Raw genomic sequence first — 41655 nt, 5'->3', positions numbered from 1 at the left:
GACGCGTCGATGATCGCGCCGGTACGCTCCTTCAGGCCCGGCGCGACCGGCACGAGCGAGAATTTGGCGACGTAATCGCCGTAGCGGAACGGCACCGCGCTGTAATAGGTCTCGCCGATCGGATCGACGTTGGGCGCGCCGCCCATCGAGCGGACCGCCGCGCTCTCCACGCCCACCGCGGTCAGCGCCGCGTTGACGCCGCGCAGCACCGCCGACAGCGCCACCTTCGCTCCCTCGGCCTTGTCGGTGGTGCGCGCGAGCAGCTTGAGGTTGCCGAGGAACTTCTCCGCCGTCTTCGCCTGGAACACGGGTCCGTTGACCATCACGAAGTCCTGCGTGCGACCCTCGGCGCCGGGCAGGCGAGCGCCGTCGACGTCCATCACCTTGATCGCGAGCCCGCGCGGCAGCGAGATCGCGTCGGTCAGGATGTCGCCGGGGTTGGTCGAGAAACGCATCAAGACCGGGTGCTCGCCCGGCGTGGCGAACAGCCCCTGCGCGAGCTCGGGCGGCAGGTCGGGGTGGATGGTCAGCGTGCCCTCGACGATCGCGTGCGCCTTGGCGTGGACCGATCGGACCGCGTGGCCGTAATCCTCGTGCGTGGTCCTCAGGATGATGTCGAACTGCTCGTTGAGCTGCTCCACCGTCTCGCCCTCGTCGGGCAGTGTTTCTTCGAGATCGGGCGAGTAACGGATTGGATCGGTCATGGGTGCCTCTTTCCTTCACCCAGATCAACCCGCCGCCGGCGCGGCCGTTCCGAGGCTAGACCGCGGTGCGGCCGTATTCCTGCCTGGTGACCGGGTGGCTCGACGACAGCCCGCCGTCGACCGCGATCGCCTGCCCGTTGACGTAGCTGGCGTCGTCGCTGGCAAGGAACAGCGCGACCTTGGCGAGTTCCTCGGGCTGTGCGCCGCGGCGAAGCGGATTGAGGCGGCCGAGCCGATCGGTCTTGCCGGCGTCGCGCGCATAGTCGAACGTCGGCTGGGTCATGCCCGTCTCGGTCAGGCCCGGGCAGATCGCGTTGACGCGGATGTTGGAGCCCGAGAGCTGCTGCGCCGACACCATCGCGAGGTTGATGACGCCCGCCTTGGACGCGGAATAGGCCGGCGACCCCGCGCCCGAGCGGATGCCGGCGACGCTGGCGGTCAGGATGATCGCGCCGCTCCGTCCGGTCGCGGCCGCGCGCTCGGCGATCTTCGGTGCGGCGTGCTTCACCGCCAGGTAAGGGCCGATCAGGTTGACGCGCAGCACCTCGGTGATGAGCGACACGTCGGTGTCGAAGATGTTGGCCATGCCGCCCGAGATGCCGGCGTTGGCGAACATGACGTCTAGCCCGCCGAACCGGTCGCAGGCGAGCGCGACGGTGCGGATCACGTCCTCCTCGTTGCCCGCGTCCATGCGGATCGCATCGGCAATGCCGCCGGCGTCGCGAATCCGCCGCGCGGTCTCCTCCGCGCCCTCGCTCACGTCGGCGACGACGACGCGCGCGCCCTCCGCGGCGAACAGGGTGGCCGCAGCACGGCCGATGCCCGAGCCCGCGCCGGTGACGATGATCGACCTGTCGGTGAAGCGTGCCATATGTTTTCTCTCCCCTCGCGCGCTCAGATCGTGACGCCGCCGTCGATCACCATCGTCTGCCCGGTCATGAACGCGCTAGCCCGGCTGGCGAGATAGACGACCGCGCCCGCGATCTCCTCGGTCTCGCCAATGCGGCGCAGCGGCGTGGTCGCATTGCGCTCGGCGACCACGGCCTCGTCCTCCCACAAAGCCTTGGCGAAGTCGGTCTTGATCAGGCCCGGTGCGATGCAATTCACGCGGATGTTGTCGCGGCCGTGTTCGTGCGCGAGGTTGCGGGCGAGCTGCATGTCGGCGGCCTTGCTGATGCAGTATGCGCCGATCACGCTCGACCCGCGCAAGCCGCCGATCGAGGAAACGATGACGACCGAGCCGTCGCGCCTCTCCTTCATCTCGGGCACGACCATGTTGATCAGCCAGTGGTTGGAGATGATGTTGTTGTCGAGGATCTTGCGGAACTGGTCGTCGGCGATCCCGGCCTGCGGACCGTAATAGGGGTTGGAGGCGGCGTTGCAGACGAGCACGTCGATGCGCCCGAACGCGCGCCGCGTTTCGTCGACCAGATGCTGCAATCCCTCCTTGTCGGAGAGGTTGGCGGCGACCGCGATCGCAGTGCCCTCGCCGAAGCGCGCGTTGATCTCCGCCGCCGCGGCGTCGCACGCGTCCTGCTTGCGGCTGGAGATGACGACCTTCGCGCCCTGCTCGGCGCAGGCGATCGCGGACGCGCGGCCGATCCCGCGCGACGAACCGGTGATGAGCACGACCTTGCCGGTCAGATCGAACAGCGACATTCTCGTCCCCTCATGTAGGTGGTCAGGCGCCGGCGCGGGCGCCCGTGCTGGTCAGGCTCCCGCCTTTCGCGCGAACATCAGCGCGGCGTCGGCGAGCATCGGCACGCGCGCGCTCGTCTCCTCGGCGCGCGCGTTGGACGCGGTGCCGATCAGGAAGCGCTTCTTGATGCCCTGCACGATGCTGGCGAGGCGGAAGAGATTGAAGGCGAAATACCAGTCGAGCTGCGGCAGACCGTCGCGCCCCGTGCGCGCGCAGTAACGCTCGACCATTTCCTCCAGCGTCGGGATGCCCGTCTCGGGACCGGTCAGCCCCTGCACGCCCGAGCGGCCCTCCGGCTCGGTCACCCAGCTCATCAGGTAATAGGTCAGGTCGGCGGTGGGATCGCCCAGCGTGCACAGCTCCCAGTCGAGCACCGCGACGACGCGGCCGTCGGTGCCGGGTGCGAACTTCATGTTGTCGACGCGGTAGTCGCCGTGGACGATCGAGGTGCGCGTCTGCTCGGGCACCGTGCGCGGCAGGAACTCGATCAGCGTCTCCATTGCGGGCATGTGCTCGGTCTCGGCACCGCGATACTGCTTGGTCCAGCGGCCGACCTGGCGCTCGAAGTAATTGCCGGGGCGGCCGAAATCGCCCAGCCCGATCTTCTCGTGGTCGGTGTTGTGGAGATCGGCGAGCGTGTCGATCATCGCGTGGTAATGGTCGCGACGTTGCTCGGGCGTGAGGCCGGGCATGCCGCCGTCCCAGATCGTGCGGCCCTCCACCATCTCCATCACGTAGAAGGCCGAGCCGATCACGCCGGCGTCCTCGCACAGCCCGTATTGCCGCGGCACCGGGAAGCCGGTCGGGTGAAGCGCGGCCATCACGCGGTGCTCGCGATCGACCTGGTGCGCGCTGGGCAGGAGGTCGCCCATCGGCTTGCGACGCAGCACGTAGTTCGCGTTCGGCGTGGTCAGCTTGTAGGTCGGGTTGGACTGGCCGCCCGCGAACTTGGCATAGTCGAGCGGGCCGTCGAAGCCGGGGACGTGCGCGCGCATCCACGCCGACAGCCGATCGGTGTCGAGCCGGTCGCGCTCGGCGATCTCGCTCTGCAGCTCGCTCACTGGTCGAACACGATCACGCTGCGCGTCGTGTCGCCCGTGCGCAGTTCGTCGAAGGCGCGGTTGATCTCGGCCAGCGGCAGGCGATCGGCGATGATCATGTCGAGGTCGAGCTGCCCGCGCATGTAGAAGTCGACCAGTCGCGGGATGTCGACCGGGAAGCGGTTGTAGCCCATGATCCCACCCTGCAGCCGCTTGCCCGACAGCAAGTCCATCGCCGACAGGCCGACCTTCTCGCCGAGCGGCATCATGCCCAGGATCGTCGCAGTGCCGCCCCGGCGCAGCACGCCGACGGTGGTCGCGGCCGATTGCGGGCGGCCGACCGCCTCGATCGCGTGGTGGACGCCGCCCTTGGTCAGCTCGACCACCTCGGCCACCGCGGTGTCGCTCATCGGGTCGAGCGTGTGGGTCGCGCCCAGCTTCTCGGCCACCGCGCGCTTCTCCGGCACGGGATCGAGCGCGATGATCTTGGCAGCGCCCGCGATCTTGGCGGCGTTGACCGCGGCTAGGCCGATGCCGCCGCAGCCGACGACGCAGACCGTCTCGCCCGGCGACACGTCGGTGGTGTTGAACACCGCGCCCGCCCCCGTCGTCACCGCGCAGCCGATCAGCGCGGCGCGGTCGAGCGGCATGTCGCGGTCGATCGACACGCAGGCATGCTCGTGCACCAGCATCATCTCGGCGTAGGCGGACAGGTTGAGCATCTGCTGCACCGTGCCGCCGTTCGCCAGCCGCAGCCGCGGCTCGTCGCGCGACGAGCGCCGCGTCTCGCCCGAGACGCACAGGTACATGCGGCCGGTGATGCAGAATTCGCAGTGACCGCAGAAGGCGGACAGGCAGGTGACGACGTGGTCGCCCGGCTTCACGGTGCGCACCTCGTCGCCGACCGCCTCGACCACGCCTGCCGCCTCGTGGCCGGGAATGGCGGGCAGCGGATGCGGGTAGGCGCCGTCCACGAAGTGAAGGTCGGAGCGGCACACGCCGCACGCGAGCGTGCGGATCAGCACTTCGTGCGCGCGCGGCTTGGCGACGTCGACGTCCTCGATCTGGAGCGGCGACTTGGTTTCGAACAGAACGGCGGCTTTCATGGCTCCACCCTCAACTTGGGACGTAAACCTCTGGCACGTGGCCGGCGGCGGATGTGCGTGAACCCCGCGCGCGCCGGCGCGGGGTGGTACGGATCAGCGGCTGACGCCGACGTCGCCGCTGGTCACGACGGTGCCGCGATCGTTGGACGCGCGATCGGCCTTCCAGTCGGCGTATTTGCCGAACTCGTTGCGCGCGATCGAGCGGGCGTGGACCTCGTCCGGACCGTCGGCGAGGCGCAGGGTACGCTGGCTCGCCCAGGCGTGGGCGAGGCCGAAATCGTCCGACACGCCGGCACCGCCGTGCGCCTGCACCGCATCGTCGAGGATCTTGAGCGCCATGCCGGGCGCCTGAACCTTGATCATCGCGATATCGAGCTGCGCGGCCTTGTTGCCCGCCTTGTCCATCGTGTCCGCGGCCTTGAGGCACAGCAGCCGCGTCATCTCGATGTCGATGCGCGCGCGCGCGATGCGTTCTTCCCACACGCTGTGGTCGGCGATCCGCTTGCCGAAGGCGACGCGGCTGACGAGGCGCTTGGCCATCGCCTCGATCCCGGTCTCGGCGACGCCGATCGTGCGCATGCAATGGTGGATGCGGCCCGGCCCGAGGCGTCCCTGCGCGATCTCGAACCCGCGTCCTTCGCCCAGGATCACGTTCTCGACGGGCACGCGCACGTCGGTGAACACGACCTCGCCGTGGCCGTGCGGCGCGTGGTCGTAGCCGTAGACCGAGAGCATGCGCCTGATCTCGACGCCCGGCGTGTCCATCGGCACGAGCACCTGGCTCTGCTGCTGGTGGCGCGAGCCCTCGAAGCTCGTCTTCCCCATCAGGATGCCGATCTTGCAGCGCGGGTCCCCGACGCCCGACGACCACCATTTGCGGCCGTTGATGACGTATTCGTCGCCGTCACGCTCGATCCGCGTTTCGATGTTGGTGGCGTCGGACGAGGCGACCTGCGGCTCGGTCATCAGGAAGACCGAGCGGATCTCGCCGTTCATCAACGGGCGCAGCCAACGCTCCTTCTGCTCCAGCGTGCCGTAGCGGTGGAGCACTTCCATGTTACCGGTGTCGGGCGCGGAGCAGTTGAAGCACTCGCTCGCCCAGCCGATCTTGCCCATCTCCTCGGCGCATAGCGCGTACTCGAGGTTGGTGAGCTGCGTGCCCTCGAACTCGAAGGTCGTGTCGACGTGCTGCTGGCCCGAGTGCGGCGGCATGAAGAAGTTCCACAGGCCCGCGGCGCGCGCCTTCTCCTTGACCTCCTCGATCACGGGCAGCACCTTCCAGCGCTCGCCGGTGTGCGACTGCTCGTGATACTCGTGGTTGCGCGGCGCGATCTCGGCGTCGATGAACGCCTTCACGCGATCGCGAAAATAGGTCTCGCGCTCGCTCAGGGTGAAATCCATCTCGTCCCTCCGCCTCAAATCAACGTTTGAGGCAGGACTTAGGCCATACCGGTTATTCGGTAAAGCGCCTGTTTGTGCCCGTTGCCCTCGCGTTCATGGCGGTAAGACGGGGGTGCACAAAGGGACTGTTTCTTCGAAAAGCTTTTGCTACAGTTCGGCGATGGGGGACACCCGAGTAGACGATACCACCAGCACGCGGCGCTTTCGCGAGAAGCGCGACGCGATCCTGGCCGCCGCCGCGGAAGCGATCAACGAGCAGAGCGCGAAGGGCATGACCTTCGCCGACGTGGCGCGCCGCGTCGGGCTCAACACGACCAGCGTGACCTATTATTTCAAGCGCAAGGAGGACCTCGCCGCCGCCGCGTTCGAGTATACGCTCGATTACCTGCTGCGCATGCTCGACGAGGCGATGGAGGCGGACACGCCGGCCGAGCGCGTCGCGACGTACCTCCGGCTCAACATGGAGCGGCTGGCGCGGATCGAGCGCGGGGAGGAGAAGCAGTTCGCGGTTCTGTCCGACCTGCGCGCGACCGAGGACCCGGTGCGCACCAGGTTGATGGCGGGGTGGCGCGAGGTGTTCCGGCGCACGCGGCTGTTGTGGGGACCGGCCGCGACGCGCGCACAGACCGACCTGGCGGGCGCGCGCGCGCACGTGCTGCTGGAGAACACCTTCTGGATGCCGGTGTGGCTGCCGCGCTACGACGTCGACCAGTGGCCGCGCGCGTGCGAGCGGTTGATCGACATCTTCACGCACGGGGTCGCCGGGCCGAAGGCCGACTGGGCACCGCGCCCGATCGCGCTCGGCCACGACGATCCGGTGCCGGGGCGCGAGGCGTTCCTGCTCGCCGCCACCCGGCTGATCAACGAGCTAGGCTACCGCGGCGCGAGCGTGCAGCGGATCGCGTCGGAGCTGAACGTCACCAAGGGCAGCTTCTACCACCACCTCGACGCCAAGGACGACCTGGTCGCCGCCTGCTATCGCCGCAGCTTCGACACGATTGCGGCGGCGCAGCGCCAGGCCGACGAGCGCGGCGGCACGCACTGGCAGCGGTTGTGCGACACGGTCGCCACGCTGCTCGACGTGCAATTTTCCGAGCACGGCCCCCTGCTGCGCACCACCGCGCTGAGCGGGCTGCCGACCGACACGCGCGCGGCGATGGTGGAGCGGTCGAACCGGATCGCGCGGCGCTTCGCCGGCACGATCAGCGACGGCGTCGCGGAAGGCACGATCCGCGCGGTCGACAGCCTGATCGCGGCGCAGGCGATGATGGCTTTGCTCAACGCCGCGTTCGACATGCGCAAATGGGCCTGGTCGATGCCGCGCGAGCGCGCGACTGCGCGCTACGCCTCGACGCTGATGTTCGGGATGTTCGACGACCGCGCGCTGTAGCGGAGCGCGCTTCAGGCTCGTCGCGGACGTCAGACCGGCTGGCCGAGCACCTTCTCGCGCACGCGGAGTGCGATCTGGTTGAGCGGACCGCGGCGTCGCGTGAAGTCGCGCACCGAGCAGCCGAGGAACAGGTGGCTGTCGCGCAGGAAGTGTGAGCGGTCGTAATAGCCCGCCGCCTCCACCACGCCCTGCCCCTGTTCGGGGTCGGCGAGCAGCGCGTTGAGCGCGCGAATGAAGCGGGTACGCCGCAGCAGCAGCTTGGGCGTGAAACCGAAGCTCACCCGCGTCATCGTCGCCATCGCGCGCGGGTTCATGTCCAACATCTCGGCGATGACGTCGATGCGGGACTCGGTTCCGCGCTCCAGCACCGCGAACAGCTGCGCGATGCGCGGATCGGCCGGGGGACGGCGGTGCAGCCGCGCCTCCAGCCAGCGGGTGAAGGCGTCGTGCGGGGTGTCCGCGGCGTTCAGCGCCTCGTGCAGCTGATCGGCACCCGAGTCGAGCTGCGCCAGGGGGACCACCCGGTTGGCGTGCTTGGAGACGTCACCGCCGAACAATTGCGCCCAGCCGAGCGGCTTCAGCCCGACGCCGACCATGGTGCCGCCGTGCGTCGAGAGGTAGCCGGCGCAGCTGGTCGGGCCGATGAACGCGACATCGGGCATCGGATCGAAGAGACGCGGTCCCATGCGGAGCGACCATGCTGGGCTCTCGTGCAGCGACACCCGGATCGAGGCCCAGCTCGGCAGGAAGACGTCCTTGAGCGTCAATCCCGGCGGCAGCGCCGCGTGAAAGGAGTGATAGCCCGTGACATAAGGCGCCAGTGCGGCGCTCGGATGCCAATATTGTACCGGTGAAATCGCTTCGCTCATCGCCCCCGCCCCCCAGCAGTGATGAACACGCCCGTTAACACCATTCGCTACTTCTTGGAAATCATCAAAAAGCAGCCGCTTTGGTTATATTGTTGCAGCAGCGTCTCGACGCTTCATCAGCACGCCGGCGCGCCAATAAGCCCAGATCGCGACCGGCGTGAGCAGCGCCACGCACAGCATCGCCCAGCGAAGTGACTGTGCGCCATAGTCCGGCCGCAGGTAGTCGCTCAGCTTGCCGACCAGGAACGGCCCGAGCCCGAGCCCGATCAGGTTGATGACGAGCAGCGTCAGCGCGGCCCAGACCGCGCGCAGCCGGATCGGCGCGCGGTGCTGGATCAGCGCGAAGGTGGGTCCCAGATACGCGCCCGCGAACAGCGCAGCAACGAAGTAGCTGGCGAGCGCGAGGCGCGGGTCGTCGACGAAGTAGAACCCGACCGCGAACGGGAACGCGACGAGCTTGAACAGTGCGACGACCCAGCTCTGCGCGTGGAGGCCGTGGCGCTTGGCCGCGCGGTCGGCGGCGGCCCCGCCGAGCAGCGCCGAGGTCGATCCGATCAGCGCGGCGGGCAGCGCGACGTATTTCGACACGTCGAGCATCGAATATCCGAGCGAGCGCTGCATGTAGCTCGGCCCCCAGCCGGTCAGCGCGTAGCCGACGAGCGAGGTGATCGTCACCGCGGCCACGAGGTGGAGCGCTACGGGATCGCGCCACATCGCGGCGATCCCCTCGCCGAGCGACGGCATCGCGGCGGGCGCGTCCATCGCGCGCTGCGCGTCGGACAGGCCGCGGCGCGGCTCGGCCATGAACAGCCACACGATGATCGCCAGCATGATGCCGGGCAGGCCGACCACCATCATCGCGACGCGCCAATTGTACGCGTGCGCGACGAAGCCGCCGATCATCATGCCGAGACCGCCGCCCAGCAGCACGCCAAGCGAGTAGATCGCCATCGCCGAGGCGCGCTTCTCCGGCGGGTAGAGATCGGCGATGATCGAGTGACTGGGCGGCCCCGCCCCCGCCTCACCCACGCCCACGCCGATGCGCGCGAACATCAGTTGCGTGAAGTTCTGCGCGAAGCCGGACAGCGCGGTCATCGCGCTCCAGATCGCGAGACTGATCGCGATGATCCGCTTGCGGCTGGTGCGGTCGGCGAGGCGCGCGATCGGGATGCCGAGCGTCGCGTAGAAGATCGCGAACACGAGGCCCGAGAGCAGGCCCAATTGCGTGTCGGACAGCTTCAGGTCGGCCTTGATCGCCTCCAGCAGGATGGCGAGGATCTGCCGGTCCATGAAGCTGAAGAAATAGGTCAGGGTCAGCAGCGCGAGGGTCCAGCCGCGACGCTTCAGCGCGAGCGTGTCGGCAATCTCGGGACGGTCAAGGTTCACCGTGCTGCTCTCCTGTTACAGGCGCCGGAGGCTAGCGGCTGCGGCGGTGGTAGGCCAGTTGCCTGAGCGACGCGAAACCAAGCGACACAAAGACTTGGCGTTGAAAGCGAAGACGGCGTCGCACGATCGTGCGACGCCGTCCGGTCACCCTTGTGTCAGAACCGTCCGCGCAGCGTCACGCCGTAGGTGCGCGGCTCGGCCAGGAACTGCGAGAACAGCTGACGCCCGCCGGGATAGATCGGGTCCTGGAACGTGGCCGTGCTCGCGCCCTGCTGGAACGGCGAGTTGAAGGCGACCTGCGCGTAATCCTTGTTGAGCAGGTTCTGCGCCCACAGCTCGATCGAGATGCGCTCGTTCGGGGTACGGACGCCGACGCGCGCGTTGACCAGCGCGAACCCGTCCTGCTCCTTCTGCGGGAACAGGTCGGAACCGGTGTTGTAGTCGCCGCTCAGGCGCGTGTCGCCGTAGAACAGGAGCGACCAGCCAGTGCTGCCCAGGTCGGGGGTCCAGGCCGCCGACGCGGTGACCACCGCCTCGGGCGCGTTGGACAGATTGTCGCCCGGCAGCTTGCGCAGCGCCTGGTTGAGCGGCGCGCCGCTGTTCGAGCCGACCAGGTTGTTGCGGAACTTGGTGTCGGCGTAGGTGAAGCCGGCGGTGACGCGCACGTCGCGCGCGGGCACCAGCGTCGCCTCCAGTTCGACGCCCTGCGAGACCACACCGTAGCCGACGTCGTCGCGCGGGCAGGCGCCCGAGGCAGCGGCGGCGGCGTTGAAGTTGGGCGCGGTCGGGAACGTGCTCTGGTCGCGGTCGGCGCCGTTCAGGCTGCTGGTGCAGCCGTTGACGTTCTGGACGATGAACACGGTGCCGTCGAAGGTGTTGAGCTGGAAGCTGCTGAACTCCTGCCGGAAGCCCGCGATCGACAGGCTGAACGGACCGGTCGCGTACTTCGCGCCGATCTCGAACGCGTTGACCTTCTCCGGATCGAACTGCAGCCCGCCGACCAGCGCCTGCGCCCCGCCGAGCGCCGCGAAGCTGGTCGTGATCTGTCCGTTGGCGGGCTGGAGCGGTGCCTTGAGCGCGGAACGGTCGAAGTTGAAGCCGCCCGCCTTGTAGCCGCGCGAGTAGCTGCCGTAGACGAGCAGGTCGTCGATCGGCTTCCACGACAGGATCGCGGTGCCGGTCAGCTGATCCTCCGAGCGGCGGTCGCGGATGCTGACGCCGTTCAGCTCCGCGGTCGAGTTGCCCTGGCACCCCAGCCCGATCAGCGCCTGCGCCAGCGCGCGGCGGGTGGCGAGACCGGGCGCCGCCGCGATCTGTGCCGCGGTGATGTTCGCCTCGTCGGTCAAGGACTGCTGCAGCGCGACGCAGCCGGTGTTGTCGTTGCCGAACGTCGCGAAGAAGCGCTTCTTCTCGGTGGTGTAGCGCAGACCCAGCGTCAGATCGATGTTCGACGTGACGTGGATGATGTTGTGGGTGAAGGCGGCGAAGCTTTCCATGTTCTGGTTGTAGCGGTCGATCGTCGAGCCGCGATCGTTGATGCCGTCGAGCGTCAGGAAGCCCGCGGCGACGTCCGCGCCGCCCGCGGCCGCGAGCGTGAGCGGCCCGACGCCGGGCGCGACGCAGCCGGGGCTGGTCGGCGAGTAGAGCGCGGCCAGGCCGCCGCCCGAGATGATGCGGCAGGTGGCGAAGCGGCCGTACTGCGAGCCGAAGCGCAGGTTGCTCTTACCACGGAACTTTTCGTTGACGTAGAAGCCGCCGATCAGCCAGTCGAGCTTTTCGTCGAACAGGCTGCCGTTCAACCGGACTTCCTGCGTGAAGGTCTTGAACTGGCGGCGATTGTTGCCGTTGTCGGCGTTGTACAGGATATCGACGGTGCCGTAGTCGGTGTCGCTGCCCTGCTCGTTGTAGTAATCGCGGTAAGCGGTGATCGAGGTCAGGTTGGTGTCGCCGAACTTCCAGTCGAGCTGGCCCGAGAAGCCGTAGTCCTGCGTCTCGCCGTCGTAGCCGCGGCCGCGCGACACCGACACGTTGCGGCTGTAGCCCTGGTTGAACGCGCCCAGGTTCTGCCCCAGGTCGCGCAGCACGTTGACGATGTTGTTGCCGCCCGCGAGGTTGGTGGCGAGCGGGGTCGCGGGTTCGTTCAGATTGCCGATGTACGGGTTGACCGTGCGGTCGACGTAGACCGCGGCGCAGCACGCTTCCTTGCGCTTGGTGTAATCGCCGATCAGCCGCAGCGAGATGTCGCTGGTCGGCTCGAACAGCAGCTGCCCGCGCAGGAAATAGCGATCGCGGTCGTTAATGCGCGTGCCGTTGTTGCGGTCGCGGTAGAAGCCGTCGCGCTCGACGTAGACGCCGTCGATCCGCGCCGCGAGCGTGTCGCCCGCGATCGGCCCGGTCACGCCGCCCGCCAGGCGAACGAAGTCGTAATTGCCGTAGGTCGCCTCGCCGTTCGCGCCGAAGGTGAAGCTGGGCTTCACGCTGATGATGCTGATGAGACCCGCGGAGGAGTTGCGCCCGCCGAGCGTACCCTGCGGCCCGCGCAGCACCTCGATCCGGTCAATCTCGCCCAGTTCGTTGAGGCCGATGCCCGAGCGCGAGCGGTAGACGCCGTCGATGAACACCACGACCGAGCTCTCCAGACCCGGATTGTCGCCCACCGTGCCGATGCCGCGAATGCGCGGCGAACCGTTCGCTTCCGACCCGGTCGAGGACACGAGCAGCGACGGCGCGAGCTGGTTGAGCTGCCGTATGTCGTTCGCGCCCGACAGCGCCAGGCTCTCGGCGTTCACCGCCGAGATCGCGACCGGTACGTCCGCCAGCACCTGCGCGCGACCCTGGGCGGTGACGACGATGTCGGCGGGCGTGGAGTCGACGGTGGCGGTCGGCTGTACCGGCGCCGCCTCGGCAGAACCGCTCGGCAAGGGGGTTTGCGCACCGGCACTGCCGGCGACGATAAAGGCGGCGGCCGCGCACGCGGACATCAGCATATGCCTTGGCATCTAGACCTCTCCTGTCGGTCGGGCTGTTGCGCGCTCCGTACCGTACATTCGAGTAAACCGGATCGCGCCGGTCAGATCAAGACAGTTTACCTGCTATATGTCCGTTTATTGCGTACCGACTGCTTGATGAAGGTTATCAGTAACCATTCAGCCGCGCGAACCGGTCACGATGATGCGCGGCATTGCCCCACATGACCTCCAGCACTGCGGCGCGCTTGAGGTACAGGCCGGCGTCATATTCGTCGGTCATGCCGACGCCGCCGAATAATTGCACCATCTCCCGGCTGACCAGGCGCAGCGTCTCGCCCGCGATCGCCTTGGCCAGGCTGACCGCCTGATCCATGTCGGAGCGGCCCGCGTCGATCGCCTCTAAAGCGCCTTCCACCGCCGAACGCATCAGCTCGATCTCGGTCAGCATCTTTGCCATGCGGTGCTGGAGCGCCTGGAAGGTCGAGAGCACCTGCCCGAACTGGACCCGCTGCTTGAGATAGTCGAGCGTCTGGTGGAACGCCGCGTCGGCCATGCCGAGCATCTCCGCCGCGATCACCGCGGCGGCGCGGTCGGCGACCTGCGCGGTCAGCTCGGTTCCGCCGAGCTTCTCCGCGGCCGCGCCGTCGAAGCACACCTCGGCGTGGCTGCGGCCGTCGGCCATGCGGCGCGGCGAAACCGTGACGCCGTCGCCCTTCGCGACGAGGTAGAGCCCGTCTGCGACGGCGACGACGAACGCGTCGGCGCCGTCACCCTCCGCGACGAACGCCTTGGTGCCGGTCAGCTTGCCGCCCTCTGCCTTGGTCTCGACGTCGAGGCTGTGCGTCGCGCCCTCGTCGATCGCGAGCGTGGCCACCGCCTCGCCGCTGGCGAGCTTGGGCAGCCACTCCTGCTTGGCCGCGTCCGACCCGCCCATCACGATCGCGCTCGCCGCCACCGCGGTCGACGACAGCGGCGAGGCCGCCAGATTGCGCCCGAGCTGCTCGACCACCAGGCCGAGCGACAGGTAACCGAAGGCCGAGCCGCCGAACTCCTCCGGGATCACGATCCCCGCCCAGCCCATCTGCCCGATCGCGCCCCATGCCTCGGGGTCGAAGCCGGTGGCGGGCGCGGCGTCGCGCAGCTTGCGAAATGCGGTAACCGGGCTCTCGTTGTCGGCCCACTCGCGCGCCATGTCGCGCAACATCACCTGTTCGTCGTTCAAAGCGGCCATGTGTCGTATCCTCGATAGCGGTCGCAGCGATGCGTGGAATGGGAGGAGACAAGCCGGGGAGGAAGGGGCGTTCTGTCGCGCCCGCTTCCTCGACCCGGCCCTCTCCGGGCGCGGCGATACGATGCCGCCGCGCCTACCTCGTGATTATTGGTGGTCGAGCATGCCCAGGATACGCTTGGCCACGATATTGTTCTGGATCTCGGACGAGCCGCCGTAGATCGACACGGCCTTGCCCCACAGCCACGACCGGGTCTGCGTCAGCTCGTCCTCGCTGAAGCCCTCGCCTTCCCAGCCGAGCCCCTGCATGCCCATGATCTCGATGTTGAGCTCGGCGCGGTCCTGCGTGATGCGCGCGCCGACATTCTTCATGATCGAGGTCGCGGCGGACGGCCCGGCGTTGCCCTTCGCCTCCAGCGCGGCGCGGCGCAGCGTCAGCGCGAAGGCGCGCTGGTCCATCTCGTGCTTGACGATGCGGGTGCGCAGATCGGCGTCGGCGATCCGGCCCTCGGCGTCGGCGCCGCGATACTTCTTCGCAATGTCGGGCACGGTCTTGCCCGCGTTCATCCGCGCAGACGAGCCGCTGCCGCCCGACAGCGAGTTGCGCTCGTGCTGGAGCAGGCGCGTGCCGATCGTCCAGCCCTGCCCCTCGTGCCCGACCAAGTTCTCCTTGGGCACGCGGACGTTGGTGAAGAACGTCTCGCAGAACGGCGACTGCCCGCTGATGAGGCGGATCGGCTTGGTCTCGACGCCCTCGGCATCCATGTCGATCAGCAGGAAGCTAATGCCGGCGTGCTTCTGCGTCTTGTCGGTGCGCACCAGCGCGAAGCACTTGTCGGCCCATTGCCCGCCGCTCGTCCAGGTCTTCTGGCCGTTGACGAGGTAATGGTCGCCCTTGTCCTCGGCGAAGGTCTGCAGGCTGGCGAGGTCGGAGCCCGCGCCCGGCTCCGAATAGCCCTGGCACCAGCGCACCTCGCCGCGGACGATGCCGGGGATATGCTGCTGCTTCTGCTCCTCGCTGCCGTATTCGAGCAGCGTGGGACCGAACATCATCACGCCCATGCCGCCGATCGGGTTGTAGGCGCCGGCGCGCGCCAGCTCCTCCTGCACGACGCGCGCCTGCGAACGGTCGAGCCCACCGCCGCCATATTCCCTCGGCCAGGTCGGCACGCCCCAGCCCTTCGCACCCATCGCCTCGCGCCACTGGCGCTGGTCGGCGTTCTCGTCGGTCGGCCCTTCGAGCGCGGACATGCCGTTGTCGGTGCCGCGGAGCGAGGCGGGGAAATTGGCTTCGATCCAGTCGCGCACGTCCTGGCGAAAATCGTCGGTCGCGCCGGCGGGGCGGGTCTGTTCGGCGGCGGTCGCCATCGCGTCAGTCTCCACGTTCTGAATAAACGGTATGGCGCCGCTCATGCCATAGTCGCGCCGCGCTGCATAGGGCGAAGCGTGCGCGCGATCAGTTCTCGCGCCCCGGCCGGCGGCTCAGCCCGACGTCGAGGTGTGCGCCGGCATCCACCAGCATCACCTCGCCGGTGATCGCGCGCATTGCCGGGTCGAGCAGCAGCTCGATCGGCGCGGCGACCTCGTCCGGGCCGGTGGCGAGCGCCATCGGCGTCGCGGCGGCGATCTTCGCATTGAGCCTGGCGAACCCCTCCTCGCCCAGCCGCTTCTCGAACCAGCCGGTACCGACATAGCCGGGCGCGACCGCGTTGACGCGGATCGCGGGTGCCAGGACGCGCGCCAGGCTCTTGGTCATGGTGATGAGCGCGCCCTTGGAGGCGGCGTAGGCGACCGACGACCCGATCCCGAACACGCCCGCGACGCTGGCGACATTGACGACCGCGCCGAACGGGCTCTCGCGCAGGGCTGGCGCGGCGGCGCGGATCATCTGGAAGGCGGCGATGACGTTCAGCTGGTAGATGTCGACGAAGTCGGCGGCGTCGAGCGCGTCCAGGTCCTCGTGCGCGGCGAACTTGGTCCGCCCGGCATTGTTGACCAGGAAGTCGACGCGCCCGAACGCGTCGGTCGCCGCCGCGACGAGTTGGCGGCACGCGCCGTCGTCGACGATGTCGGCCTGCACCGCGATCGCGCCCTGCCCGACCTCGGCCGCCAGCGCCTCGGCATCGTCGCGGCTCAACGAATAGTTGATCACGCACGACACGCCGCGCGCCGCCAGCCGTCGGACGGTCGCGGCGCCGATCCCCGTGCCGCCGCCCGTCACGATCGCCACCGCACCCTGCATCATATCCGCCTCCTATCTATTTTCGAACATCGCGTATGGCATTCGCGCGCGGCTTCGCCTAGCGATCACGCTCATGATCGCTGAGCCCGACGTCGCCGCCCTCCTCGCAGAGGAGTTCGGCACCTTGTCCGACCTGATCCGCGTGCACGCGCGGCAGCGACCGACCAAGCTGGCGATCGCCGACGACGAGCGGCAGGTGAGCTACGCCGAGCTCGACCGGCTGATGGACCGGGTAGCGGTGGCCTTGCAGCAGGGCGGCACGCGGGTCGGACAGGCGGTCGCCTCCGTCGCTTACCCCGGTGTCGCGCAGGCGCTGGTCTACCTCGGCGCGCTGCGCGCCGGCGCGGTCGCAGCACCCATCCAGCCCTCGGCCACGCCCGAGCAGATCGCGGGCATGATCGCCGACAGCGGCGCGGCGGTCGTCTTCCTCGACGCCGCCAACGCCAACGCCCTGATCGGGCAGACATTCCCGGCCGAGGTCGTGATGCTGGAGGACCTGGATGGGTGGATCGCGCCCGACGGCGCGACGCCCAAACCGGTCGCGGTCCGGCCCGGCGACGGCTTCAACATCATCTACTCGTCGGGCACCACCGGCGTGCCCAAGGGGATCGTGCAGAGCCACGCGATGCGCTGGCAGCATCTGTCGCGCAACACCGCCGCGGGCTTCGACAGCGCGGTGACCTTGCTCGCCACCCCGCTCTACTCGAACACGACATTGGTCAGCTTTCTGCCGACGCTCGCCTGGGGCGGCAGCGTCGTACTGATGACCAAGTTCGAGGCGCGCCGCTACCTAGAGCTCGCCGTCGAACACCGCGCGACGCACACGATGCTGGTGCCGGTCCAGTACCAGCGAATCATGGCGCTGCCCGACTTCGACGAATTCAACCTCTCGGCGTTCCGCTTCAAGACCTGCACCTCCGCGCCGTTCAAGCCGGAGCTGAAGCGCGACGTGGTGACGCGCTGGCCGGGGCTGCTGGTCGAATATTACGGCATGACCGAGGGCGGCGCGAGCTGCGCGCTGAACGCCACCGAGCATCAGGACAAATTGCACACCGTCGGCCGCCCCATGCCGGGCCACGAGATCCGGCTAATTGACGACGACGGCCGCGAGGTCGCGGCGGGCGAGATCGGCGAGATCGTCGGGCGCTCGGGCGCGATGATGAACGGCTATCACGGCCGCGCGCAGGCGACCGCCGACGCGACCTGGATCTCTCCGCAAGGCGCGCGCTTCATCCGCCACGGCGACGTTGGGCGCTTCGACGTCGACGGCTTCCTGGTCCTGACCGACCGCAAGAAGGACATGATCATCTCGGGCGGGTTCAACATCTACCCGTCCGACATCGAGGCGGTGCTGGCGGAGCACGCCGCGGTCGCCGACTGCACTGTGGTCGGCGTCGCGTCGGAGGCGTGGGGCGAGACGCCGGTCGGCTTCTACGTGCCGCGCGAGGGCTCGACCGCGGGCACGGGCGAGGTGCTGGCGCAGGTCAATGCGCGGCTGGGAAAGACGCAGCGGCTGTCGGCGCTCTACCAGGCGGACGAGCTGCCGCGCAGCGCGATCGGCAAGGTGTTGAAGCGCGAGCTGCGCGACCGGCTCGCCGCGGGGGAGTTCGCATGACGACGTTGAAAGAAGTGCTGGACGGGCTCGAGCCGACCGGCGACCGGCTGGCGTGGCGCGGCGCGATCCCCGACGACTGGCTGCAGGGGCGCACCGCCTTCGGCGGGCTGTCCGCGGCGATCGCGCTGCACTGCGCGATGCAGTCGGAGGACGACCTGCCCTCGCTCCGCTCGGCGCAGGTCAGCTTCATCGGGCCCCTGTCCGGGTCGATCATGGTCACCGCGCACAAGCTGCGCCGCGGCAAGAACGCCGCCTTCATCCAGGCGGACGTCGAGAGCGAGGCCGGTCTCGGTCTCCGCTGCACTTTCGTGTTCATGCGCGCGATCGAGAGCGAGGTCGATTACCAGACCACCGACCTGCCCGACTTCCCGCGCCCCGGCCCCGGTGACCAGACGTTCAAGGGCAACCCGCACGTCGCGTTCACGCGCAACTTCGAGTTCCTCGATCGCCGCGACGGGCCGGCGCTCAAGCCCGCCGAGTGGCTGCGCTGGACGCGGTTGAACGAGCGCGACGGCCTCGACCCGATGGTGGAGCTGATCGCGATCGGCGACTGCCTGCCGCCCGCCGCGCTGCGGCTGCTCGGGCGCAACGTGCCGATGAGCTCGATGACGTGGATCCTGAACGTGCTCGGCCCGGCGCCCGCGACCGAGGACGGCTGGTGGCTGCTGCGCTCCAACGCCGACTACGCGCGGTCGGGGTCGTCGTCGCAGCAGATGGGCATCTGGAACGCGAACGGCGAGATGGTGGCCGAGCAGATGCAGTCGGTCGCGCTGTTCGCCTGACGCACGCGGCGCACCCGACGCGCCCGGTGACACAATTCGCGACAAAGGAAGAGCGCCGCGACACATCGGCGCGACAGTCGGCGGCTAGATGACCAGCACGGGCGGGGATCGTTCCGGCCCGAGTTCGAGGAATCATCGATGAGCAATCATGTGCGCGCCGCGTTGCTCGGCGCAACCGCGCTGATCGTGGGCGCGGGTGTGCCGGCCCTGGCGCAGACCGCCTCGCCCGCGGCAACGCGCAGTGTCGCGCCGCCGCCGGGCGGACCGATGCGCGCGGGCGAGCTGATGCGCGCGGACGCGAACCGCGACGGCGTGGTGACACGCGAGGAAGCGATCGCCGACGCCGACCGGCGCTTCGCCGAGATAGACAGTGATCGCGACGGCACGATCAGCCGCGACGAGCGCCGCGCCGCCCGCGCTGCGCGGCGTGGGCCGCCCCCGGTCGGCACCGACGGTGCAGCCCCGCCCCCGCCCGACGCGAACGACGCCCCGCCGCCGCGTCCCGGCGCGCGTCGCGTCGACCGCCCGCGGCGCATGATGCAGCCGCAGACGCGCGAGGAAGCGCGCGCGCGTGCGCTCCGCATGTTCGACCGTGCCGACACGAACGGAGACGGCCGCGTCGACCGGCAGGAGATCGAGGCGATGCGGCTGCTGATGCGCGCGCGCATGTCGGACGGCGCGCGCCGCGATATGGGCCAAGGCGACATGAGCCGGGGCGACATGAGCCCGCGCGACATGCCCCCCGGCGACGAGCAACCGTGATCGCGCGCGCCGGGCGGTTCGCTCCGCCCGGCGCGTCCGGCTTTCACACGAGGCGCGAAACATGCCAGACGCCGACACCATGGCCGACACTCCCCACCTCCTGCTGGTCGACGACGAGCGCTCGATCCGCGAGCCGCTCGCGCAGTATTTGACCAAGCAGGGCTTCCGCGTCACGCAGGTCGGCGAGGCCGAGGCGGCGCGCGCGCGGCTCGCCGCCTACGCGATCGACCTCGTCATCCTCGACATCATGATGCCCGGCGAGGACGGCCTGTCGCTGTGCCGCCACATCCGCGAGACGAGCGAGACGCCCGTCATCCTGCTGACCGCGCGCAGCGAGGAGACGGACCGGATCGTCGGGCTGGAGATGGGCGCCGACGATTACGTCGTGAAGCCGTTCTCCCCGCGCGAGCTCGCCGCGCGGATAAAGGTGGTGCTCCGGCGTACCGCGGCGGGCGGCACGCGCCAGCACGCGCCCGACGCCGGCGCCTACGCCTTCGCCGGCTGGGTGCTCAAGACCGGCGAGCGCGCGCTGGTCGACCGCGAGGGCGTGTCGGTCGCGCTGTCGACCGGCGAGTACAACCTTCTGCTCGCGCTGGTGCAGCGCCCGCGACAGGTGCTGACGCGCGACCAGCTGCTCGATCTGACGCAGGGGCGCGAGGCCGCGGCGTTCGACCGCGCGATCGACAACCAGGTCAGCCGGCTGCGCAAGAAGATCGAGCCGGACGCGCGCAATCCGGAGCTGATCAAGACCGTCTGGGGCGGCGGCTACGCGCTGTCGGCCGAGGTGACCCGGCTTTGACCGCCGTGCGCCCGCGACGACGGATCGGCTGGCCGCAGAGCCTCGCCGGGCAGATGGCGCTGCTCGTCGCGGTGGCGCTGTTCGTCGCGCAGGCGATCAACTTCACGCTCGTGCTGCGCGATCGCGCCAATTTCCGCCTCGCGCAGGCGACGCGGCCCGTCGCGACGCGGATCGCCGACGCGCTGGAGCGCGAGCAGGCCGGGCGCGTGCTCAGCCCCGAGCACGGGCGCGTGCGCCGCGTGGGCGCGAACCCGATCGCCGACGAATTGCCGCGCCATCCCGAGGTGTCGAGCGAGCTGCGCGACCAGCTGAAGGAGTTGGGCCTTCGCGTCGGGCGGATCGACACCGGGCTCAGGCCCGCGCCGGCCAACCCCGACGAGCGCGAGATGCGGCTGGGACGCGACGGGCAGAGTCTGCTGATCGCGGTGGAACAGCCCGGGCGCGGCTGGCTGACCGTCGTGGCGCCGTGGCCGGGTGGCGGCGGGTACCTCTTCTGGCGCTTGTTCGCGCAAACGCTGATCCTCTACGTCATCATGCTCGCCGCGGTGCTGTGGATCGCACGCCGCATCTCGCGACCCCTGCGCGCGCTGGCGCTCGCGGCGCACGATTTCGACCCCAGCGTGTCCCCCACCCCGATCGCGGAGGACGGGCCCTCCGACGTGCGCGCGGTCACCGCGGCGTTCAACGACCTGCGGCTGCGCGTGACCGCGATGCTCGACGAGAAGGACCGGATGCTCGGCGCGATCGGCCACGACCTGCGCACCCCGCTCGCCGCGCTGCGCGTGCGCATCGAGTCGGTCGAGGATGAGCAGGACCGCGCGCGCATGGCGGACACGATCGCGGAGATGAACCGCACGCTCGACGATATCCTCTCGCTCGCCCGGCTCGGCCGCCCGAGCGAGCCGGTCACCGAGGTTGATCTCGCCGCGCTGGTCGACGCGGTGGTGGAGGACTTTCGCGATCTCGGCGCCGACGTGACGTTCGAGGAGGCCGAGCGGCTGCGCATCCGGCTGCGCCCGTCGCTGATCCGGCGCGCGATCCGCAACCTGATTGAGAATGCGATCAAATACGCCGACGGGGCCGCGGTGTCGCTCGTCCCGCGCGCCGATGCGGTGGTCGTCTCGGTCGCCGATCGCGGCCCCGGCATCCCGCCCGACCGACTCGCTGACGTGTTCGTGCCCTTCACCCGGCTCGAGACGTCGCGCAACCGCGACACGGGCGGGATCGGCCTGGGGCTCGCCCTCGCGCGCGCGATCGTCGAGGAAGCGGGCGGGCAGATCGCGCTCAGCAACCGCGAAGGCGGCGGGCTTAGCGCGGAGATAACACTCCCGCGTAGGCGATAGCGGGTCGAGCAAGCCGACGCCCGCTCGCGTTCGGCCGTTAGTGAGCTTTGACGGCTGCTGCGTGCACTCCCTTGCCTCCGGCGCGCGGGCACGCGAGAGGACGCCTGTTCAACGGGGAATTTGTCATGTCCATCCAATCCGACCGCTGGATTCGCGAGCGCGCGATCGCCGACGGCATGATCGAACCCTTCGTCGAGGCGCAGCGGCGCGAGGCGTGCATCAGCTACGGCCTCTCCTCCTACGGCTATGACGCGCGCGTGGCGGACGAGTTCAAGATCTTCACCAACGTCGACAACGCGATCGTCGACCCGAAAGATTTCGCGCACAACAGCTTCGTCGATCGCAAAACCGACGTGTGCATCATCCCGCCCAACAGCTTCGCGCTGGCGCGCACGGTTGAGTATTTCCGCGTGCCGCGCGACGTGCTGGTGATCTGCTTGGGCAAGTCGACCTACGCGCGCTGCGGGATCATCGTAAACGTCACCCCGCTGGAACCCGGCTGGGAGGGTCACGTCACGCTCGAATTCTCCAATACCACGCCGCTCCCCGCGAAGGTCTACGCCAACGAGGGCGCGTGCCAGTTCCTGTTCCTCAAGGGCAACGAGCCGTGCGAGGTCAGCTACGCCGATCGCGCAGGCAAATATATGGGCCAGCGCGGCGTCACACTGCCGCGGCTGTGAGAACGGGGCGCGTCTATCGCGACGAGACCGCGGCCGTCGACCCGCGCACAGCCAGACCCGCGGGCACCACGATCGGCTGGTGAACGTCGCAACTGCCGGCGGGATGCTCGATGATCAGCGCCACCGCGCGCGCGCAGACCTCCGCGATCGGCTGGATGACCGCCGTCAGCGGCGGATGCGTGAAGCGGACGATCGGCGTGTCGTCGAAACTGACCAGCGACACGTCGCGCGGCACGTCGAGCCCGCGCTCGCGCACTGCGGCCAGCGCGGCGATCGTCATCTGGTCGTTGCTGGCGATGATCGCGGTCGGCGGCGTGTCGCCGTCGAGCAGCGCGCGCGCCGCGGCGAGCCCGCTGGCGTAGCTGAAATCGCCCGCGACCAGCCCTTCGTCGCCCGCGAGCCCCGCCGCCGCCATCGCCGCGCGCCAGCCCGCGACGCGCCAGGCGCTCAGCTCATAGTCGTCCGGCCCGGCGATGAAGGCGATGCGGCGGTGCCCGAGGCCCAGCAGATGCTCGGTCGCGAGCGCCGCGGCGTGCTCGTCATCCATCGTCAACCGGAAGCCCGCGCCTTCCTTCAGCGATCCGATCCGCGCGAAACTGATCCCGCGCTCCTCCAGCAAACCGCAGATCAGCGGGTTCTGCGAGTGCGGCGGCGTCAGCAGCATGCCGTCGGGCTGGATCGCGGCGAGCGCCGCCGACAGTTCGCGCGTGATATGGTCGCTGTGCGTGTCGACCAGCTCGACGATCATGCGGTAACCGTGCTGCGCGCAGGTCAGCATGCCGCCGAGCAGCATCTGGTCGACCCAGTCGACGCCGCGACGCTCGCGCCAGTCGGCGAGCGTGCGGTCGCGGTCGTTGAGCGCGACGATCAGCCGCGAGCGCGATCCCGCCATCCGCTGCGCCGCGATCGAGGGCACGTAGCCGAGCCGGTTGATCGAGGCCTGGACGCGTCCGACCGTCTCGGCGCGAACGGTGGGTTCGTTGTTGATGACCCGGCTGACGGTCTGCAACGACACGCCCGCGTCGGCGGCGACGTGCTTGATCGTAACGGAACCGGAACGCCGCGCCATCTGAGGTCTGGCGTCAGGCCGCGGCGGGGCGCGCCGCGCCGCAGTAGCGCGCGACATAGGCGGCGTGTTCGGGCATGCTGTCGACGCTGTGCGCGACCGTGTCGCGCAGCCCGGTCAGCATCTTGTCGAGTTCGTCGTCGCGCAGCTTGGCCGCGATCGGATGGTAGCTGCGCGGGGTGATCCCCTGCCCCATCATCACCTGAACCCAGCTGTTCTCCGCGAACAGCTCCTCGTTGCGGCGGAACACGCGACCCGTCTCGCGGAACAGCTCGATCTTGTGCGACAGCGTCTCGGGTACCGCCATGTCGCGGCAGAAGCGCCAGAACGCACTGTCGCCCCGCTCGGTGACCTTGTAATGGAGGATCAGGAAGTCGCGGATCTGCTCCATGTCGGTCATCTGCTGATCGTTGAACTCCGCCACGTCGCGCGCGCTGATCTCGCCGTGCGGGAACAAGCGGATCAGCCGGATGATCGCGCGCTGGATCAGGTGCAGGCTGGTCGATTCGAGCGGCTCCATGAACCCGCCCGACAGCCCGATCGCGACGCAATTGCGGTGCCACTGGCGACGCCGGGCGCCGGTGGTGAAGCGGATCACGTTCGGCTTGGTCAGCGGCTCGCCCTCGACGTTGCCGAGCAGCCGTTCGAGCGCCGCGTCCTGGCTCAGATAGCGCGAGCAGTAGACGATGCCGTTGCCGGTGCGGTGCTGCAGCGGGATGCGCCACTGCCACCCCGCGTCGTGCGCCATCGCGCGCGTGTACGGCACCGGCGCGCGCACGTTGGGCGTCTGCACCGCGATCGCCGCGTCGCACGGTAGCCAGTGCGTCCAGTTGTCGAACCCGGCGTGGAGCGCGCCCTCGATCAGCAGCGCGCGAAAGCCGGTGCAGTCGAGGAACAGGTCGCCCTCCACGCGCGTGCCGTCCTCCAGCACCAGCGCGGCGATGTCGCCGCGTTCGCCGTCGAGGTCCACGCGCGCGATCCGCCCCTCAATCCTCGTCGCGCCGTCACCCTCCGCCATCTCGCGCAGGAAGCGCGCGTAGAGCGTCGAGTCGAGCTGATAGGCGTAATTGACCGCGTCACCCGGCAGATGCGCGAAGCGGCTCTGCATCGCGGCGGCGAGTTCCAGGCAGTAGTCGTCATAAGGCGCGTCGTGCCCGCGCGTGCGTCCGTGCAGCCAGAAATGCTGGAACCCCGCCGACCAGTGATCGGTGCCGGTCAGCCCGAAGGAATGGAAGTAGCGCGAGCCTTTCTCCTTCCAATCGTCGAACAGGATGCCGAGCTTGAACGTCGCCTGCGTCGCGCGCATGAACGTCGCTTCGTTGATCCCGAGCAGGCGATTGAACGTGATCAGCGGCGGGATGGTCGACTCGCCGACGCCGATCGTGCCGATCGCGTCCGACTCGACCAGCGTGACCGACACGGTGCGCCCCATCGTGCGCGCGATCGCCGCCGCGGCCATCCAGCCGGCACTGCCGCCTCCGGCGACGACGACGCGGCGCGGGCGAGGCTGCGCGCTCATCGGCTTAGCTGCCGCAACAGGAAGCCGCGGATGCGGCCCGCCGTTTCCGACGTCAGCGGCGCGAGCACGCCACGCGCGTCGGCCGGGATGTGCGCCGCCGCCGCGGCCGCGTCGCCGAAGACGTAGAAGTCGAACAGGTCGCGCCAGTGCGCCTTCTCGTCCTCGGGCAGGTCGCGAATGCTCATCATCGCGTGGTTGAGCGCGTCCTGCGGGTTGCCGAGATACGCCGGCGTGGTGCGCCACCAATAGTTCACCAGGATGTTGAACGGCGCCAGTCCCTCGACGTGGTGCCACCACATCCCCGGCATGTAGATCGCGTCCCCGGCGTCCAGCTCGACGGTGCGCGCGTGCGACAATGCCTCGTCGAAGCGGGGAAAACGCTCGGAGTCGGGTGCGTGGAAGTCGACCATGCTGACCGCGCGACCGCCGGGCGTGTTGTCGACCGGTCCCAGGTACAGATTGGCGTACTGATCGCGCGGGAACACGGTGAAGCGACGCCTGCCCGCCGCGACGCAGGCGAGGTTGTTGGGCGTGTCGTTGTGCGCGGCGACCCGGGTCCGCGTTCCGATCCAGATGCTGGCGAGATAGTCGGCCACGCCTAACGGCACGTGGTTCGCCTCGTGCAGGCCGGGGAAGAAGTTGCGCACGTCGATGCTCGACAGGTAGAGCGGCGGCGCGCCCGCATCATCCTCGACCGCGTCGATCCGTGCGAAGATGTCCGGCAGCTTGGCCTCCGCCGAGCGGAAGTTCAGCCGCATCGCCTCGTCGTAGAACATGCGCCCGCCGCTCGCGGGATCGCCGACCGCGACCGGGAACGGCACGTCGCGCGCGCGCTGGAGCAGGTAGGTGCGCGCCTCGCGCCCCGAACGGCGCGCCGCCCTGACCAGCGGCCAGTCGGCGACCAGCCCGCGCACCACGAAAGGCGCGCGCGCGTCGCGCATCCGCGCGTTCAGCTCGGCCGCATCGGCGACCGCGACCTCCTCGACCGGAGGGATCCGCGCGAAGATGTCGCCGGCGTCACCCATGCGCGAGCCGGCGATTGCGCCGCTCCACCAGCGCGCCGATGTTGGCGAGCGAGGCGAGCGCCATGAAGATCGGCAGCAAATGCCCGTCGCGGTGCAGGTCGCCGAGCGCCGACGCGTCAAGCGCGCGCAATCGCGCTTCGTCGATCACGTGATAGCCGATCAGCCGGTTGACCGACTGGTCGGCGAAGGTCAGGTCGAGCGACAGCGGCTCGAGCAATTCGTGCCGCTCGAGCGCGTCGAAGAAGGCGGCCGAGGCGGCGTAGCCCGCGTCGAGTGCGCCCAATTGCTCGACGATATGCTCAAGGAACGGCGTCGCGCGGCCGTCGGCGTCGAACACGCGCACGCCGCCGTCGTCGTCGCTGACGCGCGGGCTGCCCGCGTCGACGTGGACCTGCTTGCGCGGCGAACCCGGCGCGTCCTGCCCAATCAGGAACGGCTGGATCTCCATCGCCAGCGGCCGGTAGCGCGCGTCCCAGCGGTTGTCCGACAGGAACAGATTCTCGCCGTCGGTGAAGCCGAACATGGCGAAGGCGCTGACGCTGCCGCGCTCGTAGTCGCGGCGGAACAGGATCGGATATTCGTTCTGCACGCGCCGGAACTCGTCCGGCACGGTCAGGCAGCACATCACGCCGTCACCCAGCCCCGCGCCGCGGTCCAAGCGCACGCGCAGGTCGCGGTGAGCATCGGCGGCGAGGAGTTCGTGCTGCGGCATGGTTGGTCGTTCCGGCATAACGGGTCGGGCGCCCTCTGGCTATCACCCCGCCGGAGCAAGTGCGATAGCCGGCGAGCCCGGCCCCGTCGCCGGGGCCGTCACCCGATCAGAAGGTGAAGCGCAGACCCGCCGAGTAGCGCGCGTCCTGCTTGACGACGAAGGTCACGTTGCGGTCGCTGCGACGATGCCCGCGACGGTCCTCGCCCGTCAGGTTGATCGCCTCGACGAAGGCGGTCATGCCGGGGATGAACTCGTAGCTCGCGGTCGCGTCGACCTGTCCATAGGCTTCGGTGTAGAACGGGTTGATCCCGCCGCCGGACAGGAACTCGTCGCGCCAATTGTACGCCACGCGCGCCTGGAAGCCGTGCTTGTCGTAGAACAGCACCGCGTTGGCGCTGTCGGACAGGCCGTTGATCGCGAACTGCGACACGCTGGCGGGCAGCTCGTTGTCGTAGTCGCGGTTGCCGTTCACGATCGTGTAGTTGAGGATCGTGCCGAACCCGGTGTTCCAGAACGTGTGCTGGAGCGCGAATTCGAAGCCGTCGATCTTCGCGCTGTCGTCGCTGTTGAACGGCGTCTGAATCACGAAGTTGACGGGCGCGTCCTGCGCGTTGCCGATGATGCGACCGTCCGCGCTGATCGAACCGGGGAAGTTCGCACGGAAGTAATCGCGGTAGTTGGCGAAGGTCAGGTCCTGACCCGCCGCCTGCAACGCGGCGGTCGCCTGGCGATAACGCGGACCATCGGCGGGGTTGTTCAGCCCCGGAATGGTCGTGTTGACCTGCGTCTGCCCGATATAGTTCGACACATCCTTGTGGAAGAAGCCGACCGAGAAGTAGCTGTCGGGCTTGTAATACCATTCGGCCGACAGATCGACGTTCTTCGACTTGTACGGGATCAGGTTGGGATTGCCCTGCGCGCCGGTGCCGCCGCCGATGCGGAACAGCTGGTCGACGGTGCGCCCACCCTGCAGGCTGGCGTAATCGGCGCGCGTGATCGTGTGGCTGTACGACGCGCGCAGCTTCACGTTGTTGATCGGCTGGAAGTCAAAATCGACCGCGGGCAGCCAGTTGTCGTACGAACCCGACGTAGTGGTGAACGACCGCTCGCCGCTGTCGATCACGTTGAACTCGTTCTGCGAGCTCTGCACGGTGCCGGAGAAGACCGGGACCAGCGCGCTCGATTTCACCGTGGTGTTCTCGTAGCGCAGGCCCAGGATCAGGTGCGCACGCCGGGCGAACAGGTCGAACGTGTTGTTCATCTGCACGAACGGCGCCACTGTCTTCTCGCGAATGCGGCGATCGGTGGTGAACGGGTTCAAGCAATTGTTGTCGCCGCCGCAGATTCCGTAGGTGTCGTCGAGCAGGTCGACCACGCGCCCGAAATCGTAACGGTAGAACGACTGCGCTATCGCGGCGTCCTTGGCACCCGAGATGCCCTTGAACGCGTCGGGAATGTCGACCAGCTCGAACAGGTCGTCGGGCAGCAGCGCCGCCGCCGCCGCGCGCTGCGCCGGGCTGTCGCCGCCGGTGCCGCCCCAAGTGTCGTTCTGCAACACGCTATAGGCCGAGCGCACCTTGTTGTCGGTGTACTGGAAGCCGAAGTCGAGCGAGTCGAAGAAGGCGCCGCCGTTGTCGTAGTGGCCGCGCAGCTGCGCCTGGTTGATCTCGTCGCGGAAGTACGAGTTGCGGAACGCGTTGCCCGTCGGGGTGATCAGCGCCCGGTTGAGCGGATCGATCCCCGGCTGCATCTGGTAGGAGATGACCGGCAGGTCGTTGTCGAAGTTGATCGTCTGGCTGGCGACGCCGAACACCGCCAGGCCGAGCGAGTTGGAATTGCCGAACCGGTTGTCGGGCTTCGCGGTCGCAGTGGAATGGTGCGCGTCGAGTGTGACGGTGACCCCGCCCGGCGCTTCCCACGTCAGATTGCCGCCCAACGACTTGTTCTCGGTCAGGCTGGAGGTGAGGCCCGAGGAGTAGCTCAGGTCCTTCGCCGCGCCCGCGGTGAAGCGCTCGGTGTAAAAGATCGGGCCGGCGATCGGGCCGTCGGTCCACGCGCTCGACGTGTCGCCGTGGCCGTAATAGACGCCGACGTTCGCGTTGCGCGCCTCGACCGAGTAGCGCGAATAGGTGAAGTCCGCGGTGGCGGTCAGGTTGTCAGTCGGCTTGTACTGCAGCACCAGCTGGCCGTTGATGCGCTCGCGGTCGATGTCGTTCAGGTCGTAGGACGCGTTCTGCGGCACTTCGTAGACGTCGTTCGGGCCCGGCCGATTGGTGATGTTGGCGGCACCCGGCGTGCCCGGCTGCGCCAGCGAACCCCAGTTGTTCTCCGACCCCAGGTAGCCGTCGCGGTAGCCGACGTTGGCCGCGTTCACGCTCGCCTTGCGCTTCTGGTACACGCCGGTGACGAGCAGGCCGAAGCGGTCGCCGCCGAAGGTGGTCGAGAAGATGCCCGACACCTCGGGCGTGACGTCCTTGCCGCCGTTCTGCGACGTGTCGATCACGCCGCGCGCCGCGATCGACCCGCGCGTGCCGATCTTGTCGAGCGGGCGCGGGGTGCGAATGTTGATGGTCGAGCCGATGCCGCCCGACGGCAGCGTCGCGCGCCCCGACTTGTACACCTCGAGCGCGGAGATACCCTCCGACGCGAGGTTGGCGAAATCGAACGAGCGCGACGACGGCGCGCTGAACCCGTCGCCCAGCGTCGCGGTCGGCAGTTGGCGGCCGTTCAGCACGACGAGGTTGTATTCCGGGCCGAAGCCGCGAACCGTGACGAACGAGCCCTCGCCGTTCGAGCGGTCGATCGACACGCCGGTGATGCGCTGCAGCGACTCGGCGAGGTTGGTGTCGGGGAACTTGCCGATGTCCTCGGCCGAGATCGCGTCCACCACGCCCTGCGCGTCGCGCTTCAGGTCGATCGACGCGCGCAAGCTGGCGCGGATGCCGGTGACGACGATGTCGTTGCTCGTCTCCGACGGGTCGGTCGGGGCGACCGCGACGTCGGCCGACTCGGACGGGCCGGTGTTGCCGAGCGTTGCGGCGGCACTGGGCACCTGCGGATCGGCGCCGCTCGTGTCCTGCGCCCAGGCGCTGGCGGGTAGGCCGGCGACCGCGAGCGCCGATGCGCCGAGAAAGAGATGCGAAACGGCGCGCGCACTGAAGCTACGCATGGTAATCCTCCCCATGTGGCCGGCGCGGTTGAACCCCCTGGCGCCGTTTGAGAACGTTCACTTGTTTCCAAGTCGTTTCGCTGTCAAGCAGATCGTGGCTGAGCTGAGAACGTTCCCAGCGATTGGTTACGCTTTGTGTCCCGCGCGACACAACCGGGCCGGATTGACGCTTATGTATTTGAACAAGGGGATGAGGATGTTGAACAGAATGCACGCCGCGCTGATCGCGACCAGCGCGCTCGCGCTCACCGGCGCGGCCGCGACCGCGCAGCAGCCGCGCGCCACCGCGCGGTCCGCGCCCGCCGCGGGCAAGGTCGACGGCGCCGCGGCGCGCGCGCGCGCGCAGGCAATCGTCGCGCGCATGACGCTCGACGAGAAGATCGCGCTCGTCCACGGGCTGTTCCCGCCGATGGCGGCGGGCAAGACGCCGAACGAGCTGATCCCGTCGGCCGGCCACATCGACGGCATACCGCGGCTCGGCGTGCCGCTGGTGCGCGAGAGCGACGCCTCGCTCGGCGTCGCCAACCAGGTCGAGCAGCGCCGCGGGGATGTCGCCACCGCACTCCCCTCCGGCCTCGCCACCGCGTCGAGCTTCGATCCCGAGATCGCGCGCGCTGGCGGCGCGATGATCGGCAGCGAGGCGCGATCCAAGCGCTTCAACGTGCTGCTGGCGGGCGGCGTCAACCTGACGCGCGATCCGTGGAACGGGCGCAATTTCGAGTATCTGGGCGAGGACCCTTTGCTCGCGGGCGAGCTGGCGGGCGCGCATATAAACGGCGTGCAGTCGAACCGCATCGTGTCGACGATCAAGCATTTCGCGCTCAACTCGCAGGAGACCGGCCGCACCGTCGCCGACGCGCGGATCGGCGAGCAGGCCTTGCGAGAGAGCGACCTGCTCGCGTTCGAGCTCGCGATCGAGCGCGGCAACCCCGGCTCGGTCATGTGCGCCTACAACAAGGTCAACGGCGACTGGGCGTGCGAGAACGACTTCCTGCTCAACCGCGTGCTCAAGCGCGACTGGGGCTATCGCGGCTGGGTAATGAGCGACTGGGGCGCGGTGCACTCGACGGTCAAGGCGGCGAACGCCGGGCTCGACCAGCAATCGGGGCAGGAACTCGACAAGTCGCTGTTCTTCGGCTCGGCATTGAAGCAGGCGGTCGAGGCGGGCCAGGTGCCGATGCAGCGGCTGGACGACATGGTGGTGCGCTACCTGACCGGGCTGATCGAGACCGGCGCCTATGACGCGCCGGTGCCCAGCGCCGCGCAGACCCCGCCCTACGCCGCCCACGCCGAGGTCGCGCAGCGCGCGGCGGAGGCCGGCATCGTGCTCTTGAAGAACGAGAACAACCTGCTGCCGCTGGCGCGTTCCACCAAACGCATCGTGCTGATCGGCGGCGCGGCGGACGTCGGCGTGCTGTCGGGCGGCGGGTCGAGCCAGGTCCGCTCGGTCGGCGGCGCGCCGATCGAGATCCCGCTGTCGAGCGGCGGCGCGTCGTCGTTCGCGCGCATCACCTATCATGCCTCCTCCCCGCTCGCCGCGCTGCGCAAAGCGCTGCCCGGCGCACAGATCAGCTACGTCGACGGGCGCAACCTGAACGCCACGCTCGACGCGGCGAATAACGCCGACATGGCGATCTTCTTCGCGACGCAGTGGACGACCGAGGCGCAGGACGTCGCCGACCTGCGCCTGCCCGACAACCAGGACGCGCTGATCGCGATGGTGGCCAAGGTGCAGCCGAAGACGATCGCGGTGATGGAGACGGGCGGGCCGGTGCTGATGCCGTGGCTCGACCAGGTGCCCGCGGTGGTGCAGGCCTGGTACCCCGGACAGCGCGGCGGCGAGGCGATCGCGGGCGTGCTGACAGGCCGCGTCAACCCGTCGGGCCGGCTGCCGATCACCTTCCCGGCTTCCGCCGCGCAGCCGCCCCGCGCCGCCCCCGTCGGGCTCGACCGGCTGACCTCGCTCGAGGCGCAGGCGGCGGCCGATCCGGGTACCGCCAGCAACGCCGTGCTGCCGAGCTTCCCGGTCGATTACGTTGAGGGGTCGGACGTCGGCTATCGCTGGTACGAGAAGAAGGCGTTAAAGCCGCTGTTCCCGTTCGGCCACGGGCTCAGCTACACCACCTTCGCCTATCGCAACCCGGTAGTCAGCGGGGGCAAAAGGCTGTCGATTACTTTCGACGTGGTCAACACCGGCCGCACCGCCGGCGCGGACGTGCCGCAGATGTACGTGGCCCGCGGCGGAGCAAACCAGCCGATGCGGCTCGCGGGGTTCGCGCGCGTGATGCTGAAGCCCGGCGAGACGCGCCGCGTCACGCTGACCGCGGAGCCGCGCATCGTCGCCGACTACGACACGCGCCTGCCGGGCTGGCGCGTGCGCGCGGGCACCTACCGCGTGGCGCTCGCGCGCGACGCGACCGACCGCACGATGGTGTCGAGCGCGACGCTCGACGCGGCGACGATGAAGCCGTGATCCGCGAATGCGCGTGACTAGGGTGTAGCGACACAGCCCTAGTCACGCGTGAAACGCGCGCGCATGGAGGCGACGACCATGCGCGCGCCGTCCGCCTCCCCCATCCGCCGCTCGCCGCGCTTCCTGCTCGCGCTCGCGCTCGCGCAGGCGGGCGGCGTCATCGGCTACCTGCCGTTCCTGACGCTGCTGCTGCCGCTCAAGGTGGAGGGGATCGCGGGCGAGGCGCGGATGGATGTGCTGACCGCCACCGTGCTGGCCGGCGCGGTCGCGTCGAGCACCTCCAACATCGCGTTCGGCTGGCTGAGCGACCGCGCGGTGGCGCGCGGCGGCGGGCGGCGCCGCGGCATCGTGTTCGGCCTGGTCCTGCTGCTCGTCGCGTTCGCGGCGCTGGCGGCGAGCGAGACGGCCGCGGCGCTGACCGCGTCGGTGGTGCTCTTCCAGGTCGCGGTCAACGCAGTGTTGGCGCCCTTGTTCGCGCTGATGGCGGACGAGGTGCCCGACGCGCAGAAGGGGGTCGCGGCGGGGCTGCTCGCGCTCGGCAATCCGCTCGCTTCCGCCTTCTCCGCCTTGCTGGTCGCGTCGGCGCTCGACGAGGCGGCGCGCATCCTGACCATCCCGCTCGTCTGCCTCGCCTGCGTAGCGCCGCTGCTGCTCACCCCTGCGCGGGCCGGCGCGGCGTCGGTCACGCCGGCCCCGTCGGAGCGATCACCGCGCCGCGATCTGTTGATCGCGGGGGTCGCGCGGCTGCTGGCGCAGGTGGCGGGCAACGTCACCGCGCTCTACCTGCTCTATTATTTCGAGAGCGTCGCACCCGACACCGGATCGCGCGTGCTCGGCGCCTCGATCGGCCACCTGCTGACGCTCGCCTACCTGGTCCCGCTGCCGATCGCGGTGCTGATCGGACGCTGGTCGGACGCGACCGGGCGACGCAAGCCGTTCCTGCTCGGCGCGGCGCTGGTCGCGGCGGCGGGTTTGGTCGGCATGGCCGCGGCGCGCGGCTGGAGCGCGGGCGCGATCGCGTTCGGCGTCTACGCCACCGGTTCGGCGGTGTTCCTGGCGCTCCACGCCGGCTTCGCCATGCAGTTGCTACCCGACCCGCGCCACCGCGGTCGCGACCTGGGCCTCATCAACCTGACCAACACCTTGCCCGCGCTGCTCGGCCCGGCGCTGACCTGGTGGCTGGCCACGCCGCGCGACTTCAGCGCGCTGATGCTGTCGCTCGCTGCCCTGACGGTCGGCGGCGGCGTGCTGCTGCTCGCCGCGCGCGGGCGCGCTCAGCCGGGCTTGCCCACCCAGTAGCGGACATAGTCGACCTCCATCCGCTGGGGCAGCGCGGCGTCGTCGACCCCCTTCTTCCCGCCCCAGTCGCCGCCGATCGCGAGGTTGAGGATCAGGTGGTACGGGCTGGTGAACGGCCACGCCGCCGCGCCGCCCGGCTGGTCGTTGGCGACGCGCATGTAGCCGCGCCCGTCGACCCCGATCGTGATCGCGTCGGCGCGCCAGTCGAGCTGGTAATCGTGATACGCGGTGCAACTCGTCGCGACGCGGCGCTCGGCCCCGCGCTGCGTGCCCTTGGCGTGGTTGAAAGCGGCACTGTGCAGCGTCGCGTGCACCACGTGGGGGTCCCAGCCGACCATCTCCATGATGTCGATCTCGCCCGCGTCGGGCCACTTGCCCTCCGCCGGCAGCATCCAGATCGCCGGCCAGGTCCCCCGCGCGCACGGCAGCCGCGCGCGGATCTGGTAGAACCCGTATCCCAGCGCGTGCCGGCTGACGAGCTTGCCCGAGGTATAGTCCTGCCCGCCCCAGTCGCGGACGCGCGCGCGACTCAGCCGCTCGCGCCGCGCCTCGATCACCAGCGCGCCTTTCTCCACGCGCACGTTCTTCCCGCGGTCGGCAGCGTAATATTGCAGCTCGTTGTTGTACCAGCCCTGTGCGTTGCGCGACGTGTCGTACCGCCATTTGGCGGCGTCGACGTACGCGCCGTCGAACTCGTCGGCGAAGCTCGGCCGCGTGGCGGGCGCGCGCATCGCCATGTCGACCTGGTAGTTGGTCGCGCCGAGCGTCGCGGCCTGCGCGATCAGGAGGGTCAGCATCGTTCGCTCCTTCGTCGGGTCACGCCGCCGGGTAACGCTTCAGCGTCTGGCGGATCGCACCGGGTCGCGCCGCCTCGCCCGCCTCGTTCACCGGGTGCGCGATCGTCCCCATGCCTCCGCCGAGCGAAATGGTGGTGACGTTCTCCACCACAACGCCGGGCGTGCGCGGCACCTCCACCGCGCTCTCCAGCACGATCGTCGGGTCGGCGGTGAAGTTGGCGTACACGCCCATGCCGATGACATGGTGCGCGCGGACGTGGTCGGCGACCTTGTACGCCGCCCATCCGCGCGTACGCCCGGCCATGTACGCGGCCTGGCTGGGCGGGTCGTAGGGCAGCTCGTTCTGGTAGAAATAGGTGCGGCCGCGCTCGCCGTTCCACAGCGTCTGGTACTTGCGGAAATGCTCCACGAACAGGCCGTAGATCGTCACGTCGTCGCCGTTGACGACCAGCCCCTGCTCGCCCGTGCTCTCGTCCCACGCGACGTGGACGCGGCCATTCTCGCGGTCGCCGTGGTCGGCGCGCCAGATCCACAGGTGGTCGGCGACGACGTTGCGGCTGTTGATCTCGCACGCGGTCTCGACCTTGCCGACGCGCGCGCCGCCGACGCGGAAGAACAGGTCGGCGAGCAAAGTCGGTGCGGCGGCGTGGTCGCGCCGCGAACCGCGCGGCCCCACCTCCAGCAGCACGGGCGACAGCGCCGGCCCTGCGTCGAACAGCAACCCCGCGATGCTCACGTCCGGCACGTCGGCGACCCGCATCGCCACCGCACCATTCTCCGCCAACAACGTCGCAAACCCCAACCCCAGCACCACGGTCCCGGCGCGGTCGACCCGCAGCGGCTCGTCGACGCGGTAGATGCCCGGCGTGAGCAGCAGGTGCTGCCCGCGCGCGAGCGCGGCGTTCATCTCGCCCACGCGCATCTGCGGGTGCGCGATGAAGAAGCGATCGAGCGCGATCGTCCGCCCGGCCGCGCTGCTGCCCGACCAGCTCACCCCGCGCGCGTCGCGGCGCAGTGCGGGGACGAACACGCCCCACGCGCCCGCCGCGGTGACGTGCAGGAACGGCTTCTCGCGGATCACCGGCACGGTCGCGATCGTCGTGTACGGCGGCTCGGGGAAGCTCGTGGCGGGTGCGCCGTCGACGCCCATGAACATCATGTTCCAGTTCGCGCCCCGCCAGCCGCCGAGCGTGCTGTTGCGGGTGAACCATTGCTGCTGCGTCCCCGATCGGACGACGCCGTCGACGCGGCAATCCGCCATGAAGCCGCCGCTCGACCAGCCGCCGTCGTCGAGCGCCAGGTCGCCATCCAGGTGGATGCGCCGATAGGGTGCGGCCTGCGACACCGCCCAGCGATCCGCGCGGTCGGGCGGGCGCACCGCCATGTTCTCCACCCCGCGCCAGAAGTTCACCAGCGCCATGCCCTTCATCCAGTCGGCCTCGGCGTGGACGTGCCCCGCGACCTGGACGGCGCCGGGCACCGCACCCAGCCCCGCGACCTGCGTGAAGAAGCCGACGTTGACGTCGAGCCGATGAGTGCCGGGCTTGAGCAGCACCGCGTGTCGCGCGTCGGTGAAGTGCGCGCGCTCCTGCTGCCGGAAGATTGCGTCGACGCGCCGCTGCGCCGCGCCCGCATCGCCCGGCTCGACGATCAGGACATGCGGTCCCAGGTCAGGGTTCGCGCGCGCACGTGCCCGGCCCGCTGCCGCACGCGGCAAGGCACCCACGCTCCCCAATCCGAGCAGAACGTCGCGTCGATCCAACTGCAGCACCCGAGCCTCTCCCCATCCGCGCGCCTTCTTACCCGCTCGGTCACGCATAGCGTAGTGATGGGTTCGTGCCACTGACCTAAGTGAAATGAGGGGTGAGGCGTGCCCGTTTGCCGCGCTGTAGCTGCCACCCGCCCGGAAGCGCCTGCCATTCTGTCCGAGCACCGCGCGCTGCTCGGGCCCGCCTGAGCAGGCGAAAGTCTGCATGGTTGGGTTCAGGTTCACGGGCGCAGACAGGAACGACGATCACGTCAGAAGTTCATGAACCGAGACCGGCTTGTGCTAACATCGACGAAGGCACGGATCGGCAAACCGCTTGCGTGCAGAACATACCACGCGAGCAAAGCCTCTTCGTCCAAGTTGACGGCTACGACGGGCCGAGCGCCTGCCATCTCACCGGCGTTTCGGGCCCCCTCGCAAGCCGACTTAATCGTGAGAACGTCAGCCGCGCGCCGGCATGGGCGCGCGCTGACGACCGGCGTCGAATTATCGCGCGGCGAGCGTCTCGCCGAGCCGCGACAGCCCACGCTGCGCCACGTCGTGCGACGACAACGTGCAACCGTCCGCCACTTCCAGCGCGACCGGTGCCGCGGCGAGCACGTCGTCGTACAGCGCGCGTGCCTGCGCGGTCCGGTTGGTGCGCGCGTAGATCGCGGCCAGGTTCAGCAGCACCTCCGGACGGCGCGGGAAGATCGCGCGCTCCGCCGACAGGGTCCGCTCCGCCTTCGACAGGTTGCCGGCGGCGATCGCTTCGTAGCCCGTGCGATCAGCTGCCAGCGCCGGGCTGGCGATCATCGCGGCGAGGACGAACATTCCGCAGGTGCGCATGACCTTCTCCTTTACGTTTCAATTTTGTGACACATGGATGTCACTTTTGCTACAGGCGAGCAAGTCGATTTTTCCGTTCGGGTTGCGATGATCGAAGCGCCCTGTTTGCAGAGACTGTGCATGACGCTGAACTCTCGTTGAGAACCGAAGCTGGGCAATTGGTCGATCCGACAAACGCCCCTCTTTGCCTCTGCACCAGCCATCAACGGCTGCCCGGCGAAAAGACCCGATCACCGGTGCTGACGTCCAAGAGTCTCTGTGCGCTCGCCCGATCATGGCTGCGGTGTCATCAACCTCACCGACGCGCGAATCGCACCCCGAACGCTTGTTCTCCTCGTCTAAAGAGACGAGCACGTTTCGGCGGCCACTCCTCTGCCCAACCGATGCGAGGCGTGACGCATCGCACTTCGGCGCTCAGTCACCGCTCCATGACGTCGCGGCGGCCAGCGCCAGCCCTCACACCGCTCGGCACCCCCCGCGTCCGAAACGACGAAGGGCGGGCACTCCGTCCGGAGTACCCGCCCTCATCTGGCTCGAACTGACGCGCAGGTCGCGCGATCAGAAGTCCTTGTAATATTGCTCGTTGCCGACGAAGCCGAGCTTGGTCACCGCCGAACGCTTGATGGCCGCGAGCGTCTTGTCGACCACCTCGTAGCGCGAGTTGCGGTCGGGCTGGAACTGCAGCTCCGGCTCCGGCGTGATCGCCGCCGAGGTGTCGAGATACTGCCGCAGCGTGGTGTCGTCGACCGGCACGCCGTTCCACGTCACCAGACCGGCCGCATCGATCGCGATCTTGTTCTTGATCGGGTCGACCGGCGGCTTCTGCGCATTGGGATCGTTGACCGGCAGGTCGACCTTCACCGCATGCGTCGGGATCGGAAGGGTGATGATGAACATGATGAGCAGCACGAGCATGACGTCGATCAACGGCGTCGTGTTCATCTCCATCATGGGTTCGCCGTCATCGCTCCCCGCACTCATTGCCATAAAAGCTACTCCTCTGGCTGGGTGTCAGGCGCCAGCGCCGACGCCGGGTTGCGAGATGAAGCCGACGCGCGCGAAGCCCGCCTGCTGCATGTTGAAGATGGCGCCGCCGATGCAGTGCCACGGCGTGTCCACGTCGCCGCGGATGTGCGCTTCGGGCAATTCCAGGCCGGCGGCGTCCGCGCCACCCTGACGCGCGATCTCGGTCTTGAGCTTGGCAACCGCACGGTCGAGCAGCTCGGTCTGCGTCACGGGCGTGACACCCCAGTAGACTTGGCACGCGCCCGACGGGTCCGAGGTGATCGAGAGCGACACGTTCTCGGGCTTGGTGGTGGTTGGATCAAACCGGACGTCCGGCAGCTTCACCTTGACCGTCTGGATCGCGACCGGAACCGCGATCAGGAAGATGATGAGGAGCACCAGCATCACGTCCACGAGGGGCGTGGTGTTGATGTCCGACAGAGGTTTCTCGGTGGCGTCGCCACCAACACTCATCGCCATATATCAGGCTTTCCTATTCTCCGTCCGACGGAAACGCCCGACCGGACCAGTGGCGGGACCGCGACCGGCGGCCGCGATCCCCCACCCTTTTCTTACGCGCGGGTCTGCACGCCGCCCGCCTGACCGGCAGTCGCGGTCGTGCCGGCCGGCTTCACCGGCGCCTTGGTGGTCGCGGTGTTGCCGACGTTCGGACGAACCTTGCCGTTCGAGGCGAGGAAGCCGAGCACGTCGTTCGAGAAGGCCGACAGGTCCTCCGCGATCGACTTGTTGCGGCGCTGCAGCCAGTTGTAGGCGAGCACGGCCGGAACCGCGACGACCAGGCCGAGCGCGGTCATGATCAGCGCCTCACCGACGGGGCCGGCGACCTTGTCGATCGACGGATCGCCCGACGCGCCGATCTTGATCAGCGCGCGGTAGATGCCGACCACCGTGCCGAACAGGCCGATGAACGGCGCGGTCGCGCCGACGGTCGCGAGGAACGCCAGACCACCGCCCAGCTTCGAGTTGATCGCGGCTTCCGAGCGCGCCAGCGAACCGTGGAGCCAGTCGTGCGCCTCGACCGGATCGGTCAGCTGCGCGTGCTGGTCCTGCGCCGCCAGGCCGTCGTCGACCAGCTGCTTGTAGGCCGAGTTCTTGTCCAGCTTGGCCGAGCCTTCGCGCAGCGAGTTCGACGACCAGAAACCGGCGCGCATGCGCTTCGCCTGGTTCATGATCTTCTGCTGCTCGAACAGCTTGGAGAACAGGATGTAGAACGACACAACCGACATCAGCACCAGGATGGTGAAGACCGACTGCGAGATGATGCCGCCTTCTTCAAGCGCCTGCTGGAGACCGAATTGGTTCTCTGCGGCCGCGGTTCCACCCGCGGCCAGAATGGTGGTGATCATGCGGTTGTATTCCCTCTAACTAGCTTGAGCTCGTTCATTGTTTGACGTCAGTCGCGCGGCAGGACCCAGCGCACCGGCAGCGTGTAGCTGGAGGTGATGGGATTGCCCGCCGCATCGATCGCGGGCGAGAACCGCACTCGGCTCCGGGCGATGCGACACGTTGCCTGATCGAGCGACGACGAATTGCTCGACGTCGTCACCGTGCAATCGGTCACGCGGCCGTCCGTACCAACGGTCAGCTTGGCAACAACGCGGCCCTCCTCCTCGGCGCGCTGCGCCGCGGGCGGATAGGCGTCCGGACCGAAATACTGCCCCGGATTACCCTTCAGGCCCGCGGCCTTGCTCACCGCGGGCGGTGCCGGCGGCGCGGGTGCGGGTGCCGGCGGAGCGGGCGGCGCCACGACCGGCGTCGGCACGTAGACCGGCGGCGGGTTGGGCGTCGTCGCGATCACGACGGGCGGCGGGTTCGGGTTGCGCACGATCGGCGGCGGCGAGACGACCGGCGGCGGCGACATGGGAATGTCGGGCGGCGGGGGCGGCGGCTCATCCGGCGGCGGGGGCGGCGGCTCTTCCACGTCGAACGTGTTCAGCTTCTCGACCTGCTTCTTCACGAAGTTGGTCGCGAGGCCGGTCACGAAGGCGTAGCCGAGAGCAAGGTGGACAATCGCCACGATCACCAAGGCGGTGATCTTGCTCCCGCTCATCTTCTGGTCAGAATAGGCCATTCAGCAACGAAACTCCCTCATCCTGCGGCCCTGTTGGGCGGTCGGACAAACCCGACCGTCGAAAACAATCCACGACCCTCCTCGCGGGAGCAGCCGTAGCGTCATCGGTTCTATCGCGGCACTGGAAGCGACGCAAACGCTTTGTCGGGCGCAACAAACGTACAAGCGCGGGATGACAGAATAATTTCTGTTTCGTTCACCTGTGCCGGCGTATTGATCGGCCATGTTCGTCCGTTTTCCAGCCGTGCTGTTCGCCGTTCCCCTGCTTCAAACCGCGGCGGTGCCCGCCGTCGCGCAGACCGCGCCTGTCAGCGCTGTCGGAGTCGCGCCCGCCGCGCCGGGCTACGCCGACCTCGCCGACCTGGTGGTTGCCAGCCCGCTGATCGTCGACGCGACGATCCGCTCGGCGACCCGGATCAAGGGTGCGGAGGCCGCGGGCGTCCAGGCAAACGCAGCACGCTTCTACGTCGAGGGCGACGTGGTCACGCTGGTGCGCGGCACCGGCGCGATCCCCGCGCGGGTCGGCTGGCTGGTCGACGTACCGCTCGACGTGCGTGGCCGCGCGCCCTCGCTCAAGAAGCAGCGCGTGCTCGCCTTCGCGCGCCCGGTCGCGGGCCGCCCCGGGCAAATCCAGCTGGTCGCCGACGACGCGCAGCGCGCCTGGTCGCCCGCGACCGACGCGCTCACCCGCCGCATCGCGACCGAGGCCGCGCGCGCCGACGCGCCGCCGGTCGTGACCGGGGTCAAGAGCGCCTTCTACGTCCCCGGCAGCCTGCCCGGCGAAGGCGAGACCCAGATCTTCCTGACCACCAAGGAGAACCGCCCCGCCGCGATCTCGGTGCTGCGCCGTCCGGGCGAGCAGCCGCGCTGGTCGGTGGCGCTGAGCGAGGTGATCGACGAGAACGCGACCGCCCCGGCGCGCGACACGCTGCTGTGGTACCGGCTCGCGTGTTTCCTGCCGGCAACGCTGCCCGCGGGCGCGGCCGCGGCGCTGAGCGAGGACGAGGCCGCGCACGCGCGCGAGGATTACGCCTTCGTGATGACCCAGCTCGGCACCTGCCGCGGCGGCGCGCGGCCCGGTGGCGACGCGTTCAGCGGCGGTGACGCACCAGCGTGATGCCGATTGCCTCGCCGGCTTCGGCGATCGCCAGCTTGACGATCTTGACCTTGACGCGCTGCACGCGCTTGTCCTGGAGGAACAACGTCTCGCAGATGTGATCCGCGACCGCCTCGATCAGCGTGAAATGCCCCGCGTCCGCCAGCGCGTCGGTCGCGGCGAACTTCAGGTCGAGGTAGTTCTTGGACGCGGACAGCGGCGTGTCGGGCGCGAAATGCGCCGGCGCCTCGAGCAGCACGGTGAGCGAGATGCGCAGCGGCTGCGGCAGGTGGGTTTCCTCGGAATAGATGCCGGTCAGCACCGGCACCTCCAGGTCGTGGACCTCGAGTTCGAGCGTGTCGTTCATGTCCGCGCCGTTACCCCTGAGCGCGCCTGCGCGCCAGTCGCCGCGGCGATCACGCCGCGCTTGCGTTCGCGCAGTGCTCGGCTAAGGGCGCGGCGCCCGCCCCTTCCCGGTGCGGCGCACGAATAAGGTAGCGAATGATCGATCTGGTGCCGATCGGCGAGGTGGACGCGCGGGCGGTGGAGCAACTGCTCGACCGCGCGTTCGGCCGCGATCGCCACGGCCGCACCGCCTACCTGCTGCGCGCGGGGACGCACGCGATCGCCGCGATGAGCTTCGCCGCGGTCCAAGGCGAGGCGCTGGTCGGCACGATCCAGTGCTGGCCGGTCTGGTTCGCGCCCGAAGCCGCTCACGCGCCGCGCGTGCCGATAATCCTGGTCGGCCCGGTCGCGGTCACGCCCGAGCGGCAGCAGGACGGGATCGGCCG

The 41655-nt window shown here is 69.1% G+C and carries 36 protein-coding genes; 11 read left to right on the top strand and 25 right to left on the bottom strand.

Annotation, left to right across the window (positions count from 1 at the left end):
* From ACFDS6_RS08815 to ACFDS6_RS08790, 6 genes are all read right to left on the bottom strand, one after another.
* On the bottom strand, nucleotides 1-704 hold a 704-nt coding region (locus tag ACFDS6_RS08815), incomplete at its 3' end, for a catalase (protein WP_375271773.1).
* A gap of 55 nt (nucleotides 705-759) precedes the next feature.
* Entirely contained in the window at nucleotides 760-1575 is an 816-nt protein-coding gene (locus ACFDS6_RS08810) for an SDR family NAD(P)-dependent oxidoreductase (protein WP_375271771.1), read from the bottom strand.
* Nucleotides 1576-1598: 23 nt separating this feature from the next.
* Complete coding sequence (locus ACFDS6_RS08805; RefSeq protein ID WP_375271770.1) at nucleotides 1599-2363, bottom strand: SDR family NAD(P)-dependent oxidoreductase; 765 nt, start codon at nucleotides 2361-2363, stop codon at nucleotides 1599-1601.
* Nucleotides 2364-2414: 51 nt separating this feature from the next.
* Nucleotides 2415-3398 (bottom strand): phosphotransferase family protein, encoded by a 984-nt coding sequence (locus ACFDS6_RS08800; RefSeq protein ID WP_375271782.1) that lies wholly within the window; start codon nucleotides 3396-3398, stop codon nucleotides 2415-2417.
* Nucleotides 3399-3460: 62 nt separating this feature from the next.
* On the bottom strand, nucleotides 3461-4549 hold the full coding sequence (locus ACFDS6_RS08795; RefSeq protein WP_375271769.1) for a Zn-dependent alcohol dehydrogenase: 1089 nt from the start codon (nucleotides 4547-4549) through the stop codon (nucleotides 3461-3463).
* A gap of 93 nt (nucleotides 4550-4642) precedes the next feature.
* Nucleotides 4643-5950: an acyl-CoA dehydrogenase family protein gene (locus ACFDS6_RS08790; protein WP_375271768.1), complete on the bottom strand. Its 1308-nt coding sequence runs from the start codon at nucleotides 5948-5950 to the stop codon at nucleotides 4643-4645.
* A 160-nt stretch (nucleotides 5951-6110) separates the two neighbouring features.
* Here ACFDS6_RS08790 and ACFDS6_RS08785 point away from each other — a divergent pair, with 160 nt between their 5' ends.
* Entirely contained in the window at nucleotides 6111-7340 is a 1230-nt protein-coding gene (locus tag ACFDS6_RS08785; protein ID WP_375271767.1) for a TetR/AcrR family transcriptional regulator, read from the top strand.
* Nucleotides 7341-7369: 29 nt separating this feature from the next.
* On the opposite strand, the gene ACFDS6_RS08780 is transcribed toward ACFDS6_RS08785, so the two are convergent.
* The 6 genes from ACFDS6_RS08780 to ACFDS6_RS08755 form a co-directional block, all read right to left on the bottom strand.
* Complete coding sequence (locus ACFDS6_RS08780) at nucleotides 7370-8209, bottom strand: helix-turn-helix domain-containing protein (protein ID WP_375271765.1); 840 nt, start codon at nucleotides 8207-8209, stop codon at nucleotides 7370-7372.
* 84 nt (nucleotides 8210-8293) lie between these two features.
* Nucleotides 8294-9595: a spinster family MFS transporter gene (locus tag ACFDS6_RS08775; protein WP_375271764.1), complete on the bottom strand. Its 1302-nt coding sequence runs from the start codon at nucleotides 9593-9595 to the stop codon at nucleotides 8294-8296.
* A gap of 155 nt (nucleotides 9596-9750) precedes the next feature.
* The gene (locus tag ACFDS6_RS08770; RefSeq protein WP_375271781.1) at nucleotides 9751-12582 is read right to left on the bottom strand and encodes a TonB-dependent receptor; all 2832 of its coding nucleotides are present in this window, start codon (nucleotides 12580-12582) and stop codon (nucleotides 9751-9753) included.
* A 148-nt stretch (nucleotides 12583-12730) separates the two neighbouring features.
* Nucleotides 12731-13795 (bottom strand): acyl-CoA dehydrogenase family protein, encoded by a 1065-nt coding sequence (locus ACFDS6_RS08765; RefSeq protein ID WP_375271763.1) that lies wholly within the window; start codon nucleotides 13793-13795, stop codon nucleotides 12731-12733.
* A gap of 144 nt (nucleotides 13796-13939) precedes the next feature.
* A complete protein-coding gene (locus ACFDS6_RS08760; protein WP_375271780.1) occupies nucleotides 13940-15160 on the bottom strand; it encodes an acyl-CoA dehydrogenase family protein in 1221 nt (406 codons plus the stop codon).
* A gap of 88 nt (nucleotides 15161-15248) precedes the next feature.
* Complete coding sequence (locus ACFDS6_RS08755) at nucleotides 15249-16037, bottom strand: SDR family NAD(P)-dependent oxidoreductase (protein WP_375271762.1); 789 nt, start codon at nucleotides 16035-16037, stop codon at nucleotides 15249-15251.
* A gap of 70 nt (nucleotides 16038-16107) precedes the next feature.
* Between ACFDS6_RS08755 and ACFDS6_RS08750 the strand changes: the two genes are divergently transcribed.
* From ACFDS6_RS08750 to dcd, 6 genes are all read left to right on the top strand, one after another.
* Nucleotides 16108-17649: a class I adenylate-forming enzyme family protein gene (locus ACFDS6_RS08750; protein WP_375271761.1), complete on the top strand. Its 1542-nt coding sequence runs from the start codon at nucleotides 16108-16110 to the stop codon at nucleotides 17647-17649.
* Nucleotides 17646-18431: an acyl-CoA thioesterase gene (locus tag ACFDS6_RS08745; protein ID WP_375271760.1), complete on the top strand. Its 786-nt coding sequence runs from the start codon at nucleotides 17646-17648 to the stop codon at nucleotides 18429-18431. Before ACFDS6_RS08750 ends, ACFDS6_RS08745 begins: the two co-directional genes overlap by 4 nt.
* A 138-nt stretch (nucleotides 18432-18569) precedes the next feature.
* Nucleotides 18570-19193: an EF-hand domain-containing protein gene (locus tag ACFDS6_RS08740; protein ID WP_375271759.1), complete on the top strand. Its 624-nt coding sequence runs from the start codon at nucleotides 18570-18572 to the stop codon at nucleotides 19191-19193.
* A gap of 79 nt (nucleotides 19194-19272) precedes the next feature.
* Nucleotides 19273-19992, top strand: coding sequence for a response regulator (locus ACFDS6_RS08735; RefSeq protein WP_375271779.1), 720 nt, complete (start codon nucleotides 19273-19275; stop codon nucleotides 19990-19992).
* Nucleotides 19993-20045: 53 nt separating this feature from the next.
* Nucleotides 20046-21335 (top strand): ATP-binding protein, encoded by a 1290-nt coding sequence (locus tag ACFDS6_RS08730; RefSeq protein WP_375271778.1) that lies wholly within the window; start codon nucleotides 20046-20048, stop codon nucleotides 21333-21335.
* A gap of 125 nt (nucleotides 21336-21460) precedes the next feature.
* A complete protein-coding gene (gene dcd / locus ACFDS6_RS08725) occupies nucleotides 21461-22015 on the top strand; it encodes a dCTP deaminase (protein ID WP_375271758.1) in 555 nt (184 codons plus the stop codon).
* A 13-nt stretch (nucleotides 22016-22028) separates the two neighbouring features.
* Here the strand turns inward: dcd and ACFDS6_RS08720 are convergent, their stop codons facing one another.
* From ACFDS6_RS08720 to ACFDS6_RS08700, 5 genes are all read right to left on the bottom strand, one after another.
* Nucleotides 22029-23084, bottom strand: coding sequence for a LacI family DNA-binding transcriptional regulator (locus ACFDS6_RS08720; RefSeq protein WP_375271757.1), 1056 nt, complete (start codon nucleotides 23082-23084; stop codon nucleotides 22029-22031).
* A gap of 13 nt (nucleotides 23085-23097) precedes the next feature.
* The gene (locus ACFDS6_RS08715) at nucleotides 23098-24600 is read right to left on the bottom strand and encodes a tryptophan halogenase family protein (protein WP_375271756.1); all 1503 of its coding nucleotides are present in this window, start codon (nucleotides 24598-24600) and stop codon (nucleotides 23098-23100) included.
* The gene (locus ACFDS6_RS08710; RefSeq protein WP_375271755.1) at nucleotides 24597-25625 is read right to left on the bottom strand and encodes a cupin-like domain-containing protein; all 1029 of its coding nucleotides are present in this window, start codon (nucleotides 25623-25625) and stop codon (nucleotides 24597-24599) included. The genes ACFDS6_RS08715 and ACFDS6_RS08710 overlap by 4 nt, the downstream gene beginning before the upstream one ends.
* A complete protein-coding gene (locus tag ACFDS6_RS08705) occupies nucleotides 25618-26337 on the bottom strand; it encodes a SapC family protein (protein ID WP_375271754.1) in 720 nt (239 codons plus the stop codon). Before ACFDS6_RS08705 ends, ACFDS6_RS08710 begins: the two co-directional genes overlap by 8 nt.
* Before the next feature lie 106 nt (nucleotides 26338-26443).
* On the bottom strand, nucleotides 26444-29506 hold the full coding sequence (locus ACFDS6_RS08700; protein WP_375271753.1) for a TonB-dependent receptor: 3063 nt from the start codon (nucleotides 29504-29506) through the stop codon (nucleotides 26444-26446).
* 196 nt (nucleotides 29507-29702) lie between these two features.
* Here ACFDS6_RS08700 and ACFDS6_RS08695 point away from each other — a divergent pair, with 196 nt between their 5' ends.
* Entirely contained in the window at nucleotides 29703-31979 is a 2277-nt protein-coding gene (locus tag ACFDS6_RS08695; RefSeq protein WP_375271752.1) for a beta-glucosidase, read from the top strand.
* A 63-nt stretch (nucleotides 31980-32042) separates the two neighbouring features.
* A complete protein-coding gene (locus ACFDS6_RS08690) occupies nucleotides 32043-33278 on the top strand; it encodes an MFS transporter (RefSeq protein WP_375271751.1) in 1236 nt (411 codons plus the stop codon).
* Here ACFDS6_RS08690 and ACFDS6_RS08685 read toward each other — a convergent pair.
* From ACFDS6_RS08685 to ACFDS6_RS08655, 7 genes are all read right to left on the bottom strand, one after another.
* Nucleotides 33254-34075, bottom strand: coding sequence for a family 16 glycosylhydrolase (locus ACFDS6_RS08685; RefSeq protein WP_375271750.1), 822 nt, complete (start codon nucleotides 34073-34075; stop codon nucleotides 33254-33256). The genes ACFDS6_RS08690 and ACFDS6_RS08685 overlap by 25 nt on opposite strands.
* A gap of 19 nt (nucleotides 34076-34094) precedes the next feature.
* A complete protein-coding gene (locus ACFDS6_RS08680) occupies nucleotides 34095-35801 on the bottom strand; it encodes an adenylyl cyclase (protein ID WP_375271776.1) in 1707 nt (568 codons plus the stop codon).
* A gap of 528 nt (nucleotides 35802-36329) precedes the next feature.
* Nucleotides 36330-36671, bottom strand: coding sequence for a tetratricopeptide repeat protein (locus ACFDS6_RS08675; RefSeq protein ID WP_375271749.1), 342 nt, complete (start codon nucleotides 36669-36671; stop codon nucleotides 36330-36332).
* A 558-nt stretch (nucleotides 36672-37229) separates the two neighbouring features.
* Nucleotides 37230-37658, bottom strand: a complete 429-nt coding sequence (locus tag ACFDS6_RS08670; RefSeq protein WP_375271748.1) for an ExbD/TolR family protein — start codon at nucleotides 37656-37658, stop codon at nucleotides 37230-37232.
* 24 nt (nucleotides 37659-37682) lie between these two features.
* Nucleotides 37683-38156: an ExbD/TolR family protein gene (locus ACFDS6_RS08665; RefSeq protein WP_375271747.1), complete on the bottom strand. Its 474-nt coding sequence runs from the start codon at nucleotides 38154-38156 to the stop codon at nucleotides 37683-37685.
* 92 nt (nucleotides 38157-38248) lie between these two features.
* The gene (locus tag ACFDS6_RS08660; RefSeq protein ID WP_375271746.1) at nucleotides 38249-39043 is read right to left on the bottom strand and encodes a MotA/TolQ/ExbB proton channel family protein; all 795 of its coding nucleotides are present in this window, start codon (nucleotides 39041-39043) and stop codon (nucleotides 38249-38251) included.
* Between the two features lie 47 nt (nucleotides 39044-39090).
* Nucleotides 39091-39768, bottom strand: a complete 678-nt coding sequence (locus ACFDS6_RS08655) for an energy transducer TonB (RefSeq protein WP_375271745.1) — start codon at nucleotides 39766-39768, stop codon at nucleotides 39091-39093.
* Between the two features lie 223 nt (nucleotides 39769-39991).
* Between ACFDS6_RS08655 and ACFDS6_RS08650 the strand changes: the two genes are divergently transcribed.
* On the top strand, nucleotides 39992-40885 hold the full coding sequence (locus ACFDS6_RS08650; RefSeq protein WP_375271744.1) for a hypothetical protein: 894 nt from the start codon (nucleotides 39992-39994) through the stop codon (nucleotides 40883-40885).
* Here ACFDS6_RS08650 and ACFDS6_RS08645 read toward each other — a convergent pair.
* On the bottom strand, nucleotides 40860-41231 hold the full coding sequence (locus ACFDS6_RS08645; protein WP_375271743.1) for a dihydroneopterin aldolase: 372 nt from the start codon (nucleotides 41229-41231) through the stop codon (nucleotides 40860-40862). The two genes, ACFDS6_RS08650 and ACFDS6_RS08645, sit on opposite strands and share 26 nt — an antisense overlap.
* Before the next feature lie 134 nt (nucleotides 41232-41365).
* On the opposite strand from ACFDS6_RS08645, the gene ACFDS6_RS08640 reads away from it, so the two are divergent.
* The coding region (locus ACFDS6_RS08640) for a GNAT family N-acetyltransferase (RefSeq protein ID WP_375271742.1) at nucleotides 41366-41655 on the top strand (290 nt) is incomplete at its 3' end.

Origin of the sequence: Sphingomonas sp. (assembly GCF_042095875.1) — a bacterium.
Classification (GTDB): domain Bacteria; phylum Pseudomonadota; class Alphaproteobacteria; order Sphingomonadales; family Sphingomonadaceae; genus Sphingomonas.
Note: the sequence above shows the minus strand (reverse complement) of the source record. Positions and strands in the feature narration are given on the sequence as shown.

Coding starts and splice junctions, on each gene's coding strand:
- ACFDS6_RS08810 (WP_375271771.1), bottom strand. CDS start 1,575: ATGGCACGCTTCACCGACAGGTCGATCATCGTCACCGGCGCGGGCTCG.
- ACFDS6_RS08805 (WP_375271770.1), bottom strand. CDS start 2,363: ATGTCGCTGTTCGATCTGACCGGCAAGGTCGTGCTCATCACCGGTTCG.
- ACFDS6_RS08800 (WP_375271782.1), bottom strand. CDS start 3,398: ATGCGCGCGCACGTCCCCGGCTTCGACGGCCCGCTCGACTATGCCAAG.
- ACFDS6_RS08795 (WP_375271769.1), bottom strand. CDS start 4,549: ATGAAAGCCGCCGTTCTGTTCGAAACCAAGTCGCCGCTCCAGATCGAG.
- ACFDS6_RS08790 (WP_375271768.1), bottom strand. CDS start 5,950: ATGGATTTCACCCTGAGCGAGCGCGAGACCTATTTTCGCGATCGCGTG.
- ACFDS6_RS08785 (WP_375271767.1), top strand. CDS start 6,111: ATGGGGGACACCCGAGTAGACGATACCACCAGCACGCGGCGCTTTCGC.
- ACFDS6_RS08780 (WP_375271765.1), bottom strand. CDS start 8,209: ATGAGCGAAGCGATTTCACCGGTACAATATTGGCATCCGAGCGCCGCA.
- ACFDS6_RS08770 (WP_375271781.1), bottom strand. CDS start 12,582: ATGCTGATGTCCGCGTGCGCGGCCGCCGCCTTTATCGTCGCCGGCAGT.
- ACFDS6_RS08765 (WP_375271763.1), bottom strand. CDS start 13,795: ATGGCCGCTTTGAACGACGAACAGGTGATGTTGCGCGACATGGCGCGC.
- ACFDS6_RS08760 (WP_375271780.1), bottom strand. CDS start 15,160: ATGGCGACCGCCGCCGAACAGACCCGCCCCGCCGGCGCGACCGACGAT.
- ACFDS6_RS08755 (WP_375271762.1), bottom strand. CDS start 16,037: ATGATGCAGGGTGCGGTGGCGATCGTGACGGGCGGCGGCACGGGGATC.
- ACFDS6_RS08750 (WP_375271761.1), top strand. CDS start 16,108: ATGATCGCTGAGCCCGACGTCGCCGCCCTCCTCGCAGAGGAGTTCGGC.
- ACFDS6_RS08745 (WP_375271760.1), top strand. CDS start 17,646: ATGACGACGTTGAAAGAAGTGCTGGACGGGCTCGAGCCGACCGGCGAC.
- ACFDS6_RS08740 (WP_375271759.1), top strand. CDS start 18,570: ATGAGCAATCATGTGCGCGCCGCGTTGCTCGGCGCAACCGCGCTGATC.
- ACFDS6_RS08735 (WP_375271779.1), top strand. CDS start 19,273: ATGGCCGACACTCCCCACCTCCTGCTGGTCGACGACGAGCGCTCGATC.
- ACFDS6_RS08730 (WP_375271778.1), top strand. CDS start 20,046: ATGGCGCTGCTCGTCGCGGTGGCGCTGTTCGTCGCGCAGGCGATCAAC.
- dcd (WP_375271758.1), top strand. CDS start 21,461: ATGTCCATCCAATCCGACCGCTGGATTCGCGAGCGCGCGATCGCCGAC.
- ACFDS6_RS08720 (WP_375271757.1), bottom strand. CDS start 23,084: ATGGCGCGGCGTTCCGGTTCCGTTACGATCAAGCACGTCGCCGCCGAC.
- ACFDS6_RS08715 (WP_375271756.1), bottom strand. CDS start 24,600: ATGAGCGCGCAGCCTCGCCCGCGCCGCGTCGTCGTCGCCGGAGGCGGC.
- ACFDS6_RS08710 (WP_375271755.1), bottom strand. CDS start 25,625: ATGGGTGACGCCGGCGACATCTTCGCGCGGATCCCTCCGGTCGAGGAG.
- ACFDS6_RS08705 (WP_375271754.1), bottom strand. CDS start 26,337: ATGCCGCAGCACGAACTCCTCGCCGCCGATGCTCACCGCGACCTGCGC.
- ACFDS6_RS08700 (WP_375271753.1), bottom strand. CDS start 29,506: ATGCGTAGCTTCAGTGCGCGCGCCGTTTCGCATCTCTTTCTCGGCGCA.
- ACFDS6_RS08695 (WP_375271752.1), top strand. CDS start 29,703: ATGTTGAACAGAATGCACGCCGCGCTGATCGCGACCAGCGCGCTCGCG.
- ACFDS6_RS08690 (WP_375271751.1), top strand. CDS start 32,043: ATGGAGGCGACGACCATGCGCGCGCCGTCCGCCTCCCCCATCCGCCGC.
- ACFDS6_RS08685 (WP_375271750.1), bottom strand. CDS start 34,075: ATGCTGACCCTCCTGATCGCGCAGGCCGCGACGCTCGGCGCGACCAAC.
- ACFDS6_RS08675 (WP_375271749.1), bottom strand. CDS start 36,671: ATGCGCACCTGCGGAATGTTCGTCCTCGCCGCGATGATCGCCAGCCCG.
- ACFDS6_RS08670 (WP_375271748.1), bottom strand. CDS start 37,658: ATGGCAATGAGTGCGGGGAGCGATGACGGCGAACCCATGATGGAGATG.
- ACFDS6_RS08665 (WP_375271747.1), bottom strand. CDS start 38,156: ATGGCGATGAGTGTTGGTGGCGACGCCACCGAGAAACCTCTGTCGGAC.
- ACFDS6_RS08660 (WP_375271746.1), bottom strand. CDS start 39,043: ATGATCACCACCATTCTGGCCGCGGGTGGAACCGCGGCCGCAGAGAAC.
- ACFDS6_RS08655 (WP_375271745.1), bottom strand. CDS start 39,768: ATGGCCTATTCTGACCAGAAGATGAGCGGGAGCAAGATCACCGCCTTG.
- ACFDS6_RS08650 (WP_375271744.1), top strand. CDS start 39,992: ATGTTCGTCCGTTTTCCAGCCGTGCTGTTCGCCGTTCCCCTGCTTCAA.
- ACFDS6_RS08645 (WP_375271743.1), bottom strand. CDS start 41,231: ATGAACGACACGCTCGAACTCGAGGTCCACGACCTGGAGGTGCCGGTG.